Source organism: Thiobacillus sp. (assembly GCF_018780105.1).
Taxonomy (GTDB): Bacteria; Pseudomonadota; Gammaproteobacteria; order Burkholderiales; family Thiobacillaceae; genus Thiobacillus.
The window spans coordinates 1-57,256 of the sequence record NZ_JADMKC010000005.1 but is presented as its reverse complement, the minus strand read 5'-3'; the positions used below and the strand labels follow the sequence as shown (position 1 = coordinate 57,256).

General features: G+C 62.2%; 55 protein-coding genes (1 of these 55 cut by a window edge). 30 read left to right on the top strand and 25 right to left on the bottom strand.

The genetic code is table 11. From position 1 onward, the window contains the following. The 4 genes from IV098_RS04510 to IV098_RS04495 form a co-directional block, all read left to right on the top strand. Positions 1-62, top strand: the 3' end of a protein-coding gene (locus IV098_RS04510) for a DNA-deoxyinosine glycosylase (RefSeq protein ID WP_296886625.1). 490 nt of this gene lie to the left of the window's left edge; the window shows 62 of its 552 coding nt (coding positions 491-552); the start codon falls outside the window, past its left edge; its stop codon occupies positions 60-62. 116 nt (positions 63-178) lie between these two features. Further along, positions 179-1,315: a GGDEF domain-containing protein gene (locus tag IV098_RS04505; protein ID WP_296886624.1), complete on the top strand. Its 1,137-nt coding sequence runs from the start codon at positions 179-181 to the stop codon at positions 1,313-1,315. Between the two features lie 14 nt (positions 1,316-1,329). Continuing rightward, positions 1,330-1,983 carry a class I SAM-dependent methyltransferase gene (locus tag IV098_RS04500; protein ID WP_296886623.1) on the top strand — a complete coding sequence of 218 codons (654 nt, stop codon included), beginning with the start codon at positions 1,330-1,332 and terminating at the stop codon, positions 1,981-1,983. 97 nt (positions 1,984-2,080) lie between these two features. Further along, positions 2,081-2,503 carry a DUF2784 domain-containing protein gene (locus IV098_RS04495; protein WP_296886622.1) on the top strand — a complete coding sequence of 141 codons (423 nt, stop codon included), beginning with the start codon at positions 2,081-2,083 and terminating at the stop codon, positions 2,501-2,503. Positions 2,504-2,721: 218 nt separating this feature from the next. On the opposite strand, the gene IV098_RS04490 is transcribed toward IV098_RS04495, so the two are convergent. From IV098_RS04490 to nifJ, 3 genes are all read right to left on the bottom strand, one after another. Beyond that, positions 2,722-3,735 (bottom strand): dihydroorotate dehydrogenase-like protein, encoded by a 1,014-nt coding sequence (locus IV098_RS04490; RefSeq protein ID WP_296886621.1) that lies wholly within the window; start codon positions 3,733-3,735, stop codon positions 2,722-2,724. A gap of 278 nt (positions 3,736-4,013) precedes the next feature. Then, complete coding sequence (locus tag IV098_RS04485) at positions 4,014-4,301, bottom strand: GIY-YIG nuclease family protein (protein ID WP_296886620.1); 288 nt, start codon at positions 4,299-4,301, stop codon at positions 4,014-4,016. Beyond that, positions 4,298-8,005 (bottom strand): pyruvate:ferredoxin (flavodoxin) oxidoreductase, encoded by a 3,708-nt coding sequence (nifJ, locus tag IV098_RS04480; protein WP_296886619.1) that lies wholly within the window; start codon positions 8,003-8,005, stop codon positions 4,298-4,300. The genes IV098_RS04485 and nifJ overlap by 4 nt, the downstream gene beginning before the upstream one ends. A 189-nt stretch (positions 8,006-8,194) precedes the next feature. Between nifJ and IV098_RS04475 the strand changes: the two genes are divergently transcribed. After that, positions 8,195-8,908 (top strand): thioredoxin family protein, encoded by a 714-nt coding sequence (locus IV098_RS04475; RefSeq protein ID WP_296886618.1) that lies wholly within the window; start codon positions 8,195-8,197, stop codon positions 8,906-8,908. A 4-nt stretch (positions 8,909-8,912) separates the two neighbouring features. Here the strand turns inward: IV098_RS04475 and IV098_RS04470 are convergent, their stop codons facing one another. After that, positions 8,913-10,274 (bottom strand): sigma-54 dependent transcriptional regulator, encoded by a 1,362-nt coding sequence (locus IV098_RS04470; protein ID WP_296886617.1) that lies wholly within the window; start codon positions 10,272-10,274, stop codon positions 8,913-8,915. Continuing rightward, complete coding sequence (locus IV098_RS04465) at positions 10,274-11,779, bottom strand: HAMP domain-containing sensor histidine kinase (protein WP_296886616.1); 1,506 nt, start codon at positions 11,777-11,779, stop codon at positions 10,274-10,276. Before IV098_RS04465 ends, IV098_RS04470 begins: the two co-directional genes overlap by 1 nt. 263 nt (positions 11,780-12,042) lie before the next feature. Here IV098_RS04465 and IV098_RS04460 point away from each other — a divergent pair, with 263 nt between their 5' ends. Further along, positions 12,043-12,234 (top strand): hypothetical protein, encoded by a 192-nt coding sequence (locus IV098_RS04460; protein ID WP_296886615.1) that lies wholly within the window; start codon positions 12,043-12,045, stop codon positions 12,232-12,234. A gap of 3 nt (positions 12,235-12,237) precedes the next feature. Next, on the top strand, positions 12,238-12,969 hold the full coding sequence (locus IV098_RS04455; protein ID WP_296886614.1) for a DUF599 domain-containing protein: 732 nt from the start codon (positions 12,238-12,240) through the stop codon (positions 12,967-12,969). Between the two features lie 8 nt (positions 12,970-12,977). Here IV098_RS04455 and ppx read toward each other — a convergent pair whose 3' ends face one another. From ppx to IV098_RS04435, 4 genes are read right to left on the bottom strand one after another with little or no spacing between them, the layout of a single operon-like run. Next, on the bottom strand, positions 12,978-14,462 hold the full coding sequence (ppx, locus tag IV098_RS04450) for an exopolyphosphatase (RefSeq protein ID WP_296886613.1): 1,485 nt from the start codon (positions 14,460-14,462) through the stop codon (positions 12,978-12,980). Beyond that, a complete protein-coding gene (locus IV098_RS04445; protein WP_296886612.1) occupies positions 14,459-15,697 on the bottom strand; it encodes a nucleoside recognition domain-containing protein in 1,239 nt (412 codons plus the stop codon). The genes ppx and IV098_RS04445 overlap by 4 nt, the downstream gene beginning before the upstream one ends. Before the next feature lie 6 nt (positions 15,698-15,703). Further along, positions 15,704-16,624 carry a CobD/CbiB family protein gene (locus tag IV098_RS04440; protein WP_296886611.1) on the bottom strand — a complete coding sequence of 307 codons (921 nt, stop codon included), beginning with the start codon at positions 16,622-16,624 and terminating at the stop codon, positions 15,704-15,706. A gap of 5 nt (positions 16,625-16,629) precedes the next feature. Next, on the bottom strand, positions 16,630-17,157 hold the full coding sequence (locus IV098_RS04435; RefSeq protein ID WP_296886610.1) for a hypothetical protein: 528 nt from the start codon (positions 17,155-17,157) through the stop codon (positions 16,630-16,632). Between the two features lie 147 nt (positions 17,158-17,304). On the opposite strand from IV098_RS04435, the gene IV098_RS04430 reads away from it, so the two are divergent. Next, complete coding sequence (locus IV098_RS04430) at positions 17,305-18,261, top strand: MBL fold metallo-hydrolase (RefSeq protein ID WP_296886609.1); 957 nt, start codon at positions 17,305-17,307, stop codon at positions 18,259-18,261. 3 nt (positions 18,262-18,264) lie between these two features. Beyond that, a complete protein-coding gene (locus tag IV098_RS04425; RefSeq protein ID WP_296886608.1) occupies positions 18,265-19,863 on the top strand; it encodes a diguanylate cyclase in 1,599 nt (532 codons plus the stop codon). Positions 19,864-19,871: 8 nt separating this feature from the next. Here the strand turns inward: IV098_RS04425 and IV098_RS04420 are convergent, their stop codons facing one another. From IV098_RS04420 to IV098_RS04400, 5 genes are all read right to left on the bottom strand, one after another. Further along, a complete protein-coding gene (locus IV098_RS04420; protein WP_296886607.1) occupies positions 19,872-20,627 on the bottom strand; it encodes a sulfite exporter TauE/SafE family protein in 756 nt (251 codons plus the stop codon). Positions 20,628-20,645: 18 nt separating this feature from the next. After that, positions 20,646-20,957 carry a DUF190 domain-containing protein gene (locus tag IV098_RS04415; RefSeq protein ID WP_296886606.1) on the bottom strand — a complete coding sequence of 104 codons (312 nt, stop codon included), beginning with the start codon at positions 20,955-20,957 and terminating at the stop codon, positions 20,646-20,648. After that, positions 20,954-21,328: a fluoride efflux transporter CrcB gene (gene crcB / locus IV098_RS04410; protein ID WP_296886605.1), complete on the bottom strand. Its 375-nt coding sequence runs from the start codon at positions 21,326-21,328 to the stop codon at positions 20,954-20,956. The genes IV098_RS04415 and crcB overlap by 4 nt, the downstream gene beginning before the upstream one ends. 63 nt (positions 21,329-21,391) lie before the next feature. After that, entirely contained in the window at positions 21,392-22,051 is a 660-nt protein-coding gene (gene narL / locus IV098_RS04405) for a two-component system response regulator NarL (RefSeq protein ID WP_296886604.1), read from the bottom strand. After that, positions 22,048-23,955, bottom strand: a complete 1,908-nt coding sequence (locus IV098_RS04400) for a histidine kinase (RefSeq protein ID WP_296886603.1) — start codon at positions 23,953-23,955, stop codon at positions 22,048-22,050. Before IV098_RS04400 ends, narL begins: the two co-directional genes overlap by 4 nt. Before the next feature lie 485 nt (positions 23,956-24,440). On the opposite strand from IV098_RS04400, the gene nosZ reads away from it, so the two are divergent. The 9 genes from nosZ (at position 24,441) to IV098_RS04355 (ending at position 33,913) form a co-directional block, all read left to right on the top strand. Beyond that, a complete protein-coding gene (gene nosZ, locus IV098_RS04395) occupies positions 24,441-26,375 on the top strand; it encodes a TAT-dependent nitrous-oxide reductase (protein ID WP_296886602.1) in 1,935 nt (644 codons plus the stop codon). Between the two features lie 139 nt (positions 26,376-26,514). Continuing rightward, positions 26,515-29,124 (top strand): 4Fe-4S binding protein, encoded by a 2,610-nt coding sequence (locus IV098_RS04390; RefSeq protein ID WP_296886601.1) that lies wholly within the window; start codon positions 26,515-26,517, stop codon positions 29,122-29,124. Beyond that, positions 29,124-30,401 (top strand): nitrous oxide reductase family maturation protein NosD, encoded by a 1,278-nt coding sequence (locus IV098_RS04385; protein ID WP_296886600.1) that lies wholly within the window; start codon positions 29,124-29,126, stop codon positions 30,399-30,401. The genes IV098_RS04390 and IV098_RS04385 overlap by 1 nt, the downstream gene beginning before the upstream one ends. After that, entirely contained in the window at positions 30,391-31,326 is a 936-nt protein-coding gene (locus IV098_RS04380; RefSeq protein ID WP_296886599.1) for an ABC transporter ATP-binding protein, read from the top strand. Before IV098_RS04385 ends, IV098_RS04380 begins: the two co-directional genes overlap by 11 nt. A 9-nt stretch (positions 31,327-31,335) precedes the next feature. Beyond that, on the top strand, positions 31,336-32,151 hold the full coding sequence (locus IV098_RS04375) for an ABC transporter permease subunit (RefSeq protein ID WP_296886598.1): 816 nt from the start codon (positions 31,336-31,338) through the stop codon (positions 32,149-32,151). After that, entirely contained in the window at positions 32,148-32,669 is a 522-nt protein-coding gene (locus tag IV098_RS04370) for a nitrous oxide reductase accessory protein NosL (protein ID WP_296886597.1), read from the top strand. Before IV098_RS04375 ends, IV098_RS04370 begins: the two co-directional genes overlap by 4 nt. Before the next feature lie 5 nt (positions 32,670-32,674). Next, a complete protein-coding gene (locus IV098_RS04365; protein ID WP_296886596.1) occupies positions 32,675-32,959 on the top strand; it encodes a hypothetical protein in 285 nt (94 codons plus the stop codon). Beyond that, positions 32,943-33,308: a hypothetical protein gene (locus IV098_RS04360; RefSeq protein ID WP_296886595.1), complete on the top strand. Its 366-nt coding sequence runs from the start codon at positions 32,943-32,945 to the stop codon at positions 33,306-33,308. The genes IV098_RS04365 and IV098_RS04360 overlap by 17 nt, the downstream gene beginning before the upstream one ends. After that, positions 33,308-33,913, top strand: coding sequence for a nitrous oxide reductase accessory protein NosL (locus IV098_RS04355; protein ID WP_296886594.1), 606 nt, complete (start codon positions 33,308-33,310; stop codon positions 33,911-33,913). The genes IV098_RS04360 and IV098_RS04355 overlap by 1 nt, the downstream gene beginning before the upstream one ends. Positions 33,914-33,961: 48 nt before the next feature. Here the strand turns inward: IV098_RS04355 and IV098_RS04350 are convergent, their stop codons facing one another. From IV098_RS04350 to IV098_RS04305, 10 genes are all read right to left on the bottom strand, one after another. Then, positions 33,962-34,219, bottom strand: a complete 258-nt coding sequence (locus IV098_RS04350; protein WP_296886593.1) for a hypothetical protein — start codon at positions 34,217-34,219, stop codon at positions 33,962-33,964. Between the two features lie 22 nt (positions 34,220-34,241). Continuing rightward, a complete protein-coding gene (locus tag IV098_RS04345) occupies positions 34,242-36,083 on the bottom strand; it encodes a VWA domain-containing protein (RefSeq protein WP_296886592.1) in 1,842 nt (613 codons plus the stop codon). A 3-nt stretch (positions 36,084-36,086) separates the two neighbouring features. Continuing rightward, positions 36,087-37,118 (bottom strand): 4Fe-4S binding protein, encoded by a 1,032-nt coding sequence (locus IV098_RS04340; RefSeq protein ID WP_296886591.1) that lies wholly within the window; start codon positions 37,116-37,118, stop codon positions 36,087-36,089. Then, a complete protein-coding gene (locus tag IV098_RS04335; RefSeq protein WP_296886590.1) occupies positions 37,115-37,492 on the bottom strand; it encodes a hypothetical protein in 378 nt (125 codons plus the stop codon). Before IV098_RS04335 ends, IV098_RS04340 begins: the two co-directional genes overlap by 4 nt. Next, positions 37,489-38,304: a CbbQ/NirQ/NorQ/GpvN family protein gene (locus IV098_RS04330; RefSeq protein WP_296886589.1), complete on the bottom strand. Its 816-nt coding sequence runs from the start codon at positions 38,302-38,304 to the stop codon at positions 37,489-37,491. The genes IV098_RS04335 and IV098_RS04330 overlap by 4 nt, the downstream gene beginning before the upstream one ends. Before the next feature lie 13 nt (positions 38,305-38,317). After that, complete coding sequence (locus IV098_RS04325) at positions 38,318-38,581, bottom strand: cytochrome C oxidase subunit IV family protein (protein ID WP_296886588.1); 264 nt, start codon at positions 38,579-38,581, stop codon at positions 38,318-38,320. 5 nt (positions 38,582-38,586) lie between these two features. Further along, positions 38,587-39,180: a cytochrome c oxidase subunit 3 family protein gene (locus IV098_RS04320; RefSeq protein ID WP_296886587.1), complete on the bottom strand. Its 594-nt coding sequence runs from the start codon at positions 39,178-39,180 to the stop codon at positions 38,587-38,589. 46 nt (positions 39,181-39,226) lie between these two features. Continuing rightward, on the bottom strand, positions 39,227-40,603 hold the full coding sequence (locus IV098_RS04315) for a cbb3-type cytochrome c oxidase subunit I (protein WP_296886586.1): 1,377 nt from the start codon (positions 40,601-40,603) through the stop codon (positions 39,227-39,229). A gap of 40 nt (positions 40,604-40,643) precedes the next feature. Continuing rightward, on the bottom strand, positions 40,644-41,069 hold the full coding sequence (locus IV098_RS04310; protein ID WP_296886585.1) for a cytochrome c: 426 nt from the start codon (positions 41,067-41,069) through the stop codon (positions 40,644-40,646). Positions 41,070-41,257: 188 nt separating this feature from the next. Continuing rightward, a complete protein-coding gene (locus IV098_RS04305) occupies positions 41,258-41,518 on the bottom strand; it encodes a DUF2249 domain-containing protein (protein ID WP_296886584.1) in 261 nt (86 codons plus the stop codon). 97 nt (positions 41,519-41,615) lie between these two features. Here IV098_RS04305 and IV098_RS04300 point away from each other — a divergent pair, with 97 nt between their 5' ends. Next, a complete protein-coding gene (locus IV098_RS04300; protein ID WP_296886583.1) occupies positions 41,616-42,023 on the top strand; it encodes an Rrf2 family transcriptional regulator in 408 nt (135 codons plus the stop codon). Between the two features lie 149 nt (positions 42,024-42,172). Here the strand turns inward: IV098_RS04300 and IV098_RS04295 are convergent, their stop codons facing one another. After that, positions 42,173-42,574: a c-type cytochrome gene (locus tag IV098_RS04295; RefSeq protein WP_296886582.1), complete on the bottom strand. Its 402-nt coding sequence runs from the start codon at positions 42,572-42,574 to the stop codon at positions 42,173-42,175. A gap of 387 nt (positions 42,575-42,961) precedes the next feature. Between IV098_RS04295 and IV098_RS04290 the strand changes: the two genes are divergently transcribed. The 11 genes from IV098_RS04290 to IV098_RS04240 all read left to right on the top strand — a co-directional run. Then, positions 42,962-44,227, top strand: coding sequence for a nitrate/nitrite transporter (locus IV098_RS04290; RefSeq protein WP_296886581.1), 1,266 nt, complete (start codon positions 42,962-42,964; stop codon positions 44,225-44,227). A 55-nt stretch (positions 44,228-44,282) separates the two neighbouring features. Continuing rightward, a complete protein-coding gene (locus tag IV098_RS04285) occupies positions 44,283-45,893 on the top strand; it encodes an antiporter (RefSeq protein ID WP_296886580.1) in 1,611 nt (536 codons plus the stop codon). Positions 45,894-45,987: 94 nt separating this feature from the next. Continuing rightward, on the top strand, positions 45,988-49,686 hold the full coding sequence (locus tag IV098_RS04280; protein WP_296886579.1) for a nitrate reductase subunit alpha: 3,699 nt from the start codon (positions 45,988-45,990) through the stop codon (positions 49,684-49,686). 114 nt (positions 49,687-49,800) lie between these two features. After that, the gene (gene narH, locus IV098_RS04275; protein WP_296886578.1) at positions 49,801-51,348 is read left to right on the top strand and encodes a nitrate reductase subunit beta; all 1,548 of its coding nucleotides are present in this window, start codon (positions 49,801-49,803) and stop codon (positions 51,346-51,348) included. An 11-nt stretch (positions 51,349-51,359) separates the two neighbouring features. Then, on the top strand, positions 51,360-52,028 hold the full coding sequence (narJ, locus tag IV098_RS04270) for a nitrate reductase molybdenum cofactor assembly chaperone (protein ID WP_296886577.1): 669 nt from the start codon (positions 51,360-51,362) through the stop codon (positions 52,026-52,028). A 27-nt stretch (positions 52,029-52,055) separates the two neighbouring features. Beyond that, positions 52,056-52,739, top strand: a complete 684-nt coding sequence (gene narI, locus IV098_RS04265; RefSeq protein ID WP_296886576.1) for a respiratory nitrate reductase subunit gamma — start codon at positions 52,056-52,058, stop codon at positions 52,737-52,739. Positions 52,740-52,764: 25 nt separating this feature from the next. Next, positions 52,765-54,315 (top strand): FAD-dependent oxidoreductase, encoded by a 1,551-nt coding sequence (locus IV098_RS04260; protein ID WP_296886575.1) that lies wholly within the window; start codon positions 52,765-52,767, stop codon positions 54,313-54,315. Between the two features lie 55 nt (positions 54,316-54,370). Then, complete coding sequence (locus tag IV098_RS04255) at positions 54,371-54,688, top strand: TusE/DsrC/DsvC family sulfur relay protein (protein WP_296886574.1); 318 nt, start codon at positions 54,371-54,373, stop codon at positions 54,686-54,688. Between the two features lie 32 nt (positions 54,689-54,720). After that, a complete protein-coding gene (locus IV098_RS04250) occupies positions 54,721-55,941 on the top strand; it encodes an NnrS family protein (RefSeq protein WP_296886573.1) in 1,221 nt (406 codons plus the stop codon). Next, positions 55,938-56,864 carry a TIGR01212 family radical SAM protein gene (locus tag IV098_RS04245; RefSeq protein WP_296886572.1) on the top strand — a complete coding sequence of 309 codons (927 nt, stop codon included), beginning with the start codon at positions 55,938-55,940 and terminating at the stop codon, positions 56,862-56,864. Before IV098_RS04250 ends, IV098_RS04245 begins: the two co-directional genes overlap by 4 nt. Before the next feature lie 13 nt (positions 56,865-56,877). Next, positions 56,878-57,256: peptidase U32 family protein (locus IV098_RS04240; protein ID WP_296886571.1), on the top strand; the 379-nt coding region annotated here is incomplete at its 3' end.

Below are 57,256 nucleotides of genomic sequence, written 5' to 3'. Positions count from 1 at the left end.
TGCTGCAAAACCCGGATCAGCCAGACCCGAATATTTTTGATCGCGGAACAAATCGACTGTAGCGAGCTGAAACACACCAGGCATTTCCCTAGGATAATGGCGGTTTCTGTCCCGACTCATCCAGGACGAGCATTGCTTCCGATGCAGCAATCGACCTGGCAACACACAAACCACCCCCATGAACGCCCCCCTGATAATCCTGACGATCTCGTGCTTTGTGGCGCTGGCCATGGGCGCGATCCTGTTCACGATTGCGAAGACCTATCCCAAAAGCATACGCGGCCTGACCGAATGGAGTGCGGCCGCGCTCGTCATCGGACTCAGTCTGCCGCTGTTCATTGCCAGGGGCGTGATTCCGGACGTATTCAGCATTGTGTTGGCCAATCTGATGATCCTGATCGGCTTCATGATGATGAATCAGGGCGTCAGGAAATTTGCAGGGGCGCCACCCCGGTCGAACCGGGTGGCGCTGGTTTTGTTCGTGCTTGCCTATGTTTCGCTGTTTGTGTGGTTCACCTTCATCCACCCGAATATCGGGATGCGGATTGCGACCATGAGCCTGTTTACCCTCGTCGTCATTCTCGATCAGCTGGTTTTTGTGCTGAAGAAACTGCCCCCAACGACAGGACGCCATATCCTGGTCGCTTCGCTGGTTATCCTGGTCGTGCCCAGGCTCGTCCGGCTGGGCGGCTTGATGCTCGGATTCGATCAGCCTGTGGGTGTGTTCGACCCCTCGATTCCGCAGCTTGTCTATATCGCCATTCCTTCCATCACGATTCCGCTAGGAACGATCAGCCTCATCTTGCTCGCCGCTGAAAAACTGCACCGGGACCTGGAATTCATCAGCCGCTACGACGACCTGACGCAATGCCTCAACAAAAAAGCGGCGATGGAAGAGCTGCAGCGGGAAATTGCCTGGACCAAACGTCACGACAACAAGCTGTCGATCATGCTTATCGATCTGGACAATTTCAAGAACATCAACGACACGCACGGCCACCTTGAGGGCGACAAGGTGCTGGTCGATTTTTCCGGCAAGGCCAAAACCGCGCTCCGGGAGACCGACCGGCTCACGCGTTTTGGCGGCGATGAATTCATGGCCATCCTCCCGGACACGGATGCCGAACACGCCATGCTCACAGCCGACCGCCTGCACCAGGCAGGAAAAACAGGCCAGCCGATCGCCTGGTCTGTCAGTATTGGCATTTCGGAATGGCTGGGTCAGGATGACTCGCTGGCGGCTTTGCAGACCCGCGCAGACCGGGCGCTTTACAAGGCCAAGGCCCATGGCCGCAACCAGACCCAATCCCTTTGAAACCTCGCCTCACCATGACCCACATGCCCCCCACCAAGCTCGACGCTTCACATTTCGACAGCAAAGCCCGCCGATGGGACGACAACCCGGTGTTCCGTGAACGCGGGCTGAAAATCGCGCAGGCCATCCGCCAGGCCGTGCCTCTGCATCCGCAGATGCGTGCGCTCGATTACGGTTGCGGCACGGGCCTGCTGTCGTTTCCGCTCAAGGATGAACTCGGCGCGATCCTGCTGGCGGACAGCTCGAACGGGATGCTCGATGTGGTGCGCGAGAAGATTGCCGCGCAAGACGTGCACCACATAACGGCGCTGCAGCTGGACCTGCTGAGCGACCCGGCTCCGGCCGAAAGATTCGACCTGATCGCCACCGCGATGACGCTGCACCATGTGCCCGACACCGACGCCATCCTGCGTATCTTCCACGGTCTGCTGCAGCCTGGCGGGTATCTGTGCGTCGCCGACCTCGACCAGGAAGACGGCTCGTTTCACGGCCCGGAAGTCGACGTGCACCACGGCTTCGATCAGGCCGACCTGGGCCGGCGCGCTGCGCAGGCCGGTTTTACCGATATCCGGTTTCAGACGGTGTTCAATATTGCCAAGGAACGCGAGGACGGGACACGGGACTACCCCGTTTTCTTGATGACGGCACAGCGCGCGCGTCATCCCTGATCCCGGCCACGAGCATGACATCCGTGACGCACATCCGCAGCGGGATTGAATTCCGGTTAACGGGGCCCGCGATTCATCCGGGCGTCAGGCACGGCTTGTGAGCGTCACCCCGCCCTATCAACTCCTCGCCGACGCGGTGCTGTTTGTGCACTTCGCCTTCGTCGTGTTTGTCGTGGGCGGGCTGGTCTTCATTGTCGTGGGCAATTTGCGCGACTGGCGCTGGGCCAGGTCTCTGTGGTTCCGTCTGGCGCACCTGGCCGCCATCACGGTGGTTGTCGCCCAATCCTGGCTTGGCGCAGCGTGCCCACTGACCGCTATTGAAATGTGGCTGCGCGCCAGAGCCCGGGAAACAATCTACTCGGGAAGCTTCATCGAGTATTGGCTGCAGAACGTGCTGTACTTCGAAGCGCCTGGCTGGGTATTCACGCTGGTCTACACCCTGTTTGGGCTGGTCGTCGCTGCCACATGGTGGTACGTCCCGCCCCGGCGCAATCAACCCACCCCTGAAAAAGAGGTTTGATTTTTGTTCAATAACAGGCGACAGACTGGACTATTGCCATTGTTGAACCGCCACGCCAGATCGAGTTTTTCTGCCACTTCAAACTTCAACTGGCCGGATCAATAACCTGCCCGCTACGCCCGTTCAACTCAAACCTTGCGCCCCCGGGGGAACGACTTTCCTCATGCCCATCCGGACCGATGCGGAACAGGGGCTGTGAGCCTGTAGCCGAAGCAGATTCAGGACCACACGCCCGGTCGCGTCGTAAAGCTGTCCAGCACGCGCAAATAACTCGCACGCGCCAGCACCGAAGGATCGGGCAGGTTTTGCTGGCTCATGCTGCCTTTCAGTTGCGCGACCGATTCGTATTCCTTCTCTTCCATCCAGTTCTGCAAAAACGCCAGGATTTCGGTCAGCTTGTCGGGCCCATGCTGCAGCAGGCAGGAGGCGAGATGCACCACATCGGCGCCGGCCAGCAGCAGTTTCAGGGTTTCGTCCAGGCCGTGAACGCCACCCGTGGCCGCCAGCGTGAGGCGGGTGCGGCCATGCAGGATGGCGATCCAGCGGATGCGCAGCAGCGCCTCGTCGCGATGTGACAGGTGCAGCTGATCGACCATGCGTAATGCTTCGAGGTCGATGTCGGGCTGGTAGAAGCGATTGAACAGCGCGACACCGTTTGCCCCAGCCATTTCCAGCTGCTTCACAAAATGCGGCAGCGAAGAAAAGTACGGCGACAGCTTCATCACGATGGGCAGGCTCACCACCTGACGCAGTTCGGTCAGCAGCTCGATGTAACGGGCCTCCACCTCGGCGCCGGATTGCTGCATGTCGGCCGCCACGTGATAGACGTTGAGCTCCAGGGCATCGGCACCGGCCTGTTGCAATTCGCGGCCGAGTTCCACCCAGCCGGACGGGGAGACGCCGTTGAGGCTGGCGACCACGGGGATTTCCAGCCGCCGCTTGAGCTGATGCAAGTGCGACAGATAGCGTTCCAGCCCGCCCTGGAAATCACCGCCATCAGGCAGGAACCCATCCGCCTCGCCGTGCCCAATGCCCGAATGCAGCAGGAAGCGATCCGTCATCGCGTCTTCCGCCCGCAATTCTTCCTCGAACAGGGAATACATCACCAGCGCGGCGGCGCCGGCGTCTTCCAGCCGCAGCGCAGTGTCGATGTTTTTCGACAGCGGCGAGGCCGAGGGCACCAGCGGGTTTTTGAGTGTGAGACCGAGGTAGTCGGTGGAGAGATCGATCATGCGGGGCTCCTGAAATTCAGTTGCTGGGCTGTTTTAATTGGCTGGACCCCGTGTCGTGGCACGGGGTGACGGCGGGATGCAAGGGGCGTCTGTACTTGCTCCGCTGTCGTGGCGTGCATGAGAAGTAGCCTGTAGCTGACGTCATACCGGCGAATACCCTGAAGGGCACAAGGGCCGGTACCCAGACAGACAAAAAAGCCTCAGCCTTATTGTTCGTCACCCCGTGCCACGACACGGGGTCCAGAAAATCAGACGACCTGGCCTTCGCCTGAAAACCCTTAAACCAGCCCTGCATACAAATCCTTCCATTCAGGATTCATCTTCTCGATCAGCTCCAGTTTCCACGCCCGCTTCCATTCCTTGAGCGTCTTCTCCCCCGCAATCGCGGTCAGCATGTCCGCATGCTGTTCAAACCAGGCCAGATCATGCACGCCATACTTTTTGGTAAATCCTTCGACCAGATCCTGCTTGTGCTCCCACACCCGCTTGATCAGGTCGGACGTCACGCCGATGTAGAGCGTGCCGTTGCGCTGGCTCGCCAGCATATAAACGCAGGGCTGTTTCACTTGTCCGGCTTGCGCTCTGCCGCTGCCATGTCCTGAACCATCTTGAAGCGCCGTTCGGCGTCCTGCTGCGCCTGGTCCAGGAAACGTTGCGCGGCCTCGGGATGGCTGCGCTGCAGCATGGCGAAGCGGGTTTCCGATTCCATGAAGGCCTTGATCGGCTGGCTCGGCGCGGCGGAATCGAGCTTGAAGGGATTGCCGCCCGCTTCTGCCAGACGCGGGTCGGAACGGAACAGCGGCCAGTGCCCGCTCTTCACTGCGAGATCCTGCTGGCGCTGGTTGTAGAGCAGGTCGTAGCCGTGGGCGATGCACGGGCTGTAGGCGACGATCAGCGAGGGGCCGTCGTAGGACTCGGCTTCGTGGAACACGCGCAGGGTCTGCACGTCCTTGGCGCCGTAGGCCGTGGTTGCAACATAGACGTGGCTGTAGTCGCTGGCGAGCTTGGCGAGGTCTTTCTTGGCGGTGGCCTTGCCGCCGGCAGAGAACTTGGCGACGGCGCCGATCGGCGTCGCTTTGGAAGTTTGCCCGCCGGTATTGGAATAGACCTCGGTGTCGAGCACCAGGATGTTGACGTCGTACGGCAACGCCAGCACGTGGTCGAGTCCGCCGTAGCCGATGTCGTAGGCCCAGCCGTCGCCGCCGATGATCCATACCGAGCGGCGGATCAGCCATTCGGCGACGCTGGTGAATTCCTTCGCGCGCGGGTGGCGGGAGGCCACCAGTTTGTCGAGCAGCAGGGCAACGCGGCCGCGCTGTTCAACTATGCCCGCCTCCTCGCGCTGGTCGGCGTTGACCAGTGCCTCGGCCAGGTCGCCACCGATGTCGTTCGCCTGTTCACGCACCAGCTGTTTCGCATACGCCATCAGCTGGTCGGCAGCGAGCCGCATGCCCAGGCCGAATTCGGCGTTGTCCTCGAACAGCGAATTGCTCCACGCCGGACCGCGCCCGGCGCCGTTCACCGTGTAGGGTGTGGAGGGCAAATTGCCGCCGTAGATCGACGAACACCCGGTGGCGTTGGCGACCAGCATGCGGTCGCCGAACAGTTGCGTGGCAAGACGGATGTAGGGCGTTTCGCCGCAGCCGGCGCAGGCGCCGGAAAACTCGAACAAGGGGTCGAGCAGCATCGAACCCGGGAGGGTGCCATGCTTAATCATGCTACGGTCGAACTCGGGCAGGCGCAGGAAGAAAGTGAAATTGTCGCGCTCCTGATCGCGCAAGGGGCCGACCGGCGCCATGTTCACCGCCCTGCGAGAAACATTCGACTTGTCGTGAATCGGGCAGGCTTCGACACAGTCGCCGCAGCCGGTGCAGTCCTCCGGCGCGACCTGGTAGCTGATGCGGGTGCCGGCTGGCAAATCCTTGCTCTTGGCCGGCACGTGCTTGAAGCCCGGCGGCGCGTGGGCTGCAGCTTCAGCGCTGAAAGCGCGTGCGCGGATCGCGCTGTGCGGGCAGACGAACACGCACTTGCCGCACTGGGTGCAAATGTCAGCTTCCCACACCGGGATTTCCAGCGCGATGTTGCGCTTTTCGTAGCGCGCGGTGCCCAGCGGATAGGTGCCATCTACCGGCAGCAACGACACCGGCAGACGATCGCCGTGACCCTGGTAGATCGGCAGGGTGAGATCGCGCACGAAGTCGGGGACATCCGTCACCCCGGCGAACGCCGGGGCCCAGCGTTTTTCATCCGACTGGATCCCGGCGCTTGTGCCCTTCAGGGTATCCGCCGGGATGACAACTTGATGCAACTCCGCCAGCGTCGTATCGATGGCGCGGTAATTCAGCTCGACCAGGCGCTTGCTTTTTTTACCGTAGGTCTTGTCGACCGCATGCTTGATCGCGGCGATCGCTTCGTCTTTCGGCAGGATGCCAGAGATGGCGAAGAAGCAGGTCTGCATGATGGTGTTGATGCGCCGCCCCATGCCAGCCTCGGCGGCCACGGCGTAGGCGTCGATCACCCACAGATGCAGGCGCTTGTCGCGGATCTGCGCGCGCATAGTCTCGGGCAAGCTATCCCACACCTGATCCGGCGGCGCCGGGGTGTTGAGCAGAAACACCCCGTCGGGTGCGGCATGTGCCAACAGGTCATAGCGCTCGACGAACACCGGCTGATGGCAGGCGACGAAGCCGGCCATGCCCGCCTCGATCAGATAGGTGGAACGGATCGCCGCCGGTCCGAAGCGCAGGTGCGATACCGTCACCGCACCGGATTTCTTCGAATCGTAGACAAAATAGCCCTGCGCCTGCAGGTCGGTGGCTTCGCCGAGAATCTTGATCGAGTTCTTGTTGGCCGACACCGTGCCGTCTGCGCCCAGCCCCCAGAACACGGCATGCTGGAGTTGGCGCGACGCGTCGGTGCGGAACGTCTCGTCCCACGGCAGCGACAGGTGGGTGACATCGTCGTCGATGCCGATGGTGAACTGGCGTTTCACTCCATCCTGGCGCTGCGCGCCCACCCTCTCCCGGCCCTGCGGGCCACCCCCTCCCCTCAAGGGAGAGGGGACATCAAGCCCCTCCCCCTTGAGAGGGGAGGGGCTGGGGAGAGAGTGAGCGCGCAGCGCATCAAACACCGCTTTCACCATGCCGGGCGTGAATTCCTTGCTCGCCAGACCATAGCGGCCGCCGATGACACGCGGCATGCTGCGCGCGCCGTCCGCCGCCGCCTGCGCCAATGCGGTCACCACGTCCTTGTAGAGTGGTTCGCCGTCGGCGCCCGGCTCCTTGCAACGGTCGAGCACGGCGATGAATGTTACGGTGTGCGGTAGCGCGTCCAGCAATGCAGTTGGCGAAAATGGCCGGTACAGCCGCACCTTCAACACCCCCACTTTTTCGCCGCGGGCCAGCAGATGATCGACCGTCTCGTGCACCGTCTCGGCGCCAGACCCCATCAGCACGATGACGCGCTCGGCGTCGGCCGCGCCGACATACTCGAACAGCGTGTAATGGCGCCCGGTCAATTCGCCGAAGCGGTTCATCGCGTCCTGCACGATCTGCGGAAAACGGTCGTAGAACGGGTTGGCGCGTTCGCGCGACTGGAAAAACACGTCCGGGTTCTGCGAGGTGCCGCGCAACACCGGATGCTCGGGTGACAGCGCGCGGGCGCGATGCGCCGCGATCAAATCAGCGTCGAGCATGGCGCGCACGCTATCGGCTTCCACCGCGGTGATCTTCGCCACCTCGTGCGAGGTCCGGAAGCCGTCGAAGAAATGAATCACCGGGATACGCCCGGCCAGCGTGGCCGCCTGCGCGATGACCGCGAAATCCTGCGCCTCCTGCGGCGAGTTTGCGGCGAGCATGGCGCAGCCGGTGGCGCGGCAGGCCATGACGTCGGACTGGTCGCCAAAGATCGACAGTGCGTGCGTCGCCAGCGTCCGCGCTGCCACATGCAACACAAAAGGCGTCAACTCGCCGGCGATCTTGTACAGGTTGGGGATCATCAACAGCAGCCCCTGGCTGGCGGTAAAGCTGGTCGCCAGCGCGCCGGACGTGAGCGCGCCGTGCAATGCGCCGGCGGCGCCCCCTTCCGACTGCATTTCGATGATGGTCGGCACCGCACCCCACAAATTGGGCCGGCCCTGCGATGCCCATTCGTCGGCCCATTCGCCCATGCTGGACGCCGGCGTGATCGGGTAAATGGCGATGATCTCGTTGCCGAGGTAGGCGATGCGGGCAACGGCCTCGTTGCCGTCGATGGTGAGCATGCGGGTCATGGCAATCGCTTTCAGGACAACTCTGTCCCTTATTCTAGTCCCGAGTGGCGAATGCGTCTTCCCGTGACACAGTCACACCCTGCCAGACCATCAGTCTCTGGCGCTTTTGCCCGCGGAGACAAACCCGGATTAAATCCGTAAGGAATATCCACATGACGCGACCAAGACAAAATCCAACAGGAGTTGTTCATGCGCGTTTTCATATTGCTATGCGCCCTTCTCGCCCCGACGGTTCACGCCGCAGCCTGCAGCGCCGTCAGTGGCGACACCCGAAACCGCCTGCTGGAGCTCTACACCTCGGAAGGCTGCAGTTCCTGCCCGCCCGCCGACCGCTGGCTGTCGCAACTGCCGGCAAACAGCGGCGTGGTGCCGCTGGCCTTCCATGTTGATTACTGGGACCGGCTGGGCTGGCGCGACCCGTTCGCCCAGGCCGCGTTCGGCCAGCGCCAGCGCGCCCGCAACAGCGGGCCAGGCTGGGTCTATACGCCGCAGGTGATGCTTGATGGCGAGGATTTCCGCAGCTGGCAAGGCGGGCTGCCTGCCCGCTTGCGCGCCCCTGCCACGGTAAGCCTGAGTCTCGAAATCAATCAGACGCCAGCGGTCATCGAGGCGCAGGTGGAAAGCCGCTTCGTGTCATCTGGCGCTGCGCGCAATGCGCAGGTGTATCTGGCCCTGTATGAAAACCGGCTCAGTTCCAGGATCACGGCAGGCGAGAACGCGCAGCGCACGCTGCAGCACGATTACGTGGTGCGTCAATTGGTCGGGCCGCTCGACCCCCAACGCGCGCGTTACCGTTTTGCCGTGGCGCCGGGATGGCAGCTTGCGAATCTCGGCGTGACGGCGTTCGTGCTGGATGCGCAGGGCAAAACGATGCAGGCGCTGATGCGGCCGGCGTGTCCTTGAACGATCACGACTCTGACTGATCTTTGCGTCGCGCCTTGAGCTTGCGCCACAAGGACGCGCGGTTGATGCCCAGAATCTGTGCCGCCACCGTCTGGTTGCCCTTCACTTCTTCGAGCACGCGAGTGATGTAGGTTTGCTCCTGCTCCTCCAGCGTGGGCAGGCGTCCCTCGATCTTGCGCAGGCTGAACCCTTCGGCCTTCTGGAAGGACTCCGGCAGATGCGCCACTTCGATGACGTCACCCTGCGCCATGGCGGTGCCGCGCTCGATCAGGTTTTCCAGTTCACGCACATTGCCGGGGAACGGATAGTCCATCAGCAGCGCCAGCACTTCGCTGGAAATCCGCGTCACCGGCTTTTTCATCCGGCTCGCATACTTGAGCAAAAAATGCCGCGCCAGCAGCGGAATATCGCCCCTGCGCTGCGCCAGCGACGGGATGCGCAGATTGACCACGTTCAGGCGGAAATACAGGTCATCGCGAAAACTGCTGTTCCTGATCGCCTCGCCCACATCGCGATTGCTGGCCGCCAGCACCCGGACGTCGCTCTTGATCGCCCGCGTGCCGCCCACCCGCAGCACTTCTTTTTCCTGCAGCACCCGCAACAGCTTGACCTGCATCGACGGCGCCATTTCCGTCACTTCGTCGAGGAACAGGGTGCCGCCCGCGCTCGCCTCGATCAGCCCTTTTTTCAGCGTGGTCGCGCCGGTGAACGCGCCTTTTTCATGGCCGAACAATTCGTTGGTCAGCAGCTGTTCGCTGAACGCGCCGCAGTTGATCGCAGTGTAGGGGCCATCGGCCCGATTGCTCTGCCGGTGCAGGTATTTGGCGAACAGCTCCTTGCCGGTGCCGCTCTCGCCGGTGATGAGCACGCTGCAGTCGGTGGGCGCGATCTGCCGGGCCATGTCCAGCAGACGCTGCATTTCGACATCCTGGGTGACGATGCCGTCACCGTCCCGGTAGTGCTCGACCTCGCGCCGCAATTCCGCGTTCTCGTTCCGCAAGCGGACTTTGGCCAGCGCCTCGGCCACCACCTTGCGCACTTCGTCGAGCCGGAACGGTTTGGCAATGTAGTAGAACGCGCCGTGTTTCAGTGCCTGCACGGCAGACTCGGCCGTCGCAAATCCGGTGATGAAGATGACTTCCGCATCCGGTTGCCGTTCGCGGCTCGCCTTCAGCACGTCCATGCCGTCGACGCCTTCCATGCGCAGATCGGTGAGCACCACGTCGAAGCCTTGCGTCTCCAGCAGCGTCACCGCTTCCTCGCCACTCTGGGTGGCGGTCACCTTGTAGCCCTCCTTTTCCATCACATGCTGGAGATTGCTCAGGGCGATTTCCTCGTCGTCCACGATCAGCAGGCGTGCGTCCATTAATGCGCTCCCTGTTGAGTGTCCAAGTTGAAGACGGGAAGCCGGATGCAGAACTGCGCGCCCTGCCCCGGCGTGCTTTGCACGGCGATGCAGCCGCCATGCTCATCGACGATTTCATAGACCACAAACAGGCCCAGTCCCATGCCATGGCCAACGTCTTTGGTGGTGAAGAAGGGATCGAAAATGCGCGGCAGAATATCCGGCGCAATGCCCGGCCCGTTGTCCGTCACACGGATTTCCACCATTGCGCCTTTTGTCGTGCAGCCCTCGCCCAGGGCCGTGCCCGCAGGCGGCTCGCTGGCCTGCACGATTTGCGCCGCGATATCGATGCGCCCCTGCGGTCCGAGTCCTTCCATGGCGTTGCGGATCAGGTTGACGAACACTTGCTGCAGGCGCTGGGCATCGGCCGGCACGCTCAGGTTGTCCGGGATGGACAGCTGCACCACCGACTTGGCCGATACCTCGCCGCGCACGAAACCGACCGTTTGCGCCACCAGCGGCCGCAGCAGCACGGCCTCCTTGCGGAACGCCCGTTCGCGCGAAAAATCCAGCAGCGAACGGACGATGGTGCGCGCCCGTTCGGTCTGCTGGTCGATCTGTTCCAGGTAGCGTTTTTGCGTCGCCGCATCGTTTTCGCCCACTTCTTCCAGCAGGATCTGGCAGGAGGTCGAGATATTCGACAGCGGGTTGTTCAGTTCGTGCGCCACCCCGGACAGCATGGTTCCGAGCGAAACCATGCGCTCCGACCGCATCAGCGACTTCTGCCGCAGATCCAGCTCTTTCAGCATGTGGTTGAACGCCGCGATGATGGACAGGATCTCGCGATCGTTGGAAGGCGCCAGCAGGGTTTCACGGTAATTGGCTGAAATGGCCGCCACGCTGGTTTCCATTTCCTTGAGCGGCTTCACCACCCGTTGCGACAATGCGCGACCGATCACCACGATCAGCAGCGCCATGCTCACAATGACGCCCAGCAGCAAGCTGCGAAAAGAAGCCAGGGTGGTTTGAATCTGGTGCCGCTCGGTGCCCGCCATCTCCTCGGCGATGGCTACGACCGCCTGCCCGAGTTGACGCACCCGCGGCTCGGCTGCGGCGAACTGGCGCGGGTCAGCGGCCGCTAAAACCGAGATCTGCCGCTGATAGTCATTCAGACGCGTATGCAGTTGGGTCAGGCGCGCTTCGCTGGCGATCGCCGCGAAATCGGCCCGGTTGGCTGTAAGCATGGCCTGCGCCTGCTCAATATAGCGGCCGTTTTCCGTCAGGTCGGCGGCCTGATGATAAAGAAAATAGTTGCGCTCGAAACGACGTATCTCAAGCGCGGTATTGAACAGGTCGGTAGCCCGCTGCCCCAGCACCACCCGCGCTTCCAGCGTGCGCAGCTCGCCCACGAAAAACAGTGAGGCCACCAGAATGATCGCCGCCACTGCGTAATAGCCCAGGGTGATTTTGCCTCGCAGGGAATGGCGCGATAAGGTGCCGGGATCAGAAAGCGGTGTGGAATCCATGTTTTTGCATCAATTCGACCTGAATGGTTGCATTTTGCAACAACCGATGCATAAGTTCAACGCCCGCATTAATTTAATAATTAACCATTTATAAACATACATATAGAAAAACAATTCAATTTTTAAAAGTTGCTTAATGCAACACATGAAACCCTGATTAATCCGAGCAAGGGCACGAACATTCTTTTAAATTCAATTGGATACACTAATGGCACGCATTATGCCTTTATAAGTTCATCCCAACCGCCCGGAGCGAACTCGCCATGAAAACCCACACCAAATTGTTTTTCAATGCCCTGTCTTTTGCCAACGCGGGCAACCTGGACGAATTCAAAAACCTGCTGCGCGAGATTGACGTGCCGGACAACGCCACCGACCGGACGAAAGAGCCCAAAGCGAATAGCCCGTCACCGGACAACGCGCCTCTCCTCGGGCACATCCAGGGCGCGGTGTAAGACATGGCCACATTCGCCGACTTTGAAATCGATTTCATGGCGTTCGCCGTCAGCGCCGCCATCGTTGCCGCCTATTACGGCTTTCTCAACATGAAGGTGCGGGCCAACCCCACCTACACCATCCACGGTGTCAATGCCCTGGCGCGCACCCTGTGGGTGGAACACATCATGCGCAACTCCAGCAAGGACATCATGGCAGTGCAAACCATGCGGAATTTCATCATGGGCTCCTCGCTCATGGCGTCGACCGCTGCGCTGCTCATCATCGGCACCCTGACCCTTTCAGGTCAAGCCGAGCACATTGCACCGAACTGGCATGTACTGAACCTCGAAGGCTCATTTGCCACCGAGATCTGGATCGTCAAGGTGATGTTCCTGCTGCTGGATTTCATCGTGGCCTTCTTTGCCTTCGCCATGTCGGTGCGCCTGGCCAACCATGTCGTGTTCATGGTGAACGTGCCTGAGCATGACGCCCATCACAATCTCTCACCCAGGGCGGTTGCGCGGCGGTTGCACCGTGCCGGCAACATGTTTGCAATTGGCATGCGCGCCTTCTTTTTTGCGGTGCCATTGGTATTCTGGCTGTTTGGGCCGTATTTCCTGCTGATTTCGTCGATCGGTCTGGTGGTCGCGCTCTATCAGCTGGACCACTGCGAACCGGAAGACGCTCTGGTGGAATCCGACATTCAGCCCGCACTGCCATCACAGACCATGCAGGCGAAATACGCGAAATAAATCCCGGTTCAGGCGAACAGGAATTTGATGCCCACTGCGTGCCAGTGGACCGATTCGTCTTCCAGCGCGCGGCGCGTCAGCGGGCGGCGTTCCAGCCAGCCTTCGGGCAGGGTCAGGCGGAAACGCCTGCCGCTGGTCTCCACCTTGATGTCGGGCAGACGCGGTTCGGCGCGGTTGCGGCAGAGGATCACAGCCTGGCGCAGTAGCCACACCAGCAGTCGGTCGTTGTCCGGCAAACCGCCTTCCGGGGCAAATTCCGGCAGCTTGTTCAGCGCGCCGCGCTGGGCGCGTGCCAGCAGGGCCAGCCGCGACTGGTCGGAGCGCGAGAAACCGGGCATGTCGGCGTTTTCCAGAATGTAGGCGGAATGGCGGTGATAGCCGCCGTGCGACACCGACAGGCCGATTTCATGCAGGCGCGCGGTCCAGTCGAGAAACTGCACGTCGTTCTCGCTCGCCGCCTCGCCCCCCGCCGCGCTCAGCAGCTTGAGCGCCACGCGGTTGACGCGCGCGGCCTGCTGGTTGTCGATGTGGTAACGGCGCATGAATTCGTCCACCGTCGCCTCGCGCATGTCCTGCTTGTGAAAGCGCCCCAGCAGGTCGTACAGGATGCCTTCGCGCATCGCGGTTTCGGCGACGTCCATCTGCTCGATGCCGAGCTCGGCGAACAGACCCATCATGATGGCAAAGCCGCCGGTGATCACCGGGCGGCGGTCGCGCGTCAGCCCGACGAGGTCGAGCGCGTCGATATGCCCCGCCTTGACCATCAGGCTGCGCAGCTGGGTCAGGCCGTGCGCGGTGATACCGGTATCGGACAGGCCATTGAGTTCGAGCAGTTCGCGCAGCGCACGCGCGGTGCCGGACGAGCCGATCGCCTGCTGCCAGTTGCCATGGGAAAACTCGCGGGCGATGCGCTCGACTTCGGCGCGCGCCGCCGTCTCGGCGGCTTTCATCGAGGCCTTGTCGATCACGCCTTCGGGGAAAAATCGCCGCGAAAAATTGACGCAGCCCATGTGCAGGCTTTCGCGTTCCAGCGGCTTCAAGCCCTGGCCGATGATGAATTCGGTGGAGCCGCCGCCGATGTCGACCACCAGCCGCTTGTCGGGCGAGGGGAACAGCGAATGCGCGACGCCCAGATAAATCAGCCGCGCTTCCTCGCGGCCGGCGACGATTTCGATCGGGTGGCCGAGCGCGATTTCGGCCTTGGGAATGAAGATGTCGGCGTTCTTGGCGATGCGCAGGGCCGAGGTGCCGACGCAGCGGATGGCTTCCGGCGACAGGCCGCGCAGGCGCTCGCCGAAGCGGTGCAGGCAGGCCAGCGCGCGCGTCTGGGTGGCTTCGTCGAGCTGCTTGTCATCGGTCAGGCCGCCGGCGAGGCGCACGGTTTCCTTCAGCGAATCGAGCGGATAAAGCTGGTCGCCGGACACCCGCACCACTTCGAGGCGAAAAGAGTTGGAGCCGAGGTCGACGGCGGCGAGGGTGTCGTAGGTTTTCATGCGCTGTTGCCAAAGAAGAGATAGGCCATGCCGATGGCGGCGAGGATGCCGGCGGCGTCGGCGATCAGCCCGCAGGTCACGGCATGGCGCACGCGTTTGATGCCGACCGCGCCGAAGTAAACCGCCAGCACGTAAAAGGTGGTTTCGGTGCTGCCCTGCACGATGGAAGCGAGGCGTCCGGCAAAGGAGTCGGCACCGTGCGCCTGCATGGTGTCGATCATCATCGCGCGCGCACCGCTGCCGGAAAAGGGTTTCATCAGCGCCGTCGGCAGGGCATCGACCCAGCGCGTGTCGAAGCCCAGCGCCAGCACGCCGCTACGCACAGCATTCATCAGCAAGTCGAGCGCGCCGCTGGCGCGGAACACAGCAATGGCCACCAGCATTGCAACAAGATACGGAATGATCGTGACAGCGGTGTGAAAGCCCTCCTTCGCGCCTTCGATGAAGGCCTCGTAGGCGTTGACCCGGTTGCGCACCGCCATCAGCAGGAAGGTGACGATCAGGCCGAACAGCAGCACGTTGCTGAGGATCGACGACTGCCGCGTCATCTCGGCCGCGTCGAGGCTGCCGAACCAGGCCACCAGTCCGCCGATCAGCGCGGTCGCGCCGCCCAAGTAAGCCAGGGTGACGCGGTTCCACAGGTGCAGGCGCTGATACATGCCAGTGACCAGCAGTCCACACAGCGTGCCGATGTAGGTGGTGATCAGCAGCGGCACGAATACGTCGGTCGGATCGGCTGCGCCGAGCTGGGCGCGATAGGTGAAGATGGTCACCGGTAGCAGGGTCACCGAGGCCGTGTTGATCACCAGGAACAGGACCTGCGCGTCGCTGGCGGTATCGGGCAGGGGGTTGAGCGTCTGTAGTTCCTGCATCGCCTTGATGCCGAGCGGCGTGGCGGCATTGTCGAGACCCAGCATGTTGGCGCCCATGTTCATGGTCATCGCGCCGAGCGCCGGGTGGTTGGGCGGAACTTCGGGAAACAGGCGTTTGAACAGTGGCGCCAGGCCGCGCGTCAGCAGTTCCAGCATGCCGGCACGCTCGCCGATTTTCATGACGCCTAGCCACAGCGTCATCACGCCGGTCAGGCCGAGCGCGATTTCAAACGCCGCCTTGCTGCTGTCGAACAGCGCCTTGACCAGGCCGGCGAATATTCCGGCATCGCCCAGCACCAGCAGTTTGAACAGGGCGATCACAAAGGCGGCGACAAAGAAGCCGACCCATAAAACGTTCAGCATGGGACGTCAGGTCACCCAGCCTGCGATCACGATCAGCAGCCCGGCCACCATCCAGATCACCAGCCCGCGCCAGATCATGCTGACCGCGCTGTCGATGCTGTCGGGGTCGGGGTCGGTCTGGCCGCTACCCAGCTCGGGGCGCCACACGGTTTCGCCGCCGACATTGAGCGGCTGCCCCAGCCGAATGCCCATCGCACCGGCGCCGGCCGCCAGCACCACGCCGTCTTCCGGCTCCGGCCAGCCGGCCGCCTGGGTACGCCAGCAAAACGTCGCGTCCTCGAAGTTGCCTGCGATGGCGTAGGTCAGCGCTGTCAGCCGCAGGGGCAGCCAGTTGATCGCATGAAAGGCGCGCTGTGCAAATGCACCGAACGCACCCTGTGCCCCCAGCCAGCGCCGCGCCAGGATCGAGGCGGTGCGGAACAGCACCGCGCCGACCGGCCCGAGCGGAATCAGCAGCACGAACCACAGCAGCACGCCGAACATCTGGCGATGGCTGGCCTCCATGACCTGCTCGATGGTGACGCGTGCGACTTCGTCGGCACTGAACTGGCTGGCGTCGCCGCCGCGCCAGGCGATGAGTTGCGCGCGCGCGGCATCGAGTTCACCGGCCCGCAGCAGGCGTGCGATGCGTTCGGCGTCGTCGCTGAAATATTTGAAGCCGAGGGTGAAATACAGCACCGCCACACTCCACACCCAGCCCAGAAACGGGCTGATGCCGCTCAGCAGGCGGTCGACCAGCCACACGCCGAGCAGCAGCGGCACCACCGCCAGCCCCCAGGCGATGGCGCCGTGGCTGAATGCGTTGGCGTTGAACTTGTGCTCCAGCCATTGGGTGAAACGCGCGTACTGCTGGTAGTGCGGCAACGGCTGCCGCAGCGGGCGCATGTGCTCGAGGGTGACGGCAGCGAGGACGGTGAAGAATGCCATGCGGGTCAGCGATTCATTTCCAGGGTGAAATGGCCCACCCGATTGCTCTGCCCGGCCGGGCGATACAGTTCGACCGTCGGCATGGTGAGCGTTTTACCCTGCGCTTCGAGCGTATCGGCCAGTTTTTGATACGTCTTGGAGGGAGCCAGCAGCACGACCGCATGCACCTCGGCGGCGTACACCGGACGGCGGGCGATGCGGCCCTCGGTCAGGCCGGCCGGAATCGCCGCCGTTTCGCTGAGCGTGTAGCCCACCTGCGCGCGCACCTTGCCGTGGGTCGCGCGCGGATCGCTCAGGATCACGTTGATGGTGTCGCCCGCTTCCACCTTGGCGAGATCGAACTTCTCCAGCACGGTGCGCTGCGGCTTGCGGATATTGCTGATTGGCCCCTCGTACTCGAGGTAGGCATAACGGTAAGGCCCGGCCTCGGTTTCGCTCACGCTCACCGCGTTGAATCCGCCCCACCACCAGAACACCGCCACGAGCGGCAATACGAATGCCAGCACGAACGCTGGCCACTGTTTTTTGAACACGCCTGACTCCCTCTTACACATTTTGAAGATATCACAGCATGGGCCGCGGACGGTCGTCATCCAGGACACGCCTGTCCCGTTTGAAAGCCGGCATACCGGAATCGCCATACTGTTTATAATGCCCTACCCGAGAACCTGATTAATTTTGTGAATAGCCTGCTGCGTCTCCTGTTTTCGCTGATCTGCTGCGTCTGCCTTCCTGCCGCCGCAGCCAATCTAGTGGATGTCGACGTGCCGATGAAGGCGGTCAAGCTGGGCGCCCACAGCTATTTCGTGGAAGGTTTGCCCGGCGCGGCCTCCAGCGAAAACCAGGGCTTCATGTCGAATGCCGGCTTTGTCGTCACCGGCGAGGGTGTGGTGGTATTCGATACCCTGGCCTCGCCGCCGCTGGCCGACAAACTGCTCGGCCTGATCCGCACGATCACCCCGCAGCCGATCCGCCGCGTGATCCTCAGCCATTGCCACGCCGACCATTTCTACGGACTGCAGACCTTCAAGGCGCTCGGCGCCGAAATCTGGGCACACCGTGCTGCCGAGGGCTGCACCCGCAGCGAGGCGGCCGCCGAGCGCCTGGCGCAGCGCCGCGACGTGCTGTTTCCCTGGGTCAACGAGACCACCCGCCTGCTGGAAGCGGATGTTTTTCTGGAAGGCGACACCGATTTCGAAATGGGCGGCCTCCACTTTGCGTTGCGCCACGTCGGCCCTGCGCATTCGGCAGAAGACCTGGCCATGCTGGTGCAGGAAGACGGCGTGCTGTATGCCGGCGATCTGGTGTTTCTGGGGCGGGTGCCCTATGTCGGCGATGCCGACAGCCGCAGTTGGATCGCTGCGCTCGACAAGCTGATCGCGCTGCAACCCAGGGTTCTGGTGCCCGGCCACGGTGCGTTTTCGCGCACGCCACGCGCCGATCTGGTGTTCACCCGCGACTACCTTGTGTTCGTACGCGAGCAGATGGGTCGGGCCGCACGCGATCTGGTGCCCTTCGAGGATGCTTATGCGGCGACGGACTGGTCGGCCTGGCGCAATCTGCCGGCCTTCGAAGAGGCCAACCGGGCCAACGCGTACAACCAGTATCTCCGGCTGGAACAAGAGGGCATGGAATAAATCATGCTCTGCTCACCCGAGGCACTGCTGCAAAAGAATCAGACATTGACCGACACCTGGGATCGCTATCTGGCGAGCCCCAGTTTCGAAAATTTCGTCGAGCTCGCCATCTCGATCAACAGCTTCACAGAATTCCTCATCGACAAAGGCATCGCGGCGTTGCATCACGCCAGCCACCAGCTCGAACAGGTGACGCTGACGCTGTTTACCCAGGAGGTCGAACATCCGCTGCCGCAAGCCGCGCAGGACGATCTCAACGAGCGCGTGCGTGCGCTGGCGCGCCTGACCCAGGCACGCGCCAATTCCAGCCTCGACACCCTGCCGCGCGATCCCGTATTCATTGCGCCGCAAAGCATGCGCAGCGCGCGCGCCTGGCTGATCGGACACCAGCAGGCCAGCTGGTCCGAGCTGCTGACGCAGCTGGGCTATTTCGGCATGTCGACCGAGTTCGTGAGTTGGGATCAGCCGGTCGCCGACAGCGCGGATGCAGCCCCCCTGCTGCTGCTTGATCTGAGCGGGCTGCCCGCGTCCGAATGGCATGAACGGATCCAGACACTGCGACAGCGTTTCGGGATGGGACAGCTGATCGCGCTCGAAGTCGCGTCCGATTTCGACCAGCTGCAGTTGGCGCTGAAGAGCGGCTGCGACAGTTGTCTGCTGACCGGCACGCCGTCTCACGCCGTCGTCGAACACATCATGCAGTTGAACGAATGCCACGATCAGGAAGCCTACCGCGTGCTGATCGTCGAAGACTCAAAAACCGCCAGCCACTTCATCCACCGCACCCTGGCGGAAATCCAGATCAACGCGCACATCGTCAACGATCCGCGCGAAACGCTGCACGCGCTCAAGCAGTTCAATCCGGATCTGATCCTGATGGACATGTACATGCCCAGCTGCACCGGCGTCGAAGTCGCGCGCATCATCCGCCAGCACAGCGAATTCCTCAGCATTCCGATCGTCTACCTGTCGGGCGAAACCAACGTCGCGCTGCAGGTCGACGCCATGCGCCTCGGCGGCGATCATTTCCTCACCAAGCCGTTCAACCCGGTTTTCCTCAACACCATCGTCAAGAGCAAGATCGAGCGTTACCGCGCCCTGCGCCGCTCGATGTACCACGACAGCCTGACCGGCCTGCTCAACCATGCCAGCGGCAAGCACACGCTGGACGTCGTGCTGTCCGGCATCGTGCACGAGGGCGGATTCCTGTCGGCGGTGATGCTCGATATCGACCATTTCAAGCAGGTCAACGACCGCTACGGCCACCCGGTCGGCGATCAGGTCATCCGCAGCCTGTCGTGGCTGCTCAAACAGCGCCTGCGCAAGCACGACATGATCTGCCGTTACGGCGGCGAGGAATTCCTGATCGGCCTGCCGCACACCGATGCCGAGCAGGCGCTCGCCATCATGGAGCGCATCCGCCACGACTTCTCGCAAATCCACCACCCGCATGGCGACAGCCATTTCCTCGCCACCATCAGCGTGGGCATCGCCACCTACCCGCTGGTGCAAACCGGCGACGCGCTGATCAAGGCCGCCGACCAGGCGCTGTATCAGGCCAAGCACGGCGGCCGCAACCGCGTCTGCAGTAGCGACGACTAGCTGAGAAACTACAACGAGCCAAAGATCAGCTTCAGGCCGATCAGGATCGTCACAATTTCAAACGAGCGCTTGATCCACAGGTTGCCCTTCTTGATCGCCAGGTGGCTGCCGAGATAGCCGCCGATGATCGAGCCCGCCAGCAGCGCCGGCATCCAGCTCCACGCCACGGTACCGATGACGCCCAGCACCAGCGCGCCGGTGCCGTTCCACACCAGGCCACAGAGAATCAGCGTGTAGGCGACCGCGCGGGTGTAGTCGAGTCCGAAATAACGAATCAGCCAGACGGTGAGAAAGAGGCCGGTGCCGCTGGTGATCGAGCCGTTGAGGAAGCCGACCGCGAACAGCCCTGCCATGCCGCCGGCGAGTGCCCTGCCCTGCTGGTTTCGGGGCGCATGTTCCATGCCGAGCCGGGGCTTGAACACCGAATACACCCCCAGCCCCAGCGTCAGCACGCCCAGCGCCAGCGTGGCGGCGCGTTCGGGAATATGCAGGATGGTGAGCGCGCCCAGCACCACGCCGGGCAGGCCGGCACCCAGAATGATCAGCGAGAAGCGGCGTTCGAGATGCGACTCCCTGAGGTGCCTCAGCGTCGCGCCGAGGCCGAGCGCAACGCTGGCGATCTTGTGGGTGGCGAGCGCGGTGCCGAAACTCAACCCCAGAAAAATCAGCATCGGGAACTGGATCAGCCCGGCGCCGCCACCCGACAGGGCCGAAAAAAAATTCGCCGCCAGCGAGGCGACGAACAGGATGATCTGGTCGAGCATAATTCAAGGGGGCATGCGTCAGCCGGTGATGCCGATTTCAGCGGGCAGTTTTGTGTACACCAGCTTCAGCCCGGCTGCACCGATCGCTTGCAGCAACTGGTCCGCGACAGCCGCCTCGACAAAGAACTCGACCACCACCGGCAATTCGCCCGCCAGCTCGAAGAAGCCCGCATCGTGCCGATGCGAACGGCCGAATCCGGCGATGGCCTGAAACGCCGACCCGCCTGTTACCCCGATGTGCTGCGCCGTATCGAGCAGCCATTCGTAGGTGAGCTTGCCGTGATGGCGGCTGGATTCGCTGACAAAAACCTGCAGGCACACGCAATTCATTTGAAGAGCCTCATGCTGTAAAACCCCAGCCCGGTCGCCAGGAAAGAGCCGGCCATGTGGCTAAAGGCGATCAGGCCGCCGGTGACCCAGAGGCCGCGCATCAGCGCGGTGACGACTTCGGCGGAAAAGGTGGAGAAGGTGGTGAGGCCGCCGAGCAGGCCGGTGATCAGGAACAGCCGCGCCTCGGGCGGCAGGCCAGGATGCTCGGCAAACCAGGCGATGATCAGGCCGATGAAATAGCCGCCGACCAGATTGGCGGCCAGGGTGCCGAGCGGCATCGCGGGGTAGACCGGGTTGAGCCACAGCCCGAGACCCCAGCGCAGCCAGGCGCCGAGTGCGGCGCCAATGCCCACGGCAAGAAAGGCAGTCATGGCTGGGATGCGGCGGGTGGCGTCATACGCGTATTCTAGCCGGAGCGGTCGCGGCAAACACGCTCATGTCTTGCCCTGGCGCCGGCAGCGATCCGCCCACACCGCGGCTTCCACGCGCGAACGCAGGTTGAGTTTCTTCAGCAGGTGTTTGACATGCACTTTCACCGTGCCCTCGGCGATGTCCATGTCGCGGGCAATCAGCTTGTTGCTCTTGCCGGCGATCAGGTGTTCGAGGATGCGGTTTTCCTGATCGGTCAGCCCGGCTTCGGCAGGACTCGGGGGGCGGCTCTTTTCGCGTAGCGAGGCCACCAGCAATTGCGTGAGGCGTTCGCTGATGGTGATCTTGCCGTGCGCCGCCTCGACCAGTTGCTGCATCAGGTCTTCCGGCTCCATGTCCTTCAGCAGATAGCCGTCGGCGCCGGCCTGCAGGGCGGCCATCAGATCGTCAGCGTGATCGGAAACGGTCAGCATGATGATGCGCGCATCGAGCCCCTCATCCTTCAGTGTTTTCAGCACCTCGATTCCGCTCATGTCCTTCATGTTAAGGTCGAGCAGGATCATGTCGGGAAGCAGGCTACGCGCGAGCGACATGCCCTCTTTGCCGCTGGGGGCCTCGCCGACCAGACGGAATTCGGGTGTCGCCTGGATCAGCTGGATCACCCCTTTGCGAAACAGCGGGTGGTCGTCGACGATCAGGAGGGTCTGGGGTTCGGCTGGATTCATGCGTCGTTGGCGTGTACAGGGTGGATGGGAATGATCGTCTCGCGACGGCTTGCCGGCATGAAATGCAGGGTCACGCGAGTGCCCAATGCGGGCAAATTCTCGACGCTCAGCTGACCGCCCAGATTTTTCGCCCGCTCGTCCATGATGGTCATGCCGTAATGATGCACTCCTGCGCTTTGCTGGATGCCGATGCCGTCATCGGTGACGGTGGCCGACACCGAGCCGTCGCTGTTGCACTGCACCTTGACCTCGGCCTGCTTCGCCTGGGCATGGTTGAGCACATTGGACAGCGCCTCGCGCACGATCTGCAGGGCATGGATTTCCTCGTTGGGGCTGAGCGTACAGCCCGCCAGATGCACGTCCAGCCGAATGGGAATGTTGCCGCGACCGGAGAATTCGGCGACCGTCGTTTCCAGTGCGGCAGCCAGTCCCTCGCCCTCGATGCGCAGACGGAAGGTGGTGAGCAGCTCGCGCAACTGGCGGTAGGCACTGTTGAGTCCCTCGCGCAACTCGGCCAGCACCTCGCCCGCCTCGCTGCCTGCGCCTGAGCGTTCGACCAGCGGCTTCAGGCGGCTGACCTGGATTTTCATGTAGGCCAGCGACTGCGCCAGCGAGTCGTGCAGTTCGCGCGCCAGTGCGGCGCGCTCTTCCAGCAGCGACAGCCGGCGGCTTTGTTCGGCGCGGCGTGCGGTGCCGATGGCAATGCCGATATGGCGCGACAGCGCATCCAGCAACTGAGTCTGCCAGGCCACCAGCTCCTTGCCGGGCGGCATTTCCAGTTGCAGCACGCCGTAATGGTGCTCGGTGTCCTGCAGCGGCAGCGACAGCACGCGGCTGCCGTTTTTGAGCGCATGCACGGCCAGCGACGGGCTGGCCAGACATTCGGCGCAACTCATGAGACCGCATACATCGACGTCGCCACGCGCGGGTTCCAGCGTCGTCGCAATCATCCGTGCGTGCGACTCGCCGGCCTCGACCAGACAAGCCTGACCGTGGCCCACGCCCAGTACGTTTTCCAGATCCTTGAGCAGGATGGCGTAAGTGTCCGGCGCCACCGGGCCGTTATACAGCCGTGCGATCGAGTGGTAGAGAAGTTCTAGCGAGCGATTGGCGATGGTGAGCTCTGCGGTCTTTTCCGCCACGCGCGCTTCCAGATTCTGGTAGAGCTTGGAGAGGTCTTCCGCCATATGGTTGAAGGCCTGCCCCAGCCGTCCGATCTCGTCTTCACCGGCCAGATCGGTGCGCGCCGCCAGATCGCCCTGGCCGATCCGGTCGGCCAGACCCAGCAGGTCACGCAACGGGTGAACCAGGATGTTGTTGACCAGATAGATGGAGAGGATCACCACCAGCAGCGTGGCGACGACCGCCGCGCCGAGGATGACGCGCATGACGAGGATTTTCGCTTCGGCGGCATCCTCGATCTGTTTGACCAGATCGTTGATGCGGGCGACGAATGCGGGAATCTGCTGCAGCAGTGCCGTGTCCGTTGCGGCCGCCGGTTCGGTCAGGCCGGGCTTGATCTGCGTGTGCCAGCTGTCGACGACCTGCCGGTACACCTGCTTGAGCGGCATGGTTTCATCGTCCGGCAGCACCGCCAGGATGGGGCCTGCCTGGAGGTCGCTTTCAAACCGGGCGATGGCCAGTTGCAGCGTGTCCCGGTACCCGGGGCTGCCGGTCTGCTGCAGTTGTTGATGGATCGACGCCATGCGCCAGCTCTGCATGCGCAGGCTGCCCGCCAGATTGATCGCCTGGCCGCTGCCCTGGGTGGTCTCCGCCACCATCCACGAGGTGGACATGCTGGCCACCGCCAGCACGGTGATGGCGACAAACATGCCGCCCAGCCGCAGCAGCAGCGAGTTCTGCAAAGTGTTTCCCAGCGCGGTCCTACCCAGAAAATGGCGCACCCGTTTTCTCCATCCAGTCAACGCTTATTCCTTGTTACGCGGGTATTGCGGTTTATTCCAGCTTCAGAAGCAGAGTATTTGCGCCGCCCCACTTTCGCGCCAGCGCAAACAGCCCATGCCGGCGTTTGATTTTAAGTTTGCTTCTTATGCAGACGGTATGAACAGACCGATATTAATGGGTACCTCCAAAGAGGTATAAGGCCGCTATAACGTCACACCGGGAAAAATGTCCTCAATCAAAACAATTGGTTAATCATTATTTCACGATTAAGCATAAGCACAGTCGGCTCACCACGCGGGTATTGGCCACATGCCCCGCCCGGATAATTCGATTTATCTATCCCAATATTTGCTAATGTGGGCGTGCGACATATTGACGCAGTAGCGGGTACATGCATCCCCGCCATTTTTTTTCGGTCCGGATCGCAGCTTGCCATCTACGAGCCGGCAGCAACCGTTAACTTGACATAGGGAGCCAGGCCATCATGACACAGGACGACACCACAAACCGCGACACCCAGCCCGATCTGGGACGCCGTAAATTTCTGAACTCCGCCGCACTTGTCGGCCTCTCGGGTGCCGGCCTGTCTGTTGGTCTGTCTGCCTGCAACAAGGAATCGGCTCCAGGCGCGAAAGCGCCAAGCGCCAAAGGCGAAGTAGCCACGCACAGCCCATATGAGGTGCCACCTGGCCAACTCGATGAATACTACTCGTTCTCGAGCGGCGGCCATTCCGGCGATGTGCGCATCTACGGCCTGCCATCCGGTCGCCAACTAAAGAGCATTCCGGTCTTCAACACGGACAACCTGGTGGGCTGGGGCATCACCAACGAATCCAAGGCCATCATCGGCACCAGGCCCGATGGCTCTCTGAAATACTCCACCGGCGACACACACCACGTACACCAGTCCTACACCGACGGCACCTACGACGGCAAGTACATGTTCGTGAACGACAAGATCCATGGCCGACTGGCCCGCATCCGGATGGACACCATGGAATGCGACAAGATTACGGAAATCCCCAACATCCAGGGCTTTCACGGCACCTTCACCGACAAGCGTGACCCGGTCGATGCCAGCATCAATCACACTACCCGTGTGTTCTGTGGCGCAGAATTCTCGATTCCATTGCCCAACGACGGGCGCAACATGGATGATGGCAGCAAGTACAAATCGCTGTTCACCTGTATCGATTCCAACACCATGGATGTGCGCTGGCAGGTGCTGATTGATGGCAACTGCGATCTGGTGGCGACCTCTTACGACGGCAAGCTGACTTGTACCAACCAGTACAACACCGAAATGGGCGTCCATTATGAAGAAACCATGTCGGCCGAAATGGATGCCTGCCTGTTCTTCAACGTGGCCCGTGTCGAAGAAGCCGTCAAGGCCGGCAAGTTCACCACCATCGGCAGCTCAAAGGTTCCGGTAGTGGACGGCACACGGGCTTCCAACAAGGATCCGAAAACCGCGCTGACCTGCTACGTGCCGATCCCGAAGAACCCGCACGGCGTGAACATCAGCCCGGACGGCAAGTATTACGCCTGCTCGGGCAAGCTTTCTCCCACTGCTTCAGTGATCGAACATGCACTGGTGCTGAAATGGTTCGACGGCGAACTGCCTAACGCACGCGACGCAGTGGTCGCAGAACCCGAAATCGGTCTCGGCCCGCTGCACACCGGATTCGACAACAAGGGCAATGCCTACACCACGCTATTCCTCGACAGCCAGATCGTGAAGTGGAACGTGGAAGCCGCGATCAAGGCATTCAAGGGTGACAAGACTGCCAAGGCCGTGGTCGACCGTATCGACGTGCATTACCAGCCGGGCCACGGCTTCACCTCCATGGGCGAAACAAGGGAAGCGGATGGCCGCTTCTTCAACTCGGACAACAAGTTCTCCAAGGACCGTTTCCTGCCTGTAGGCCCTCTCCACTGCGAGACGGCACAGTTGATCGATATCAGTGGCGACAAAATGAAGCTGGTGCACGACCACTCGGTGCTCTCTGAGCCGCACGACTCAATCATCGTCCGCCGCGACATCATCAAGACGCGCCAGATCTACGATATGGACGAGTTCCCGAACGCAGTGAAGGATCCAGCGGAATCAGGCGTCTTCCGCAATGGCAAAAAGGTGACGGTCAAGCTCACCAGCCAGGCGCCGGCCTTCAGCCTGCGGGAATTCAAGCTCAAAAAGGGCGATGAAGTGACCCTCATTCTGACCAACCACGACAAGGTGGAGGATCTGACCCACGGTTTCGCAATGCCGAAGTACGACATCAACTTTATCGTCAACCCGCAGGAAACCAAGTCAGTCACCTTCATCGCCGACAAGCCCGGTGTCTACTGGTGTTACTGCACCCACTTCTGTCACGCCCTGCATCTTGAAATGCGCAGCCGCATGATTGTCGAGGCCTGAACGGCGACTCCGTTCCCGGTAGAGGGACGAGTCGCGGCACGAACCCTTTACGATCATCCGGCAGCAAATCAGCGTCCGCAGGGGCGCTGCCTTTTTTGTGCTTGTTCAAAGCGATGCAGCGAGGCCTTCTGATTCTTTCATGACTTATCTCCCCGGTTTTTTTACCCGTTTCCTGGCAGGGCTTTGCCTGATCTGCGCATGGGGTCTGGCCGTTGGCGAAAGCGGAAGTTATGAGGCGCCCCTGCCCGTCCAGCTGTCAACCGATCCAGATCTCTGCGCGTACGTCCCGTGCAAGGAGGTGCTGCCCGGTGCCGACAGTTTTTCCCACCGCATGGGCAAGCCAGCCTATGTCGAGGCCTACCAGAGCAGGAAAAGCGACCCTGGCGAGAAAAACGACCGCAAGCTGATTGGTTACGTCTTTCTCTCCACCGACATCGTCGACATTCCCGCCTATTCAGGCAAACCTGTCGTGACCCTGATCGGCATGAATACCCAGGGCATCGTCACCGGCGTTCGGGTGCTCAAACACTCCGAGCCGATCCTGCTGCTGGGCATTCCGGAAGAGGAACTCACCAAGTTCATCAAGCAATACCTCGGCAAGTTTGTCGGCTCAAAGATCGAAGTGGGCGCAGGGCGTCCGAATCAGGGCGTGATCGGCCTGGACGCCATCACCGGAGCCACGGTGACCGTGATTGCCCAAAACCAGGTCATTCTTCGCAGTGGCCTGGCCATTGCAAAGCAGGTGGGCATCATCGAACCCACCGTGCTGCCGCAGGCGAAGTTCAGGCCGGTCGAAGGTAAACTGGATTGGGGTCAGCTGGTCAAGGAAGGCAGCGTCCAGCGCATTCAGGTCAGTACCGAGGCGGTCGGAATGCCCCGTGCCGACCAGCCCTACATCGATATGTATTTTGGCTACCTCAACGCACCGGGAGTCGGGCGTAGCGTGCTCGGCGACGCGGTCTACGAAAGCCTGATGTCCCGGCTCAAGCCCGACGAACATGCCATCTTTATCGTCGCCAGCGGGGTGGAATCGTTCAAGGGCTCGGGCTTTGTGCGCGGCGGGATTTATGACCGGGTGCAGGTGGCCCAGGGCATCGATACCTTCACCTTCCGCGATCTGGATTACCTCAATCTCTACGACATCAAGGCAGCCGGTGCGCCCGCTTACCGGGAGTCGGCCATCTTCATCATCCGCTCGCCCACATTCAGCGCGGCCTATCCCTGGAGTCTGGTGTTTCTGGCCAACAAGATGGATCGGCAAACCCGCGCCAAGACTTTCGTCAACTTCGACCAGGAATACTGGCTGCCCAGCCGCTATCTGGAAGGCGGCCGTCCGGAAATCATCGAGCCGGAAGCGACCTGGGTGACCGTATGGAAAACCCGCAAGGTCGAGGTCATCCTGTTTCTGCTCTGGCTCACCGCAGCGGGAACGGTGTATGCATTGCGCGACAAGCTGGTTCGTCGCTCAACCATGAAAGACAAGCGCTGGAAGGACATCCCGAAATACCTGCTATGGGCTACGTCGATCGGATTCGTCGGGTTTTACCTGCTGGCCGTGCCGTCCATCACGCAGGTGCTGACCTGGTTCCACGCCATCCTGTTCGAGTGGCGCTGGGAATTGTTCCTGTCCGATCCGTTCGTCTTCCTGTTCTGGATTTTCATTGTCGTCTCGGTATTTTTCTGGGGACGCGGGATGTTTTGCGGCTGGATGTGCCCCTACGGTTCGCTCGCCGAGCTGGTCTACCATGTGGCCGGCAAACTGGGCCTCAAGCGCTATCAGCGCCATCTGCTGCCGCAAAACTGGCATGATCGCCTGAAATGGATCAAGTACGGCGTTTTTGCGATTTTGCTCGGGGTGTCGTTCTATTCCATCGGGCTGGCGGAAAAGCTCGCCGAAATCGAGCCCTTCAAAACCACTTTCCTGGTCGGGGTGTGGAACCGCTCCTGGCCTTTCGTCACTTTCTGGACGGTCTTGATTGTCGCTTCGGCTTTTTTCGAGCGCCCGTTCTGCAAGTATCTGTGCCCGCTCGGCGCAGCGCTGGCGGTGCCCTCCACGTTCCGCTGGTGGGGGCTCAAGCGCAAGCAAGAGTGTGGCCCATGTGCGGCGTGCCAGGTGGGCTGCGGATCCCAGGCCATCGACGATTCGGGCCGTATTGACCAGCGTGAATGTCTGCTGTGTCTGGACTGCCAGGTGCTGTATTACGACGACCACGCCTGCCCACCGCTGGCGCAGGAGCGCAAGCGCCGCACCAAGGCCGGAGAGCCGCTGACAGCGATCGGTTCGGACGGCTACTTCATCCCCATCATCCCGGTCGTCGCGGCGCCTGCTGCTGCGGCGCGGCCAAGCCTGGCCGCCTTCATCGGGCAGGAGTTCTTCGACCACGCGTTCCCCTGGAGCCGCAAGGTATTCCAGCAGCCGGTCCTGCTGCAGGCAGCCACGTTCGCCCTCACCATACTGGTGACCTGGGTGTGGGTGCTCGGTGCGGCCGGCAGTATTGGTCCCGGCATCATTCTGGGCTGGTGGCTGGCCTGGAGCGTGTACGAAATGGTGGTACGCATGCGCTGCAAACCCTACGTCAAAGACGGCCCCTGGTGGGGGCGCAATCTGGTTCCGGCATCCTGGGCTGACATGGCCGCCTACGTGGCGTTCAAAAACCTGCTGATCGCCGCCGCCTTGTTCCTGGTCATGAAAGGCATGGGCGTGCTGGACTTCCTGCAAGACCTGCCAGCGTTGCAATGGCTGTATTGATGCGCTACCGCCCCCCCCCGCTTGCGGTTGCATGGTTCTGCTTGCTGGCAGCCGGCAGCGGGGATGCTGCCGAACTGACCGTGCAGACAGGGCAGTCCATCGCTGCGGCGATTGTGCAGGCTTCGCCCGGTGACGTGATCCGGGTGGAAAAAGGCTATTACCAGGAGCAACTGGTGATCGACAAACCCTTGACGCTGAAAGGGATTGGCCGCCCTACCCTGAGCGGCGGCTTCAAGGGCGACACGATCCGGATCACCGCAGAGGATGTGGTTATCGATGGCTTGATCGTGCGTGATTCGGGCGATGAACTGATCGACCAGAATGCCGGCATCTTCATCAAGCCGGGGGCGCATCGCGCGGCGGTGCGCAACTGCGACCTGACCTACAACCTGTTCGGCATTTATATCCAGACGGCCAAGAACGTCGAGATCCGCAACAATGTCATCACCGGCAAGCGCGATTATCGGTCGCCCCGGCGCGGCAACGGCATCCAGCTCTATAACACCGAAGGCGCGCAGATCATCGGCAACAACATCAGCTTCGTGCGCGACGGCATCTACGTCGACGTGTCGCACCACGCAGTATTCCGCAACAACCGCATCCACCATTCCCGCTACGGCACCCACTACATGAACTCCCACTACAACGTGTGGGAAGGCAACGACTCGTACCACAACCGTGGCGGCCTCGCCCTGATGATGACCCGCCATCAGGTGGTGCGCAATAACCGCGCTTGGGGCAATTCGGATCATGGCATCATGCTGCGCACCATTCAGGACTCGGTCATCGAAGGCAACATTGTGGCGGGCAATGAACGCGGTTTCTTCATCTACGATGCCGAGTACAACACCCTGCGCAACAACCTGATCGTAGACAACACCACAGGCGTGCATCTGGCGGCGGGTTCGATCCACAACCAGGTCACCGGCAACGACTTCATCTCAAACCGTACCCAGATCAAATACGTCGCCAGCCAGGACGTGATATGGGGCAAGGACCGTGGCAACTTCTGGAGCAACTATGTGGGCTGGGACCGCAACGGCGACGGCATTGGCGATGTGCAATACGAGGCCAACGATCTGGTCGACCGTCTGTCCTGGCAACACCCGATGATGAAGCTGCTGCTCGCCAGCCCGGCGGTACAGACGCTGCGGCTGGTCAGCCAGCAGTTCCCGCTGTTGCGCGCGCCCAGCGTCGTCGATCCCACCCCCGTGATGCAACCGTACCAATCTGACTGGGGCCAATGGCGTAGCCGTTACTTCCATTATGAAAACTGAGACACAAACTGAAGCGGGAACGGCGGTCATCGTCGCGCGCGGCGTACACAAGCACTACGGGCCGATTCATGCGGTCGATGGCGTCGACCTCGATATTCGCGCTGGTGAACTGTTCGGCCTCATCGGCCACAACGGCGCCGGCAAGAGCACGATGTTCAAGATGATGCTCGGCCTGATCCCCGCCACGGCGGGCGACATCCGCATCGATGGCGCACAGGTGAGTGGCGGAAATTTTCGCGCGGTGCGGCGCACGATCGGTTACCTGCCGGAAAATGTCGTGCTCTACGACAACCTCACCGGGCTTGAAACACTGCACTTCTTTTCGCGCCTGAAAGGCGTGTCACAGGCCGAAAGCGGCGCGGCGCTCGAACGTGTCGGTCTGGCGCAGGCGGCCAGGCGGCGGGTGCGCGAATACTCCAAGGGCATGCGCCAGCGGCTCGGCTTTGCCCAGGCGCTGCTCGGCAAGCCGCGCATCCTGTTTCTCGACGAGCCGACTTCCGGGCTCGACCCGGAGGCGATCCGCAGCTTCTACGCGATCCTGCGGCAACTTCGCAGCGAAGGCGTGACGATGGTGATCACCTCCCACATCCTCGCCGAAATCCAGGAAAGGGTGGATCGCCTGGCCATCATGACCGCCGGCAAGATACAGGCCAGCGGCACGGTGCAGGCCTTGCGCGAGCAGATGGATCTGCCGCTGTGGTTTACCGTGCGCACCGCGCAGGCGGATTTCGCCGCGGTGCGCGCAGCGCTTGCCCATCTGCCTGTCGGCGCAATCGAGACGCACGCCGATCATCTGACCGTACCGTGCCGGCGCGAAAACAAAATGGCGGTGATCGAAGCGCTTGCCGCACTGGGCGGACGCGTACGCGACATGACCGTGCGCGAACCCTCGCTCGAAGACGTGTTCTTCGGTTTTTCGGATTAAAGGGCGAGCATGGAAATCAAACAAATCACTACCCTCGCCAGCAAGGAGTTCTGGGACCGCATCCGCAATCGCTGGGTGCTGGCCGTGGCCCTGGTATTCACCGCCTTCGCACTGGTCATCGCCTACTTCGGCGCGGCGCAGCAGGGCTCCGTCGGCTTTCACGCGATCGACGTCACCATTGCCAGCCTGGTGAGTCTCGTCATTTATCTGATCCCGTTGATTGCGCTGATCCTGGGCTTCGATGCCATCGTAGGCGAACGCGAACGCGGCTCGCTCGACCTGCTGCTGTCGATGCCGATCACCCGGCTGGAAATCCTGCTCGGCAAATATTTCGGGCTTGCTGCTGCGCTGACATTTTCCACCGTGGCCGGCTTTGGTCTGGCGGGGATCGTGCTGTCGCCGCAGCTCGATCTCGATGCGCTGTTCCATTACGTCGGCTTCATGTTCAGTTCGGTGTTGCTGGGCTGCGCCTTCCTGAGTCTGGCGGTGATGCTGTCGGTGTTTGCCAGTGATCGCACGCGCGCTTCCGGACTCGCGATTGCACTATGGTTTTTCTTCGTGCTGGTGTTCGACCTGCTGCTGCTCGGCGCACTGGTCGTGACCGGCGGTCAATGGGGCGGCGAGATTTTCCCCTATCTGCTGCTGGCCAATCCCGCTGACGTGTTCCGCATCCTGAATGTCTTTGCCCTCGACGACGTTCGCACCCTGTACGGCCTGACGACTGTTTTCCCACCCACACTGGCCAACCCCTGGCTGCTGGGTCTGGTGATGCTCGCCTGGATAGCCGCGCCCTTAGGTATTGCAAGCTGGAGATTCCGCAAATGAAACCTGTACGACAAAGATTTGTTCTTGCCGCCTTCGCTGCCACCGTACTGGTGGGTTGCGGGCAATCCGCAACCGAAACCGCAGTGGTTCCCCTGGAGATCGATCAGGGCACATCCTGCAGCCTGGACGGCATGCTGCTCGCCGACTATCCCGGCCCCAAAGCACAGATTCATTATGCCGGGCAGGCCGAGCCGGATTACTTCTGCGACACGGTGGAAATGTTCCACATGTTTCTCAATCCCGAACAGGTTCGGGCCGTGCTCGGTATTTTCGTGCAGGACATGGGCAAGGCAGATTGGGACCAGCCGCGGAACCACTGGATCGATGCGAAGACCGCCTACTACGTGCATGGCAGCAAACGGCTCGGCTCCATGGGGCCGACGATCGCCAGTTTCGCGCTGGAAAAGGATGCCACCCAGTTTGCCGCCGAGCATGGCGGGAAACTTTTTCGTTTCGCCGACATTACCCCCGACATGGTGGTGCTCGACGGCGGCGCCCTTCACGACAGGAGCATGTAAACATCATGGTCGAATTCTTTGAACACGTCGCGTTCGAGACCGCAACGGAAATCGAACAGTTGTCCCGGCTGGCCTATGAATTGCGGGAGAACCACAACGCCATTCTCAAACACCATGGCGCTGAAAATGAGACCGCACTGCTGCAGCAAATACAGACCGGCGAAGTGGCTGAGCATCCAGCCTATGAGCACTACCTGGCAGCCAGAATTCTTGCCGACACTCGTGAAATAGTCCGTACAACGCTTGCTGAGAGACTCAAGGAGGCCAATCGGAATGAGCCAACATCTTGAACTCAGCACCATGATTAATGAAGCCTTTGGGGGCGACCTCGATTCCCCTGTCGAACAAACGCAGGATGCAATGATCATCCACCTGAAGAATGGCGTCACGCTGGACGTTCGCTATGCCGCGCCCGATGCCTATTCGCTGCGCTGGGTCTATGGCGATGCCGAATCCGGCATCGATACCGCCCCTCTGCACCGGGATTTGGCAAGCTTCCCTAACCACTTTCACGATGCGGGCGGCCGCATCATGGCAGATCCGATCACCCGCCCCGATGCATCACCGGAAGACAACCTGCGAAGCTTGATTCTCGCCTTGCTGGACAACCCCATGCTTGGAGTCAGGGAAACCGCCTGATGCATCTGCCGGCAAACTTGATCTTGCTGGGGGGGGCTGCAACTGTGGTTGCAATCGCTGCCTATCCGCTCCTGCCCCCTGGCCAGCAGGCAAGCCTCAATGCCGGTCCGGTCACGAACGAGCTGTGCATCGTTGCCCCTGCAACGCCCTACGATGCCTCATCAGGTCTGGCGATGCGCGCACCCAAATCGATTCCCGTTGATGCACGCTGCCCGATATGCGGCATGTATCCGGCGCGTACTCCGCGTTGGGCTGCGCAAACCGTTTTCCAGGACGGTGCGTCGCACTTCTTTGATACACCGGTCGATCTGTTTGTCTTTCTGCAAAGAAGTGGCCGCGGCAGAACACGCTACGCGCCCGCAGACATTATCGCCAGCTATGTCACCGACTTTGAAACCGGGCAATGGATCGAAGCGCAGCATGCCTTTTTCGTACAGGGCTCAACTACAATGGGCCCGATGCGGGGCGCCGATTTGCCTGCCTTTTCCACGCGCGCAGCAGCGGACGCTTTTACCCGTGGCCAGGGCGGGACGACCCTGGAATTCAAACAAGTCACGCCCGAACTGATCCAGTCGATGAACCGCAACACGCATCACCGCCACTGAGCCCCGCCGCCGCTGGCCGGTTGAAAATCCCCCGGCCACGGCAACCGCCTAACTCCCACAGCCGCCGCAGCAACCGCCGCTCGCGTGAGTGCGCCGCTCCGCTTCGACCAGCAAGCCAGCCCTGGCGAGCTCCGTTTCCAGTTCCGCGCGGGACGGTGCAGCATCGTCGAGACTCACGCACAGGCGCGCCGGGTCGGCGAAGAACGTCGCATCCAGTACGCCCGGCAGAACCTTGAGCCTGGCGCATGCGCGTTCGGCGGTTTCGGCGCAGACTGTGCCAATAAGGGTGAGAGTTTCGTTTTTCATGCGTGCTCCTTTGGGTTGAACTTCAAATGTTTTCGGTCAGCCTGGTATACAGGCTTGGCAGTACCTGGGGCAGCATGGCCGCATCGCGCACCACGACATAACCCGCCGCGCCGAACAGGTGCGGCAGGTAATCTCCAGCCTTGGCATCGATGGTCACGCAGAACGGGATCAACCCCTGTCGGCGTGCCTCGATGATCGCCATGCGGGTGTCTTCAATGCCGTAGCGGCCTTCGTACTTGTCGAGATCATTCGGCTTGCCGTCGGTCAAGATCATCAGCAGGCGGCGCGCTGATTTGCGGCTTGCGAGGATCGCGGCGGCATGGCGGATCGCCGCTCCCATGCGGGTGTAGTAGCCCGGTTTGATGGCGATGAGACGGCCACGGATGCGCGCGTCGTAGCGCTCGTCGAAACCCTTGAGCAGGTGAAAGCGCACGTTGTCGCGCCGCACCGACGAAAAGCCGTACAGCGCGAAGCGGTCGCCGGTGGCTGCCAGCGCTTCGCTGAACAGCAGCAGGCTGTCGCGGATCACATCGATCACCCGCCCCGAATCGCTGATCCAGGCGTCGGTTGAAAGCGACAGATCGGCCAGCAACAGGCAGGACAGATCGCGCTGATGGCGGCGGCTGTCGATATACAGCCCCGGCTCGGGCGCGTGCGCACCGCCTGTGCGGTCGGCGGCAAAGCGGACGCAGGCATCGATGTCGAGATCGCTACCGGCCATCTGGGCGCGCAGCCGCGTGTTTTGCGTGGCCAACGCCTGGAACTGCTGGCGCAGCCGCCGCGCCGGTGCGCGCAAGAGGGGCGGCAGGGCGCAGTCCCCGGCGTCGCGCGCGAGCAGCATTTGCAGCCGGCAGTGCGCGGGTTGCAGGCGCTGCCTGCGGTAATCCCATTCCGGCAGCAGGATGCCGTCGGCCAGCTTGCGGTCGTCGTCGGCTTCGGACGGCAGATCGAGATCGAAGCGCACCCGGCTGGCGGCACTCGTTTCGCCGTCGGCGATGCTGAGGAAATCGAGGTCGTTGGCGGCCTTTTCCGCGTGCTCGTTTTCGTCCTCGTCGAGCGGGCGGTCAACCTTGATGAACTCTGCCCAGGAAAACAGGCTTTCGGCACGAAACAACAGCATGAAGGGGCTGTTCGCCTGCGGCATGTCGACCCGCTCGGCGCGCCGCTTGCGTTTTTCCCGGTCGGCCCTGGATTGGGGGCCTGCCGGCTGCGGCGACGTCGCGCTGCCAGACCGGCGCGGCGCGGCGGCATTGACTGGCGGCTCGGGATGCAGCCATAGCGGCACTGGCGTCGGCCGCCGCCGACCCGGCGCGAAGATTGCGACCGAACCCGGCGCATCCAGCGCGGCGCGGATCGCGACTTCTGCCTCTTGCTCCGCCCCGACGAGGCTATCCAGGGGTGGGCGCAGCGCCAGCAGCGCATTGACCAGCCTGCGATAGCGCGGCGCGAGGCCGGGCAATGCGGCGAGCGTTGCACGCGCCGCTGCCTGATTGCGCACGATCCACGGCGTGTTCGGCGCGACATCGTGCGCCGCCAGTGCGATCAGCCACAGATATAGATCGCGGTTCAGCTCACGCTGCGGAAACACCTCGATCGCAGCCGGAAGATACAACGTGGCGTCGTCGCGCCACGCCAGCTCGACCTTGTCGCCGATTCCCGCCACACGCTCCATCCAGTTGCGCCGTGCGCCGTGCGCGGTGGCGCAGCCGGCACGCAGCGCCAGGCCCGCGTCGCCGCCAAGGGCACGAAAGTACACCGGCGCCATGCGTTCGATCTGCGCCAGTTCGACGCGTGCCCGGGGAAAACCCCGATAGGCGGCGCGGGTGATCAGCTTGTCCCACAGGCTGCCGACAAATTCTTCCATGGCCTAGGATCCCGTGTGTGCCGAACCGCACGCCGGCGGCAGGGTACGGGCGGCACGGGTGTTGAACGCGGCTTCGGACTCGGCGCGCAGATCGTGTACCCAGTTGAGCAGTGCCCCGTCCGGATTGGCGGCCTGGGTGTGGTCGCAGGCATCCACGCACTGTCCGCACTGCACGCAGGCGAACATCATGCGTTTGACGTTGCGCGGGTTGAGGCGCATCGGGCAGACCTGGTCGCAGGCCGAGTGGCAGCTCGCGCAATCGCGCGCGCGCGTTCGGCTGAAGCCAACCACCATGGCCTTGTCATTGCCCATCCAGGCCAGGCTCTGGAACAGGCCGACCGCGCAGCCGTAGCGGCAGAACAGGTGGCGCGCGAACAGGAATTCGACGCAGAACGCGAGGCTGGCAACCGTCAGAAAGATCGCCTGATTGCGCGTTGGCGTGCCATTGAGCAGGTTGCCGTAGACCTCGGCCGGCGGCAGTAGATAGGTCAGCAGCACCACCGCCCACAGCATCGCGAAGCCGATCGTCAGCGGCAGCACGGCAAACCACCACAGCGCGTCGCGCGGGGTTTCGCTACCATCAGGGTTGCGCGCGGGCTGCTGTTTTGTGTCCCACAGGCTTTGCTTGCCAATCGCGCGCCGCAGCATCTGGTTGAGCGTCTCGACCACCGAGAAATGCGGACACAGCCAGCCGCAGTACAGGCGGCCCCATTTCCAGCCGACATAAAGCACCGTGCCGGCGACCGCCGCCAGCGGCAGGAAGCCGCGCAGCACGATGTTGAGCGAGGCTTGCGCGGTGGACAGGCGCCCGGCGGCGAAATCGTCGAGACCAAGCGTCCAGTCGAAACCGAACAGGATGAAATGCCCGAGGTTGAGGTCGAGACGCAAAATGTCGAATAGGGGCGCACAAACGAACAGCAGGAAAAACCCTGTCTGGGTCAGGCGGCGCCAGCGTTGCACCGGCAGCCCCAGCCAGCTGCGGGCATGGCGGGCAAGCTCGGCGCGGATCGCGGCGGTAGCCTGAGTGCCGATCATGCGTAGCGCCCGAGCAGCGGGTAGCTGAAGGGCTTGCCAGCCAGTGCGCGCGCGAGCCCGAACACTCCCAGCAAAACCAGCGTGCCGTGGCAGCACACAAAATACAAAACCATGCCAATCCAGACGCCAGGCCGACTCAAATCGCCCGCCAGCACCATCAGCGCAGGCCCCCCCGCCAGCAGCAACCCGGCCAGCAGGCTTGCCGCAACGGTTTGCCGCACATGGCCGCGCACCAGCGGATCGGTGCTATTGCGATGGCGACGGAACAGCAGCAGCAACAGCAGAAACGCCAGCCCCGGCACCAGCAGCAGGTTGATCAGATAGAGCGCCTCAGCCTGTACTGCGGGAGAAGCCCGAGCCGGGACGCCGCTCATGTGCCGAAGCTCGCCCGCACCACTTCGAGCAGTGCCTCGGCGGTATCGGGGTCGTCGGTCAACGGCTCCACCAGTGCCGCGTGGCAGGCGGCGACCGGGTCGCAGCCGGCGGCAATGAGGCTGCCTGCGTACACCAGCAGGCGGGTCGAGGCGGCTTCTTCCAAGTCGTGATCCTTGAGCTGACGCAGCTGTCCGACCAGCGTCACCAGCCGGGCTGCCAGTGCCGGTGCAATACCCGTTTCGGCGACCACGATTTTTTCCTCGATCGCGCGCGGCGGGAAACCGAGACTGATTGCGATGAAGCGCTGGCGGGTCGAGGGCTTCAGGCTTTTCAGCAGGTTTTGGTAGCCGGGATTGTAGGACGCCACCAGCATGAAATCGTCCGGCGCATGGAGTTCCTCGCCGGTGCGCTCGATCGGCAGGATGCGCCGGTCGTCGGTCAGCGGGTGCAGCACCACGGTGGTGTCCTTGCGCGCCTCGACCACTTCGTCGAGGTAGCAGATGCCGCCTTGCCGCACGGCGCGGGTAAGTGGGCCGTCCGACCAGAGGGTCTGGCCATCGCCGATCAGATGGCGGCCGACCAGGTCGGCGGCGGTGAGGTCGTCGTGGCAGGCTACGGTAATCAGCGGCCGCCCCAGGCGCGCCGCCATGTGCGCGACGAAGCGCGTCTTGCCGCAACCGGTGGGTCCCTTGATCAACAGTGGCAGGCGGTTGCTGAATGCATATTCAAACAGCTCGCATTCCTTGCCGACCGGGTGGTACCAGGGGATGGCAGCGGCGCTTGCCAGGCCGGATTCGGTGAGGTCGTTCATGCTGAGGCTCCAGTCAGGTCGGGTTCAGGTTGAAAGCGTAGCCGATCAGGCCGAGCACCAGCAGCAGCCAGCCCAGCACGATCCAGCGCCAGGGGCCGTCGACATGCTGCAACACCATGAAACGGTCGATCACGACGCGGCCCTTGATCAGGGCCGCCAGCAGCACCAGGGGCACGGCCGAGCCGGTCAAGCCTGCGGCTGCGGACAACGTGGCGGCCTGCGTCGTCAGCGTGGTCAGCGCCAGCAGGAGCAGCCACAGGAGGGTCGCCTGTTTCATCGCGTTCAGCGCAGCACGTAGACGAGGGGAAATAGCACGATCCACACCAGGTCGACCATGTGCCAGTAGGACGCGCCAGTCTCCACGCCGGTGTGATCGGCGGCGCTGTATCCGCCTTGCCACGCCTTGAGCGCGACCGCGCCGAGGATGACCATGCCGAGTACCACGTGCATGAAGTGAAAGAAGCCGAGCCCGATGTAGAACATGAAAAAGGTGTTGGTCGACATGGTGATGCCGGCGTCGAACTTGGCGCCGAACTCGACCAGCTTGAGCACCAGGAAGGCGCCGCCACACGCCATGGCAGCGGCCAGCCAGTGGACACAAGCGCGCGAGGCGCCATGACGGATGCGGTCCACGGCACGCACCACGAAGTAGCTGCTGGTGATCAGCAGCGCGGTGTTGATGGCGCCGCTGATCCGGTCAAGCTCAAGCTGCGATGCGTTGAACAGCTCGACGTTGCGCGCACGCGCAAATGCGTATGCCAGAAAGAGGACGCCGAACACCAGCAGTTCGGCGAAGATGAAAAACCACATCGCCAGGTCGCCGGGCAAATCGCGACGGCGGCCTTGCGGTGCGAGGAGCGCGACTGCAATGTTCAAGATCGTCTCATGCCCTGCCCGCCCGGCAGGCGGGCGGGCACCGGGCTCAGTCCGCAGGCGCTTCCTTGCCCTTGATGAAGAAGCTGGTGATGTACAACACGAGGCCGACGAAGAACACCAGGCCGGATATCTCGCGCATCCAGTAGAACAGCGCGACCTGATCCTGCGCTGCCATGAAGCCCATCGGCTCGGCCGCGATGCGTTGCAGCCAGATTTGCAGGGTGCCGGCCGCGGTGAGGAACAGGGTGATGAAGACCATTGCGACCGTCATCAGCCAGAACGACCACATCTCGACCACCTGCGCGGTCTTGCTGTTGGCGGCGCGTCCGCGCATCAGCGGCATGGTGTAGCTGATCATGGTGATGACCACCATCACGTAGGCGCCGTAGAAGGCCATGTGGCCGTGCGCCGCGGTGATCTGGCTGCCGTGGGTGTAGAAATTTACCGGCGCGAGGGTGTGCAGGAAGCCCCATACCCCGGCACCCAGGAAGGCCATCACCCCGGTACCCAGCGCCCACAACACGGCTGCTTTGTTCGGATGCTCGCGGCGGCGGCGGTTGACCATGTTGAAGGCGAACAGCGTCATCATGAAGAAGGGGATCGGTTCCAGGGCAGAGAAAACGCTGCCCCACCACTGCCAGTAACTGGGCGTGCCGATCCAGTAGTAATGGTGGCCCATGCCGATGAGGCCGGTGATCAGCGCCATGGCGATGATCACGTACAGCCACTTCTCGATCACCTCGCGGTCGACACCGGTCACCTTGATCAGCACGAATGCCAGCATCGCACCCATGATCAGTTCCCATACACCCTCGACCCACAGGTGCACGACCCACCACCAGTAGAACTTGTCCTTCACCAGATTGGCCGGGTTATAGAACGAGAACAGGAAAAAGATCGCGAGGCCCCACAGGCCGAGCAGCATCACCAGATTGATCGCGGTCTTGCGGCCGCGCAGCACGGTCATCGACAGGTTGAAGAGCATGGCCAGCGCAACGATCACGATGCCGACCTTGGTGGGCAGCGGCTGTTCGAGAAACTCGCGGCCCATGGTCGCCAGCAGGTCGTTACCGGTCATCTCGGCCAGCTTCGCATACGGTACGAACAGGTAGCCCAAGATGGTCACCGCGCCGGCGATAAGGAATATCCAGAACATCAGCATCGCCAGCTTCGGGCTGTACAACTCGCGTTCGGATTCCTCCGGGATCAGGTAGTAGGCGGCGCCCATGAAGCCGAACAACAGCCATACGATCAGCAGGTTGGTGTGCACCATGCGAGCGACGTTGAAGGGAATGGCTGGAAACAAGAAGTCGCCGACAACGTACTGCAGGCCCATGATCAGGCCAAACACGATCTGGCCGACGAACAGCCCGATCGCCGCGATGAAATAAGGCTTCGCGACCGCCTGAGATTGGTATTTCATGAAAACTCCCTCTTTTATACGTGGGTGGGTGGGGGCGCGATCAGCCTTCGATGTTCGGCGGCCACTTCGACGTATTGATCTCGGACGCGTACTTGAGGAAGCTGACCAGATCGTCGAGCTGCTCCTCGCTCAGATTGAAATTGGGCATCTGGCGACGACCGGGCGCGCCGGTGGGCTGCGCCTTGATCCACGCCTTGATGAAATCGGGACCGCGCCGGACGTAGACGTTGCCGAGTTCAGGGGCGAAATAGGCGCCCTCGCCCAGCAGCGTGTGGCAGCCGATGCAATTGCGTGTTTCCCAGATGTGCTTGCCGCGCTTGACCGATTCGGTCAGATTCGCGCTGTTGTCGTGTTTGGGAAGCGTGTGCATGGTGTCGTAGGTGAGACCGACAAGCAGCAGGAAGAAAAACACTGAGCCGCCGTAAAAGATATTGCGGGCTGCAGATTTGGTAAATGCCGAGCTCATTTAGTTGACTCCTTGTCGGTTGATTGAGATGGGCGCGACTCACATGCCATGGCGCACATCGCTTGCTTTAAAAATATCAAGATATAAATAGCCTGATAAGCCCACAAAAAAAACGGTTTGGTAAAGCAGGAAATCCTTCTTCAAGCTTGGCCAATCTCACCCAATCCATGACGGCAGCGTGCGGGTAGTCAGTTGCGAATGAAGTCAATCACGATTTCGCCCACTTCACGCTGCAGGTACTGGATAGCAACTGCCTCGCCATAGCGTTGATGCAACTGATCCAGAAGAGGCAGCGGGTCATGATCATTGACAAAACGCATGCGCTCGCCTGGATTGAGCGCATCCAATGCGCCAAAAATTGCCGCATGGCGAAAGCGTTTGGCAACTCCGCGCGCATCAAAGGGATAGACCAGATCTTGCAGCAGGTGGAGATGGGGATCGGGGCACATAGGGGATACTCCATATCATGTATATTTAATGCATATTATAAACCATCAAACACGTGGGCTACAATTATAATTTTCATTATTTATACATCTTATTGATATGCAGCTTACCCGCTTTACTGATTACGCCCTGAGGGTATTGATTTACCTTGGCACGCATCCTGAAACACTGGCTACTGTTGCGGGAATCGCTAACGAACACGCCATTTCCCGGCACCATCTCACGCACGTCGTGCATCAACTGGGCATCAAGGGTTACATCGAGACCACGCGTGGCAAAGGGGGCGGATTTCGGTTGGCTCGCCAACCGGGCCAGATAAAAATCGGTGATGTTGTGCGGGATATGGAAACAGGGTTCGAGTGGGCCGAGTGCTTCCGTTTGGGTGAGTCCACCTGCCGTCTGTTGCCTGCCTGCGCACTCAAACCCGTGCTGGCGGAAGCGGGACGTGCATTTCTATCCAGCCTGGATCACTACAGTCTGGCCGATTTGCTGCCAATGCACCACTGATCGGAACCAAGCAAACGAATGGCTTCGTGGTGGTGCGCATGCTTGGCTCTGACAGCCGCGTCCAATCCGTCCTGAGCACCCTGCACATAAAACAAAGCCGGGGAAACCTGGCTTTCTCCAGCATGCTTGGTGCGTGCTCGTTAAACGGTCTAGGTTGATTGGTCTGCCATAAAGTCCACTGCCGCTTTGACGTCCTCATCGCTCAAAGTAGTGGAACCACCGCGTGCGGGCATGACACCTTTTGCTCCCGTGAATCCCTCCAATGCATGCTTGTAGAGCATGTCCTTGCCCTGAGCGATACGTGGACCCCAGTCGGCTTTATTTCCGGGCTTTGGCGCACCAGCCGCACCCACTGCATGACACATCGAGCAGACATTTCCGTAGATTTTCTTGCCTTGCGCGTTCTCTGCCACCACAGGCTCAGCTGGCGCGGGTGCAGCAGCCGCAGGCGCTTCAGGAGCGGCGGCTTCCGGTGCAGCGCTCTCCTGCTTACCGCACGCGCCCAACAACGCCGCAAGCGAGACGGCCAGAATAATTGATGCTGTTTTCATTGATAGATATCTCCTGTTGTGTTGAGGCACGCATGTCGCCAAGGGAAGGTGTGCCGATGATTGGGTTGCCACCATCATTTGCATGGGTGTGGGTCAAATAAAAGTCGGGCAAGCATCAAAGGCACGGCTCGAATATAGCACGCACCCGATGTCGTCCCGGCAGCAACGAGGGGCTACCTCCAACGCACCAGCCATGAATATCAGTCCGCACCGGAATATTATTATTCCATTAATAAACAAATGGTTATCGATACCCCCCTCTACCCATTCAGAGGTAGACCAGACCAACCATCCTTGTTTTGTGGGCTTTCAATATCCATACAAAAGCATACAGTGCAATCACATTTTCAAGATATGAACATCTTGAAGTTTCCTGGTGGAGGGGTTATGGCGACGCAACAATACAAGGCATGGTCGGTCGTCATCATGAGCACGCTGGCGTTCACGGTGTGCTTCATGATCTGGATGATGTTCGCCGTCATCGGCGTGCCCATCAAGGCGCAACTCGGCCTCAACGAGACCGAGTTCGGCATCCTGGTCGCCACCCCGGTGCTGACCGGCTCGCTGATCCGCGTCCCGCTCGGGATGTGGACGGACAAGTTCGGCGGCCGCATCGTATTCTTCATCCTGATGCTCACGACAGTCATCCCGATCTGGATGATTTCCTACGCGACCGCGTTCTGGCATTTCCTCGCTGTCGGCCTGTTCGTCGGCATGGCGGGCGGCTCCTTCACCGTTGGGATCGCCTACTGCGCCCGCTGGTTCCCCAAGCAGCGCCAAGGCCTGGCGATGGGTATTTTCGGCGCCGGCAACACCGGGGCGGCAGTCACCAAGCTGCTCGCGCCCATCATCGTTATCGGCTACGGCTGGACGATGGTGCCCAAGGTCTATGCGGTGCTGATGGCGGTGACCGCCATCGTGTTCTGGTTCTTCACCTACAGCGAGCCCAGCCACAAGGTCGGCAAGCACGTCACCCTGCGTGAGCAGCTCGCCGCCTTCAAGGACCCGAAGGTATGGCGCTACAGCCAGTACTACTCCATCGTGTTCGGCGGCTACGTGGCGCTGGCACTGTGGATGACCAAGTACTACGTCAGCGAATACGGCTTCGACCTCAAGACCGCCGCCATGCTGGCTGCCGCCTTCAGCATCCCCGGCGGGCTGTTGCGGGCGATCGGCGGCCATTTCTCCGACAAGTTCGGGGCTCACACCATGACCTGGTGGGTGCTGTGGATTTCGCTGGTCTGCCTGTTCTTCCTGTCCTACCCGCAGAGCGACATCTCCATCCAGACCGTCAACGGCCCGGTGACGTTTCACTTCGGCCTGAACGCGACGCTGTTCACCATCATCATGTTCACCCTGGGCATCGTCTTCGCCCTCGGCAAGGCCTCGGTCTTCAAGTACATCTCCGACGATTATCCCGACAACATCGGCGTGGTCTCCGGCGTGGTCGGGCTGGCCGGCGGCCTCGGCGGCTTCCTGATGCCGATCATGTTCGGCGCGCTGGTCGACCTCACCGGGATACGTTCATCGGCCTTCATGCTGATGTTCGGCGTGGTGTGGGTGTCGCTGATGTGGATGTACTGGACGGAAGTGCGTCCGATGGATGCGGAGCGCGAACTGAAGCGGGTCAAGTTCGCGGACCGGATGGAGTAATCAAGCCGGGCGGGAAACGCACGGATCTTTGGTCAACTTAACAAGGAAATACACCATGCCTACCAATATCAAGGAATGGAATCCGGAAGACCCGAAATTCTGGGAATCAACCGGCAAGAAGATTGCCTACCGCAATCTGTGGATTTCGGTGCCGGCCCTGCTGTGCGGCTTCGCCGTGTGGCTGATGTGGGGAATCATCACGGTGCAGATGTCCAACCTGGGGTTTCCCTTCAGCAAGGATGAACTGTTCACGCTGACGGCGATTTCCGGCCTGGCCGGCGCAACCATGCGGATTCCGTCGTCCTTCTTCATCCGCCTGGCGGGCGGGCGCAACGTCATTTTCCTCACCACCGCCATGCTGCTGGCACCCGCCATCGGCACCGGCGTCGTGCTGCAGCACCCCGACTGGCCGTTGTGGACGTTTCAGTTGATGGCGCTGTGGTCGGGCGTGGGCGGCGGCAACTTCGCCAGCTCGATGTCCAACATCAGCACTTTCTTTCCCAAGCGCCTGCAGGGCACCGCGCTGGGAATCAACGCCGGCTTGGGCAACTTCGGCGTCACCACCATGCAGATCCTCATCCCGCTGGTGATGACGGTGAGCGTGTTCGGCGCCCTCGGTGGCGAATCGATGACGCTGGTGAAAGACAGCGGCTGGATTCTCGGCAAGATCCTCGCCGGCACCCCCACCTACATCCAGAACGCCGGCTTCACCTGGGTGCTGTCGCTGGTGCCGCTGGGGATCATCGCCTGGTTCGGCATGAACAACCTGCTGCCGGTCTCGCCTGATGCCAGAGGCACCCTGGCCGCCTTCATCAAGGTCACCTGGCTCTACACCCTCGCCTTCATCCCCGCTATCGGCGGCCTCTACCTTTATCTGCCCGCGCCCACCGGCCTCGGCCTGCTCAACATGTGGGTGGCGATGCCGCTCATCATCGTCGCTACGCTGCTACTGATGAAGCTGGCCGCTTTCGGCACCATGAAGGAAAACATCGGCAAACAGTTCGCCATTTTCAAGAACAAGCACACCTGGTCGCTGACCGCGCTATATCTGGTCACCTTCGGTTCCTTCATCGGCTTCTCGATGGCCTTGCCGCTGTCGATCACGGTCATCTTCGGCGACAGCCATGTGCTGGACGCTGCCACCGGCGCCTGGGTACACACCAAGAACCCCAACGCCCCGTCCGCCCTGCAATACGCCTGGATCGGGCCATTCGTCGGCGCGCTGATCCGCCCGGTGGGCGGCTGGATTTCCGACAAGGTAGGCGGCTCTATCGTCACCCAGGTCATTTCGGCGGTGATGGTCGTCGCCTCGGCCTACGCCGGCTGGATCATGATGCAGGCCTATCAATCGGCCACGCCCGAAGTGTTCTTCACCCAGTTCCTGGTGGTGTTCGTGGTGCTGTTCGCCGCCACCGGCGCCGGCAACGGTTCCACTTTCCGCACCGTCGGCGTGATTTTCGACCGCGTGCAGGCCGGCCCGGTGCTCGGCTGGACCTCGGCCGTCGCTGCCTACGGCTCCTTCATCGCCCCCGAGGTGATCAAGAACCAGATCAAGGCCGGCACGCCGGAAAACGCCATGTACGGCTTCGCCATCTTCTACGCCGTGTGCCTTGTACTAAATTGGTGGTTCTACCTGCGCAAGAACGCGTATATCAAGAACCCGTAAGCAGGGAGCGGTGAGCGGGAAGCGGATAAACCGTAGTCACACCACCGCTTACCGTTCACCCCTCACCGCTCACCGCGACTAAAAGGAGCAAACAATGAGTCACTTCCTCGACCGATTGACGTTTTTCAAAAAGACCGTCGCCGAGTTTTCCAACGGCCACGGCGCGGTCAGCAACGAAGACCGCAGCTGGGAGAATGCCTACCGCAGCCGCTGGCAGCAGGACAAGATCGTGCGTTCCACCCACGGGGTGAACTGCACCGGTTCGTGCAGCTGGAAGATCTTCGTCAAGAACGGCCTGATCACCTGGGAAATCCAGCAGACCGACTACCCGCGCACCCGCGCCGACCTGCCCAACCACGAGCCGCGTGGCTGTCCGCGCGGCGCCAGCTATTCCTGGTATGTGTATTCGGCACAGCGTGTGAAATACCCGCTGATTCGCGGCCGCCTGATGGAAATGTGGCGCGAGGCGCGCAAGACGATGGACCCGGTGGAGGCCTGGAAATCGATCAGCCAGGATCCGGTCAAGGCCAAGCGCTACAAATCGATCCGCGGCCAGGGCGGCTTCGTGCGCGCCAAGTGGGACGAGGTGACGGAAATGATCGCCGCCGCCAACGTCTACACCATCAAGGACTTTGGCCCCGACCGCATCTACGGCTTCTCGCCGATTCCCGCCATGTCGATGGTGAGCTACGCGGCAGGCAGCCGCTACATGTCGCTGATCGGCGGCGTATGCGGCTCGTTCTACGACTGGTACTGCGACCTGCCACCCTCCAGCCCGCAGGTGTGGGGCGAGCAGACCGACGTGCCGGAATCGGCCGACTGGTACAACTCGACCTACCTGATGGTGTGGGGCTCCAACGTGCCGCAGACCCGCACGCCCGACGCCCACTTCTACACAGAGGTGCGCTACAAGGGCACCAAGACGGTGGCGGTGTCGTCCGACTTCGGCGAGATGGTGAAATTCGGCGACATCTGGCTCGCCCCCAAACAGGGCACCGATGCCGCGCTGGCGCTGGCGATGGGACACGTCATCCTGACCGAATTCCACAACAAGCACCGCAGCGAATATTTCGACAGCTACTGCCGCCAGTACAACGACCACCCCATGCTGGTGATGCTGAAAGAGCATGAAGGCAAGCTGATCGCCGACCGCTACCTGCGCGCCTCCGACCTCACCGGCAACATGGGGCAGGACAACAACCCCGAGTGGAAGACGGTGGTGTACGACGAAAACACCGGCTATCTGGTGGCGCCCAACGGGTCGATTGGATTCAGGTGGGGGCAGTCGGGCGCATGGAATCTGGAAATGCGCGACGGCTATTCCGGCAAGGACGTGAAGCCGCAACTGACCCTGCTGGGCAGTGAAGATGAAGTGGTCGAAGTGGCCTTCCCCTACTTCGGTGGCGACCAGGACGACCTGCTCAGCCGCAATCTTCCGGTCAAGGTCATCAGCGTGGGAGGCAAGGATGTGCGCATCGCCACGGTCTACGATCTGACGCTCGCCAACTACGGCGTCGATCGCGGCCTCGGCGGACCGAACATTCCCACCAGCTACGACGACAACGTGCCCTACACCCCGGCCTGGGCCGAGAAGCACTGCGGCGTGCCGCGCGCCGACATCATCACGGTGGCGCGCGAGTTCGCCGACAACGCCGACAAGACCCACGGCAAGTCCATGGTCATCCTCGGCGCGGCGCTGAACCACTGGTACCACAACGACATGATCTACCGCGGGATCATGAACCTGCTGATGATGTGCGGCTGTATCGGTCAGTCTGGCGGCGGCTGGGCACACTACGTGGGCCAGGAAAAGCTGCGCCCGCAAACCGGCTGGGCGCCGCTGGCCTTCGCCCTCGACTGGCATCGGCCGTCGCGGCAGATGAACTCCACCTCCTACTTCTACGCCCACACCAGCCAGTGGCGCCACGAGAAGCTGGCGGCGTCGGAGATCCTCTCGCCCACCGCCGACAAGGATCTGGGCGACTACCGTCTGATCGACTTCAACGTGCGCGCCGAGCGCATGGGCTGGCTGCCGTCCGCCCCGCAGCTGGACGCCAATCCGCTGGAGATCACCAAAGCGGCCGATGCTGCGGGCATCGACCCGGTCAAATACGCGGTCGAGCAGATCAAGAGCGGCGCAATCAAGTTCGCCTGCGAAGATCCGGACAATCCGAAAAACTTCCCGCGCAACATGTTCGTCTGGCGCTCGAATTTGCTGGGTTCCTCGGGCAAGGGTCACGAGTATTTCCTCAAGTATCTGCTGGGCACGCAAAACGCGGTGCTGGGGCCCGATCTGGGCGAACTCGGCGAGGCCAAGCCGAAAGAAGTGGTGTGGCATGACAAGGCGCCCGAAGGCAAGCTCGACCTGCTGGTGACGCTGGATTTCCGCATGTCGACCACCTGCCTGTATTCGGACATCGTGCTGCCATCGTCGACCTGGTACGAGAAGGACGACCTCAATACCTCGGACATGCACCCCTTCATCCACCCCTTGAGCGAGGCGGTGCAGCCGTTGTGGGAGTCGAAGTCCGACTGGGACATCTACAAGACCATCGCGAAGAAATTCTCCGAGATCGCAGCGGTCCATCTGGGCACCCAGAAAGACCTGGTGATGACCCCGCTGATGCACGACACCCCGTCCGAGCTGGGCCAGAGCATGGCCGTACGCGACTGGAAAAAAGGCGAGGTCGACGCCATCCCCGGCAAGACCATGCCGAGCATGACGGTGGTGACGCGCGACTACGGCGACACCTACAAGAAGTTCACCGCGCTCGGCCCGCTGATGACCAAGATCGGCAACGGCGGCAAGGGCATCGCCTGGAATACGGAAGATGAAGTGAGGCAGCTGGCCGAACTGAACTACACCGTCACCGAAGAAGGGGTCGCCAAGGGCCTGCCGAACATCAACTCGGCCATCGACGCCTGCGAGGTCATCCTCATGCTGGCGCCGGAAACCAACGGCCAGGTCGCGGTGAAGGCGTGGGAAGCGCTGTCCAAGATCACCGGGCGCGACCACACCCATCTGGCGATCCCGCGCGAAGACGACAAGATCCGTTTCCGCGACGTGGTGGCGCAGCCGCGCAAGATCATTTCCTCGCCGACCTGGTCGGGGCTGGAGTCGGAGCATGTGTCGTACAACGCCGGCTACACCAACGTGCACGAGCTGATCCCGTGGCGCACGATGACCGGCCGCCAGCAGTTCTACCAGGATCACCAGTGGATGCTGGATTTCGGCGAGGGCCTGTGCGTCTACAAGCCGCCGGTCGACACCAAGACCATCGCGCCGATGCTGGGCAAGACGCCCAACGGCAACCACGAGCTGGTGCTCAACTGGATCACCCCGCACCAGAAGTGGGGCATCCACAGCACCTACACCGACAACCTGCGCATGCTGACGCTGTCGCGCGGCGGCCCCCACGTCTGGGTGTCGGAGATCGAAGCGAAGCAGGCGGGCCTCGTCGACAACGACTGGGTCGAGGTGTTCAACGTCAACGGCACGCTGACTGCGCGCGTCGTGGTCAGCCAGCGCGTGCCCAAGGGCATGTGCCTGATGTACCACGCGCAGGAAAAGATCATCAACGTGCCGGGCGCCGAGGTCAGCGGCTTCCGTGGCGGCATCCACAACTCGGTGACGCGCACCATCACCAAGCCCACCCACATGATCGGCGGCTACGCGCAACTGGCCTACGGCTTCAACTACTACGGCACGGTCGGCTCCAACCGCGACGAATACGTGATCGTGCGCAAGATGAAGCAGGTGGACTGGATGGAAGGTCCGCTGGTCGAGCGCTGAGATGAATGATTTCAGGGCAGGTCTCCCCCGCCCTCACCCGCGCCACCTCTCTCCGGTGCGGGGTTTTTATAACAGCCAGGCGCCATTGGCTTCTGGCAGGCAAGGAGTAACAACATGAAAGTGCGTGCCCAAATTGCGATGGTGCTGAACCTCGACAAGTGCATCGGCTGCCATACCTGCTCGATTACGTGCAAGAACGTGTGGACCTCGCGCGAAGGCATGGAATACGTGTGGTTCAACAACGTCGAATCGAAGCCCGGCATCGGTTATCCCAAGCAGTGGGAAAACCAGGACATCTGGAACGGCGGCTGGAAGCTCAAGGACGACGGCAAGCTGGTGCCGCGCCAGGGCAGCAAGCTGAAAATTCTCGCCAACATTTTCAGCAATCCCAACATGCCGGAAATCGACGACTACTACGAGCCGTTCACCTACGACTACCAGCACCTGCAGAAGGCGCCGCTGTCGGAAACGCCGCCGACCGCGCGCCCGATTTCCGCCATCACCGGCGAGAAAATGGAGAAGATCAACTGGGGCCCGAACTGGGAAGACGACCTCGGCGGCGAGTTTGCCTCGCGCAGCCGCGACAAGAACTTCGACAACGTGCAGAAGGAAATGCACTCGACCTTCGAGAACACCTTCCTGATGTATCTGCCGCGTCTGTGCGAGCACTGCCTCAACCCGACCTGCGTCGCCTCCTGCCCCTCCGGCTCGATCTACAAGCGCGAGGAAGACGGCATCGTGCTGGTCGACCAGGACAAGTGCCGCGGCTGGCGCATGTGCATCTCCGGCTGCCCGTACAAGAAAATCTATTTCAACTGGAAATCCGGCAAGGCCGAGAAGTGCATCTTCTGCTACCCGCGCATCGAGGCGGGCCAGCCGACCGTGTGCTCGGAATCCTGCGTCGGCCGCATCCGCTACCTCGGCGTGATCCTGTACGACGCCGACCGCATCGAGGAAGCCGCCAGCGTGACCGACGAGAAGGAACTCTACGAGGCGCAGCTGAAGATCTTCCTCGACCCCAACGACCCCGAAGTCATCGCCGCCGCGCGCGCCGAGGGCATCCCGGAAGCCTGGCTCGAGTCCGCGGTGAAGTCGCCGGTGTACAAGATGGCGATCGACTGGAAGATCGCCTTCCCGCTGCACCCGGAGTACCGCACGCTGCCGATGGTGTGGTACGTGCCGCCGCTGTCGCCGATCCAGGCCGCCGCCGAGTCCGGCCAGATGGGCATGAACGGCATCATCCCCGACACCAAGTCGCTGCGCATCCCGATCACCTACCTCGCCAACCTGCTCACCGGCGGCAAGGAAAAGCCGATCGTCACCGCGCTCGACCGCCTGCTGGCGATGCGCGCCTACATGCGCGGCAAGTCGGTGGAGGGCATTCCCAACACTGCCGCACTCGACCAGGTGGGCCTCTCCTCTGCGCAGGCCGACGAAATGTACCGCTACCTCGCGATTGCCAACTACGAGGACCGTTTCGTCATTCCGTCCGGACACCGCGAAGAAGCCCTCAACACCTTCGAGGAAAAATCGAGCTGCGGCTTCACCTTCGGCAACGGCTGCTCGGACGGCGTATCGCCCAAGACCACGCTGTTCGGCAACCGGAAAAACGCGGTGCCGGTCGACCTGTCGCAACTGCACGCCAAGAAGAAAACCGGTTAAGGAATCCACACATGAAAACCTTCAAAGTCATATCCGTCCTGCTGACCTATCCTGAAGCCGACTGGCTGGCGGCGCTACCCGAACTGCAAGCCGCACTGGCGGCCGAGGCCAACTTCAACGGCGAGGCTGCTGCCCGTCTGTCGCCGCTGTTCGCGCAGTTGAGCGATACCAGCCTGATCGCGCTGCAGGAAAACTACGTCGCCACCTTCGACCGCAATCCCTCGCATTCGCTGCATCTGTTCGAGCACATCCACGGCGAATCGCGCGACCGCGGCTCGGCGATGATCGACCTGCTGCAGGAATACTGGAAGTACGACTTCGACGCCTCGGCTTCCGAACTGCCGGACTACGTGCCGCTGTTCCTCGAATTCCTGTCCTTGCTGCCGATCGACGAAGCGCTGGCCCTGCTCGGCGACGCCGTCCACGTGCTCGCCACCATCGGCCGCAAGCTCGACGCCAACGGCAGCCCCTATGCCACCGCATTCCAGTTGCTGGAAACGCTGTCGCCGGTGGCAGCCCAGGAACTGATCGAGCCGCCGGTGCGCGACATGGACGAGGCGATGGAAATGTTCGGCCCTTCGGTGGATGGAGTCGAGCCCTTGATGAACCCCGGGCCGCAGGCGTCAGTGGTGCAGATGCCCGCCTCGCGCCGGCAGGCCGCCGCGTCCCCGGCACACTGAATGCATTAATTTCTGGAGGATCAGAAAATGTCGTACTCGCAAAATTTCCTGTTCGGAATCTATCCCTACATCGCCCTGTCGGTGTTTTTCCTCGGCAGCCTGATCCGCTTCGACCGCGAGCAATACACGTGGAAAAGCGATTCGTCGCAGCTGCTGCGACGCGGCCAGCTGCGGCTGGGCAGCAACCTGTTCCACATCGGCGTGCTGTTCCTGTTCTTCGGCCACTTCGTCGGCATGCTGACGCCGCACTTCGTCTATGAGCCCTTCATGAGCGCCGGTGCCAAGCAGATTCTGGCCATGGTCTCGGGCGGCACCGCCGGGGTGCTGGCCTTCATCGGGCTGACCCTGCTGCTGCATCGCCGATTGACCGAGCCGCGCATCCGCGCCACCTCGAAGCCCAGCGACATCATGATTTTGCTGCTGCTGTGGCTGCAGCTGCTGCTCGGCCTCGCCACCATTCCGCTGTCGGCGCAGCATCTGGACGGCAGCATGATGATCCGCCTGGCCGAATGGGGACAACGCATCGTCACCTTCCGCGGCGGCGCGGTCGAACTGCTGGAAGGCGCGGGCTGGATCTTCAAGACCCATCTGTTCCTCGGCATGACGATTTTCCTCGTCTTTCCATTCACCCGGCTGGTGCATGTGTGGAGCGGTTTTGCCGCAACGACCTACGTGGTGCGCGCCTGGCAGCTGGTGCGTCCGCGCGGCTGAACCCTAATCGATCAAGGAGACTGAAATGACGCATGTTGTCATCCTGGGTGCCGGCATTGCAGGTGTGTCGGCAGCCTATGCACTGAAAGCCAAACTGGGCCCGCACGACGAAGTGACGGTGGTGTCCGACAAGCCTTACTTCCACTTCGTGCCGTCGAATCCGTGGATCGCCATGGGCTGGCGCGAGCGTTCCGACATTGCGTTTCCGATCGGCCCCTATCTCGAAGCGCGCGGCATCAGGTTCATCCACAGCGGCGTCAAGCGCATCCAGCCCGATGTCATCCAGGTCGACCTGGAAAATGGCGATGTGCTGTTCTACGACTATCTGCTGATCGCCACGGGCGTTGTCGGCATGAGCGATACGGTGCCCGGCCTCGCCGAACACACGCAGTCGGTGATCCACATCGACCAGGCCGAAAAGGCGCTGGCGGCCTACCGTGAATTCGTGCGTCACCCCGGCCCCATCGTGATCGGCGCAGTGCCCGGCGCCAGCGTGCTGGGCCCGCTTTACGAATATGCCTTCCTGGTCGATGCCGACCTCAAGCGGCGCAACATCCGCAACCGGGTGCCGATCACCCTGGTCACGCCCGAACCCTGGCCCGGCCACCTCGGGCTCGGCGGCGAAGGCGCCAGCCGCGGCGCCGTCACCGCCGCGCTGGTCGACACCAAAATCAGCGTGATCTGCAACGCACGCACGCTGCGCGTCGACCAGGACTCGATCCATCTCGCCGAGCTCGACGCTGCCGGCAACGAAAAGCAGACCCACGCCCTGCCCTATGCCTATTCGGTTTACTGGCCGGCTTTTGGCGGCGTGCCCGGCGTGCGCACGGCGACCGGGCTGGTCGACGAACGCGGGCTGGTGGTGGTGGACGAGTATCTGCGCAACCCCGACTATCCCAATGTGTTCGCGCTCGGTGCCTGCGTGGCGCAACCGGCGGTGGAAAATACCCCGGTGCCGGTGGGTGCGCCGGATTCGGTGTATTCGATCTCGAAAGCCGGCGAGATCGTGGTGCAGAACATTCTCGCGCTCATCCACGATGCGCCGCTGACGAGCCACGTGCCGCAGCGCGCCAGATGGCTCACCGACATGAGCAGCAGCGGTGCAGCCTATTTGTCCGAGCCGCAAGTGCCCCTGCGCGATATCAACTGGATGCGTCAGGGCCGCTGGGTGCACCAGGCCAAGATCGATTTCGAGAAATATTTCATCAACAAGGTCCGCTTGCAGCCCGGCGGCCAGCAATTCGCAGCGGCATCGAGGATTGCCGGCGTGATGAGCCGGGCGCTCGCCGAACCGGGTGCGGCCTCGGCTTCGCCGTCCGTTCCGGCTGGCGGCGGAAAACCGCTGGAAATCCGCCTGCCGCAGGATCCCTGCATCGAGCTGCGTGCGCTCGCCAAATCGCTGGGGCGCGCGCCCGATGCGCTGGCGGCCGAGCTGCTGGCGGCCGCGGTGGGCGATGCCAAGTCGTATCTGAACGAGTCCGGCATCGAAGCGCTGGCCATTTCGCGGCGCGAACTGCTGGTGGCCGACCTGCCCGAACGCCAGCCCGGCGTCGAGTTTCACGGCGGCGGCACCTGAGCAAGCGCGCGCGCCCCGCTGTCCGAATGCGATCAACCCACACAGGAGAACCCCGATGAGCACCCTGCCCGAACGCGATGGCGAAGGCTATCTGATCGAACCCGGAGACTGGAACGAGGATGTGGCCCGCACCCTCGCCGAGGAGGAAAACATCCAGCTCGGCGACGACCACTGGGACACCATTCATTTCATGCGCGAATACTTTGAGGAACATCAGGTCATCGCCGATGCCCGGTTCGTCATCAAGCATCTGGCCGAACGCGTCGGCAAAGACGCACAGAAAAAACTGTTTGAGCTGTACCCTTATGGCTACGTGAAACAGGCCTGCAAGATCGCCGGCATGCGACGCCCGCGCGCCTGGAGCACCGGCTGAATCCAACGACTCACCCTCTCAACGGAACAATCATGGCGGTACTCCCCATCAAAGATCTGCACATCCAGCCCAAGCTCACCGGGTGGGCGCCTTTCGCGCTCGGCTTCCGGCCGTTCTTTCTCGCCGCGGGGCTGTATGCCGTACTGATGATGGGACTCTGGCTGCTGGTGCTGCGCGGTAGCCTGAGCCTGGGCGAACTCGCGCCAGCCGTCTGGCACGGCCATGAAATGCTGTTCGGTTTTGCCGTAGCGGTCATCGCCGGTTTTCTGCTCACGGCCGCACGCAACTGGACAGGGCTCCCCACGCCTGCCGGCTTGCCCCTGGCGGCATTGTTCTCCTTATGGCTGGCGGGACGGCTGGGGTTCCTGATTCCCGGGCTGCCCGCCGGGCTGGTTGCTGCGGTCGATCTGGCCTTCCTGCCCACGCTGGCGCTGGTGCTGGCCTTGCCCATCCTCAAGGCAAAGCAACTCCACAACTATCCGTTCCCCGTCATGCTGCTGGTGCTGGTGCTCGCCAATGCGCTGGTGCATGCCGATGCGCTGGGCTGGGTCTCCGGCACGGCGCCGGGTTGGTTTCCCGCCACAGCGGACGCGGGACTGCATCTTGCCGTGTATGCAATCGTGGCGATGATGACGGTGATGGGTGGGCGGGTAATCCCGAGCTTCACCGACAACAAACTCGGCAGCCGCGCCCGCCGCTGGCAATCGATCGAATGGCTGGTGCCGGTCGCCACCCTCGGCGCGCTGGTCGCTGCGCTGTTTGCTCCCGCCTCGTTCGTCACTGCGATCCTTGCGGCCATCGCCGCGGGCGTGCACGGCACCCGCCTGGCAGGCTGGCATACACGCAAGCTCTGGTCGGTACCGCTGCTGTGGATTCTGCATCTGGGCTACGCCTGGATCGTGCTCGGCTTTGCGCTGCTGGCGCTGTCCGCAGCGGGATGGGGACTGGCTGCGAGCAGTGCGCTGCACGCCTTCACCGCGGGCGCCATCGGCACGCTGACGCTGGGCATGATGGCGCGGGTGTCGTTGGGTCACAGCGGCCGCATGCTGGAACCGTCGCCGCTGATGACCTGGGCTTTCGTGGCCATCAATCTCGCCGCGCTGAGTCGCGTTGCGCTGCCGCTGGTATGGCCGGCTGCATGGTCAGCCGGAATCGCGGCGGCCGGACTGCTGTGGATGGCCGCATTCGGCCTGTTCGCTGCACTCTACATGCCCATCCTGCTGCGCCCACGGGTTGACGGCAAACCTGGGTGACCGTCCTCACGGATCGTGTCCACACGTTTGGCCGCGCCATGCTTGCGCGGTACGGCGAGCGGGTACACAAGGTTGCGCTCGACGCCGGCTTCACCTGTCCCAACCGCGACGGCAGCAAAGGTATCGGTGGCTGCACCTTCTGCAACAACAAATCATTCTCACCAGGATCGCGCGACGCGGTTCCGCTTGCTGCGCAGTTTGAGCGCGCGCGTGGCCGCATTGCGCGCGGCACCGGTGCGCGCCGCTTCATCGCCTATTTCCAGGCCTATACCAACACCTATGCCCACGTCGACGAACTGCGCGCGCTCTACGACGCCGCACTGGCAGCGCCCGACGTGATCGGACTGGCAATCGGCACGCGCCCCGATTGCGTGCCGCCGCCGGTACTGGATCTGCTGGCGGAGTACCGCGAGCGCGGCCACGAGGTGTGGCTGGAACTCGGCCTGCAGTCGGCCTTCGACGCCACGCTGGTGCGCGTCAACCGCGGCCATGGCTTTGCTGAATACGAAACCGCGACGCGGGCGGCACGGGCGCGCGGCATCCCGGTGTGCTGCCACCTGATCGTCGGCCTGCCGGGCGAGGATGAATCCCACAGCCACGCCAGCCTCGACCGCGTGCTCGAGGTCGGGGTCGACGGCCTCAAACTGCATCCGCTGCACGTGGTGAAGCACACCCAACTCGCCATCGAATGGAAGCGCGGCGAATATGCGCCGCTTGCCGAAGTGGACTATGTGCGCATCGCCGCCGACCTGATTGAGCGCACGCCGTGGCAGGTGATGTACCACCGCGTCACCGGTACCGCTTCGCCCGACATCCTGCTGGCACCCGCATGGTGCGCAAAGAAATGGGATATCCTGAACGGAATATCTGATGAATTGAAACGGCGCGACAGCCGCCAGGGCGCGCGCGCGGTGCTGATATGAATGGAGAAACTGCATGCCGCTTGATCTGATCTGCCCGGCGGGCAGCCTGGTTTCGCTCAAGGCCGCCATCGATCACGGCGCCGACGCGGTCTACATGGGCTTTCGCGACAACACCAACGCGCGCGCCTTCCCCGGCCTCAACTTCGACGAGACACAGGCCGCCGAAGGCCTGCGCTACGCGCACGACCGCGGCCGCAAGGTATTGCTCGCGCTCAACACCTATCCGCAGCCTGACAGCTGGAGCCGCTGGACCGGCGCAGTCGACCGCGCGGCGAAGCTAGGCATGGACGCGGTAATCCTCGCCGACGCCGGGCTAATGCGTTACGCGGTCAAAAATCATCCGCAACTGCGGCTGCATCTGTCGGTGCAGGGCTCGGCCACCAGCTACGAGG

What these genes read in the sequence shown, in the direction of transcription:
- narI (WP_296886576.1), top strand. Translation starts at nt 52,056, where the DNA reads ATGTCGTACTCGCAAAATTTCCTGTTCGGAATCTATCCCTACATCGCC.
- IV098_RS04350 (WP_296886593.1), bottom strand. Translation starts at nt 34,219, where the DNA reads ATGAAAAACGAAACTCTCACCCTTATTGGCACAGTCTGCGCCGAAACC.
- IV098_RS04365 (WP_296886596.1), top strand. Translation starts at nt 32,675, where the DNA reads ATGGTCGAATTCTTTGAACACGTCGCGTTCGAGACCGCAACGGAAATC.
- IV098_RS04475 (WP_296886618.1), top strand. Translation starts at nt 8,195, where the DNA reads ATGCGCGTTTTCATATTGCTATGCGCCCTTCTCGCCCCGACGGTTCAC.
- IV098_RS04380 (WP_296886599.1), top strand. Translation starts at nt 30,391, where the DNA reads ATGAAAACTGAGACACAAACTGAAGCGGGAACGGCGGTCATCGTCGCG.
- IV098_RS04260 (WP_296886575.1), top strand. Translation starts at nt 52,765, where the DNA reads ATGACGCATGTTGTCATCCTGGGTGCCGGCATTGCAGGTGTGTCGGCA.
- IV098_RS04345 (WP_296886592.1), bottom strand. Translation starts at nt 36,083, where the DNA reads ATGGAAGAATTTGTCGGCAGCCTGTGGGACAAGCTGATCACCCGCGCC.
- nifJ (WP_296886619.1), bottom strand. Translation starts at nt 8,005, where the DNA reads ATGACCCGCATGCTCACCATCGACGGCAACGAGGCCGTTGCCCGCATC.
- narL (WP_296886604.1), bottom strand. Translation starts at nt 22,051, where the DNA reads ATGAATCCAGCCGAACCCCAGACCCTCCTGATCGTCGACGACCACCCG.
- crcB (WP_296886605.1), bottom strand. Translation starts at nt 21,328, where the DNA reads ATGACTGCCTTTCTTGCCGTGGGCATTGGCGCCGCACTCGGCGCCTGG.
- IV098_RS04310 (WP_296886585.1), bottom strand. Translation starts at nt 41,069, where the DNA reads ATGAGCTCGGCATTTACCAAATCTGCAGCCCGCAATATCTTTTACGGC.
- IV098_RS04490 (WP_296886621.1), bottom strand. Translation starts at nt 3,735, where the DNA reads ATGATCGATCTCTCCACCGACTACCTCGGTCTCACACTCAAAAACCCG.
- narJ (WP_296886577.1), top strand. Translation starts at nt 51,360, where the DNA reads ATGAAAACCTTCAAAGTCATATCCGTCCTGCTGACCTATCCTGAAGCC.
- IV098_RS04415 (WP_296886606.1), bottom strand. Translation starts at nt 20,957, where the DNA reads ATGAATTGCGTGTGCCTGCAGGTTTTTGTCAGCGAATCCAGCCGCCAT.
- IV098_RS04255 (WP_296886574.1), top strand. Translation starts at nt 54,371, where the DNA reads ATGAGCACCCTGCCCGAACGCGATGGCGAAGGCTATCTGATCGAACCC.
- IV098_RS04315 (WP_296886586.1), bottom strand. Translation starts at nt 40,603, where the DNA reads ATGAAATACCAATCTCAGGCGGTCGCGAAGCCTTATTTCATCGCGGCG.
- IV098_RS04300 (WP_296886583.1), top strand. Translation starts at nt 41,616, where the DNA reads ATGCAGCTTACCCGCTTTACTGATTACGCCCTGAGGGTATTGATTTAC.
- IV098_RS04465 (WP_296886616.1), bottom strand. Translation starts at nt 11,779, where the DNA reads ATGGATTCCACACCGCTTTCTGATCCCGGCACCTTATCGCGCCATTCC.
- IV098_RS04295 (WP_296886582.1), bottom strand. Translation starts at nt 42,574, where the DNA reads ATGAAAACAGCATCAATTATTCTGGCCGTCTCGCTTGCGGCGTTGTTG.
- IV098_RS04385 (WP_296886600.1), top strand. Translation starts at nt 29,124, where the DNA reads ATGCGCTACCGCCCCCCCCCGCTTGCGGTTGCATGGTTCTGCTTGCTG.
- IV098_RS04330 (WP_296886589.1), bottom strand. Translation starts at nt 38,304, where the DNA reads ATGAACGACCTCACCGAATCCGGCCTGGCAAGCGCCGCTGCCATCCCC.
- IV098_RS04460 (WP_296886615.1), top strand. Translation starts at nt 12,043, where the DNA reads ATGAAAACCCACACCAAATTGTTTTTCAATGCCCTGTCTTTTGCCAAC.
- IV098_RS04335 (WP_296886590.1), bottom strand. Translation starts at nt 37,492, where the DNA reads ATGAGCGGCGTCCCGGCTCGGGCTTCTCCCGCAGTACAGGCTGAGGCG.
- IV098_RS04340 (WP_296886591.1), bottom strand. Translation starts at nt 37,118, where the DNA reads ATGATCGGCACTCAGGCTACCGCCGCGATCCGCGCCGAGCTTGCCCGC.
- IV098_RS04420 (WP_296886607.1), bottom strand. Translation starts at nt 20,627, where the DNA reads ATGCTCGACCAGATCATCCTGTTCGTCGCCTCGCTGGCGGCGAATTTT.
- IV098_RS04250 (WP_296886573.1), top strand. Translation starts at nt 54,721, where the DNA reads ATGGCGGTACTCCCCATCAAAGATCTGCACATCCAGCCCAAGCTCACC.
- IV098_RS04355 (WP_296886594.1), top strand. Translation starts at nt 33,308, where the DNA reads ATGCATCTGCCGGCAAACTTGATCTTGCTGGGGGGGGCTGCAACTGTG.
- narH (WP_296886578.1), top strand. Translation starts at nt 49,801, where the DNA reads ATGAAAGTGCGTGCCCAAATTGCGATGGTGCTGAACCTCGACAAGTGC.
- IV098_RS04325 (WP_296886588.1), bottom strand. Translation starts at nt 38,581, where the DNA reads ATGAAACAGGCGACCCTCCTGTGGCTGCTCCTGCTGGCGCTGACCACG.
- IV098_RS04500 (WP_296886623.1), top strand. Translation starts at nt 1,330, where the DNA reads ATGACCCACATGCCCCCCACCAAGCTCGACGCTTCACATTTCGACAGC.
- IV098_RS04425 (WP_296886608.1), top strand. Translation starts at nt 18,265, where the DNA reads ATGCTCTGCTCACCCGAGGCACTGCTGCAAAAGAATCAGACATTGACC.
- IV098_RS04370 (WP_296886597.1), top strand. Translation starts at nt 32,148, where the DNA reads ATGAAACCTGTACGACAAAGATTTGTTCTTGCCGCCTTCGCTGCCACC.
- ppx (WP_296886613.1), bottom strand. Translation starts at nt 14,462, where the DNA reads ATGAAAACCTACGACACCCTCGCCGCCGTCGACCTCGGCTCCAACTCT.
- IV098_RS04360 (WP_296886595.1), top strand. Translation starts at nt 32,943, where the DNA reads ATGAGCCAACATCTTGAACTCAGCACCATGATTAATGAAGCCTTTGGG.
- nosZ (WP_296886602.1), top strand. Translation starts at nt 24,441, where the DNA reads ATGACACAGGACGACACCACAAACCGCGACACCCAGCCCGATCTGGGA.
- IV098_RS04455 (WP_296886614.1), top strand. Translation starts at nt 12,238, where the DNA reads ATGGCCACATTCGCCGACTTTGAAATCGATTTCATGGCGTTCGCCGTC.
- IV098_RS04470 (WP_296886617.1), bottom strand. Translation starts at nt 10,274, where the DNA reads ATGGACGCACGCCTGCTGATCGTGGACGACGAGGAAATCGCCCTGAGC.
- IV098_RS04390 (WP_296886601.1), top strand. Translation starts at nt 26,515, where the DNA reads ATGACTTATCTCCCCGGTTTTTTTACCCGTTTCCTGGCAGGGCTTTGC.
- IV098_RS04280 (WP_296886579.1), top strand. Translation starts at nt 45,988, where the DNA reads ATGAGTCACTTCCTCGACCGATTGACGTTTTTCAAAAAGACCGTCGCC.
- IV098_RS04290 (WP_296886581.1), top strand. Translation starts at nt 42,962, where the DNA reads ATGGCGACGCAACAATACAAGGCATGGTCGGTCGTCATCATGAGCACG.
- IV098_RS04305 (WP_296886584.1), bottom strand. Translation starts at nt 41,518, where the DNA reads ATGTGCCCCGATCCCCATCTCCACCTGCTGCAAGATCTGGTCTATCCC.
- IV098_RS04285 (WP_296886580.1), top strand. Translation starts at nt 44,283, where the DNA reads ATGCCTACCAATATCAAGGAATGGAATCCGGAAGACCCGAAATTCTGG.
- IV098_RS04440 (WP_296886611.1), bottom strand. Translation starts at nt 16,624, where the DNA reads ATGGCATTCTTCACCGTCCTCGCTGCCGTCACCCTCGAGCACATGCGC.
- IV098_RS04505 (WP_296886624.1), top strand. Translation starts at nt 179, where the DNA reads ATGAACGCCCCCCTGATAATCCTGACGATCTCGTGCTTTGTGGCGCTG.
- IV098_RS04445 (WP_296886612.1), bottom strand. Translation starts at nt 15,697, where the DNA reads ATGCTGAACGTTTTATGGGTCGGCTTCTTTGTCGCCGCCTTTGTGATC.
- IV098_RS04375 (WP_296886598.1), top strand. Translation starts at nt 31,336, where the DNA reads ATGGAAATCAAACAAATCACTACCCTCGCCAGCAAGGAGTTCTGGGAC.